This is a genomic window from Psychrobacter sp. Ps2 (assembly GCF_022129405.1).
Taxonomy (GTDB): domain Bacteria; phylum Pseudomonadota; class Gammaproteobacteria; order Pseudomonadales; family Moraxellaceae; genus Psychrobacter.
Genome location: NZ_JADQAM010000041.1, coordinates 1 through 50,773 on the forward strand (window position 1 = coordinate 1; position 50,773 = coordinate 50,773).

Genomic DNA, 50,773 nt, shown 5'->3' on the forward strand with positions numbered 1-50,773 from the left:
CTCAGGAGTATAATGTCGTGTTTTCATTGTCGTATTCTCTCAGAATATTAGGTCTCCGACAATCCCGGGGCGGTTCATGTACTGAGCCTTATCATTTCTTTGTTCGGCAGATTTTTGATACCACTCTACAGCTTTGGTATAGTCTTGAGAGACTCCTATTCCCTTTTCATCATTAGGTAATAGACTTTTCGATATTATAGTTTTTGAAATATCATTGGTATCTGTATATACCATAGATTAGTTTTACTTTCACAAGTCGTAAAAACTCTACGCGCTATTATTTACATGATTTAAAGGGCTAACTTATGAAATTGCCATTTTTTAGGTGATGTTGTTAATCTTAGGGTTTGACAATATCATCAAATATATTGGGCTAGATTACAATGAAGGGCAACTAGCGAAGCACTGCTTGGCTACAGTCTCACAAGTAAACCTCTATGATAGTTACAGTATAAATCAACTCTCTGCCACTTTTAATAGAGGTCAAACATATAAAGGTATAAATAAATGCAAGGTAAGATAATTAGCTATGACCATAAAAATAATTCAGGATGTTTAGAAGCAAGTAATGGTGAAAAATATATATTTAGTGGTTATAGCTGGTCTGAACAAAATCTGCCAGTGCCTAAAGATGAAGTAGAGTTCACTTTTTCTAGAACAGGAAGCATAGACGAGATATTCTACAGAAATAAAACGATATATAACCAAGAGTTGACTAATCCTGCTGCTACTCCAGAATCATTAAGACTTCATACTAATAACTCAACTAGCCCGATTGATATAGAACGCCTAAGATCAGCGGAATATGAAAAATATCAGGTCGAAAATAAATATGGCTTTATCAGATGGATGTTAAAAGCACTCAAAAACTTTGCCGACTTTAGTGGCCGTGCAAGAAGAAAAGAGTATTGGTATTTTTATTTAGCTACCATTATTTTAATTCAAATATCTAGGGCGTGTCTTCAATTGGTTAAGCCATAAATAATAGTTACAATACCGCATCTATTGAGACGCTGCGAGAAGTACAAGTCATGGCAAGAACAGCACTAACAGATACGCTTTGGGATCAACTTCAATCAACGATGACACAGCATGGCTGCTATCAAACTCAAAACAGTCGAGAGGTCATGGAAGCCATACTGTGGAAGCTACGCACAGGTGCGCCTTGGCGTGACATACCTAAAGAATTGTGTTCTTGGAAAACAGCTTATAGTCGCTTTAATCGCTGGTCGAAAACTGGCTTATGGGCGAATTTTTTTTAGCTTACGAAAAGAAACTGATACGGAATGGGTATTCACAGACGGAAGCTATGTTCGCTGTCACCAGCATGCAAGTGGAGCTCGGCGTGGTGAAGATCGAGCAATTGGGCGAAGCCGTGGCGGCGCAACTACAAAGATACACCTATCCTGTGATGCCGATGGATATCCGCTCCATTTTAAAATCACTGGGGGTGACGTCCACGACAGTCAAGTTGCAGGTGAATTGATTGACATGATTAGGCATGCAGATTACTTCATCGCTGATAAAGGCTATGACTCACAAGCGATCAGGGATAAAGCTCAAAGTCACGATATGATACCCATCATCCCCAAAAGAAAAAACGCCAAACAGCCTAATCCAGAGTTTGATAGCTATTTATACAAACTGCGTCATTTAGTAGAGAATATGTTTGCAAGGCTTAAACACTTTCGTAGTATCGCCACTCGCTATGAAAAGTTAGCTCGTAATTTTAAGTCAATGCTTTATCTGGCGTGTACTATCGTTCATTGTAAGATGAATTGAAGACACGCCCTAGAATAATCATATATATAATAAATTTAGAATATATAAGCTATGAAAGCGCATTACCTCTTCTTAGTTTTATAGCTATTATCAATTTAATGCTACTTATCCCAATTTGTGCTGTTGGAACAAGACGTTTGCATGATATTGGAAGATCAGGGTGGTGGCAATTACTATGGTTTATCCCAGTTATAGGTTGGATATTTATACTATTCTTTCTCTGTAAAAATACTTCTCCACAAAACAACAAATGGGGTCCACCAGCTAAGGTGACTAGGCTTTTATAAGAAATGCAAAGTAAAATAAAATTCTTCGAGAATTAAAATATGTTTTCAAAAACCAAGTTTTACATCCTATTGTTGCAGATGCTAATACTATTAGCGTCATCATTATCCAATGCTTCTGATATTAATTTTCAAAAATACTCTATTCCTAATCTCGGAGAAATTTCAATTCCGTTAAATATGGAGCTTCAAGGAGGAAGATATAAAGAACTTAATAACGAGGTTTTGGAAATAATTAATGCTAGAGCAGACTTAGGATTATCACCAGATGGCCGCTATGTGTTTCAGCAGAAAGGCTTGCATAGCTTCGATAAAAATGGATTTAATACTTATGCTAGAATAATTATTCATACAACATTAGGTAATTACTCTGAATACGCATCTTTGAAAGATCCTTATGCTCTTACAGCCTTTGAACGTAACCAACTAAGCCAACAACTACGTACCCAAACAACTCAATCTTTAGCTAAAATTAATATCAAAATAATACGCTGGTACGGTATTAACCCTGTGAAAATAAACGACCAAAACGCTTTAGAAGTAAGTTACTTACGGCAATTAGGTAATAACCCTTATGTTGCTGTTAGAGCGTATTATTTTGAGAATAATGATAGGGAACACCTTGTCACCGTATCTTATAGATTGAGTGATGAAAAATTATGGAAGCCTTTGTTTATTAAGTCTCTAAAGAGCTTAAAAATAATTAGTAGATAGTTCGTAACCAACATTCTCATAGCTTGGATTAATGTCTTAAAACAGAAAAAATTAGAACCTTTGGAACTCAGTAAAAGAGTCATACTTTTCGAGCTGATCATAATTAACAGATGATTTTGTTTTGCGAAGCACTTCCATTAGATGCTCATGACCAATTTTACTATTCTCTTTCAGGGCAAGTTTAGCCGCTTCATTAACCATATAATTAATATCGCTGGAAGTATAATGCGCCATTAACATGGCTATAGAGTCAATATCCAAACCACTATCTATAGGTCGTCCTTCCAAGAGAATATTCAGCAACTCTTTACGAGTATCAAAGTCAGGCAGAGGTATATAAACCGCCTTATCAACTCTACCAGTTCTTAGAATCGCTTTGTCTATTGCATCAGGCCTATTTGTAGCCATAATGGTAAGAATGCCTTTCTCACTACATTCTGTGAGCTGAGCGAGAAATTCATTAACTTCTGAAGAATAGTGTTGACCCATATGTGCACTATCACGACTTGGCATTACTGCATCAACCTCATCAATAAATATCACCGAAGGTGCCTTAAGGCTAGCTTCTAAAAACAGCTTGCCGATCTTTTCTTGAGTACCATGAACATAAACACTAGCCAAGTCAGAAGGCTTGATTTCAAAGAATGTATAACCTAATTCAGCAGCAAGCTGCTTTGCTATAAAAGTTTTGCCACAGCCAGGGGGACCATAAAACAATAAGCCGTTAAGTGGCTCAATCCCATATTCCTTATAAGCCTGCTTATTTTTTAAAGGTTCAATAATATCAGTGATTAATAGCGACTTGAGGTCCATCATCCCTGCTACTTTGCTTAAACCGACATGATCATTTTTATACTGAGAGCCCTCTAATACCTTAAACTTGATGTTTCTTGTCTCACTATTAGGTAGCTGAATATCGTCATAATAAGGAAACTCATAGTACTGCTTTATAAATAAATCTAACTTCTTGCTAAACTCGTTTACCCCTATATTATTTAGAGTTTGAAAGACAATACTTTTTAAATCGTCCGGTATGTGCTGAGAATAAAAAGTTGATTGACTTAGAGGGTTTGAATCTCGGTAAGAAAAAATTTGATACTGTACTGCTTTGACAGCTGCTTTCCATTCAATATCATACTGCCAAGGTAAAAAACCAAACAGACACCTATACAGCAAAGTTGCTAGTGAATAGTTCGTATTATGTTTCGCCTCTCTACTTTGATAAGCCAATGAATAGCGAGGTATAGATGACTCTGTATGTTTTATATAGCGGGTCAAATCTAAAGGGAATATAAATACACTCCCCTTTTCATCTAAGTAGTTTATAAAGATATCATTTGGAGTTAAAACTTGAGTAGAAGGCATGCCAGCATTTGACAATACATCAAAGCTTGCTCTTATAATTTTGCACGCATCATATACAGCTATACTAATGTCTCTATCTAATCGCTGTTTTAAAGATTCCCCATGAACGAAATCATGTATAAAGTAATACTGCGACTGCCCTTCCACCCGTAAAATTTGCAACTCAGAGCAGCTCAGAATACTTTTGTGACCATTTTTATCTAGCAAGCCTAGCGCTTCTTTTAGAGCTTCTACTTCCAAAATAGATGTGCACTCAGACTTAATGAGCTTAAGATACTTAAGCTCATTTTTATTGGTTTTAACTCTATATGTTTCAGCTATATCATCTTCATATAGAAAAAAGTCGACGTAATAATGACCATCAATCAAATCACCACGAATAAACGCTAAATTAGTCATCTCATTACTTACGCAGCAGACTAGTATCAACGTTATTCATTTCAGCTCTACTTTCAGGCCTCATTAATCCAATAATGATTATCACAGCATCTTTCAACTGTTCGTGAGAAGGGTTTGTCTGCAATAAACGTTTTGCATGCTGAACTCCTCTAAACGCAGCATCACGATCCGTCCACTGAATATCATCAAATCCATAATCCATATATTCTAGGATGCCAACCCAAAAACCAGTATCTTGCTGCCTTAGACTAAACGCCATACTATTGATTTCTTCGGTAAGTTTTGCAGCGCTTTGCACATCTTTTTTAGATATAATCTGGCGAGCTTGGGTTTCAAACTCAGTCAATAAACTACTAGTTCTCGCATTCCCTTTTTCATTATTGATATCACGCAAATCTTCAATAGCGTCTTCAAGGTCAATCTCTGCTTTAGGCCAAGCTCCTTGTTCTTGATATTCGTCTAATTCAATTAATGTTTTAGTAAGACTTGTTTTAACTTTCTCTTTGGTATCACGATCATCACTGCGCTCATCAAGTAATCGCTCAGCTTCATCAAGCTCTTCTACTCTCTTATCCGCGTCTTTATTACCTGAATGTGATAGTTCCTGTGCTACTGTACGTGCCTCATTGATCTCACGCTTCAATTGGATGGTAGAAATATCTGTTTTAATTTCTGAAGCTACTTGCTTTTCATAAGTTTCATCCAATGAGGGAAAGTACAATTCAAATTTCGCACGACGCGAGGAATCAATACTTAATGTAACCTCGACATCGCTACCTGACGGTAAAAATCCGGGCAAGTCTTCGCCCGAAATACTAATTTCACCAAAACGCTTATTAAAGATCGCTTTCGAACCTTCTTTACCAAAATTAATCTCATAAGTTGGAATGGTTATGACATCGCCTTTCATTCCTGGGCGAACATCCTGCATCGTTTTATACGTGCCTTTGCCTTTCGCTGGCAGTGTTTTATTTTTCTCTAGTCCCGCCAGCGGCCAAACACCTTGTTTAGCTACCAAGGTATCGTAAACCTCAATACCAATACTATAAGGTAGAGTCGCATTGGCTATTTTCAGACCTTGAATAATAGTAATGGTGCTTGGCTGACAAGGAATTATCGTACCATCACTACTCGATAGCTTTAGCTCAAAGTGATTGGTTTTCCCCGTATTTAACTGCAATTCGATAATTTCAACATCATTATCTATAGCTAAACTACCTGAAGACCAAGCACCATCGGTACGTAGCACTTCTAAATTGAATGTCTCCGGCAAAGAGGATTCTGATGCGTCTCTATCAATCTTAATACCTAAGTGTTCAGCAGTTTCAACTGTGGTCTCAGGATACTTTAAGATAAGCTGAGCTTTCGTAATATCACGCTTTTGCAGCTCTCTAGGAATGTCTTTGGTGGAAGCAAATAAGGTAGCACCCCTTGCAACTGCAGTCATAGGATCTATACTGGTATCAATCTTATCTGTGACTTGTTCCACTAACATACGGCGTAGCGTCTGCTGGAACGTTGGACCGCCCACTAAGATAAGCGAACTTAGGTCGCTGGATTCTAAATTATTACGTTTAATTAAGTCTTGGGTGATATCAATGGCTTGTTGGAATATAGGGGTGACTACTTTTTCGTATTGATCTAAAGTGATGGTAATATCAAAGTCAATCTCCTCACCCTCATCATCATCACCTAAGTTTTCAATATACTCACTCCATTGATCACTTGATGATAGTTTTATTTTTGCCTGAGCCGCATATCCTTTTAATGCCTCTTGCAACAGGTCTTTCGTAGCCGAACCTGAAATAGTGTCTTCAAGATCATACTGGTTTTGGATTTCTGGTATTAATAATTGATCCACTATAGCTGTATCCAAATCTTTACCACCAAGATGGTTATTGCCTGCGGAATCAACCACTTTCATGATGCCATCTTCCGTATGCATTAATGCTGCGTCAAAAGTACCGCCACCAAAGTCAAATACCAGCCAATAACCTGATTGACTAGCTGGCTTGATGCCATAAGCAATTGAGGCGGCAATGGGCTCTTGTAATAGCTCACAATAGCTAAATCCCGCCAGCTCAGCAGCCCGCTGCGTAGCATCTAACTGACTTTGCTCAAACATAGCAGGTACTGTAATCACAGCAGAAGTGACACTTTCATCTCTGACATAGCCTTTTAGCTTTTTAAGCACCTCAGCAGAGAGCGCCTCTGCAGTATAACTTCTATCCATAAATGTAGATTCATAGTTATAGTTTGTGCCCATATTGCGCTTAAATTCTTGATAACCATTAGGTTTAGCAGCTTTACGCTGCTGAAAGTTTCGTATTGCCTCTTGCTCTATTGAGTTTTTTGCTTTATTTCCAACATACATCATTTTCTTTTTATTAAAAGAAATACAAGAAGGTGTTGTATCATTCTGCTCTTCACCAACTGATTTAATGATTACAGAGTCACCATCTTGCATGACTGCAATGGCAGAGTTGGTTGTGCCTAAATCAATACCAAAATCTACTTTTTGACGCATATCTACATTCCTATATTTTATTATTCATTAAGTTTTGTTCTAACCAACACTAACTTCAACATCAGCTTGTTGAATCAACTTATCATTGAAATTAACCTGAGGATAAACCACTCTAGTGATTATACTTTCATCTTCATCAAGCTCATCACTCGGTATAAATCGGGCTTTAACGGTCATCCCTTCAGTATAATTCATGCCCATATAATCAATAATCTCATAACCATTACCCTCAAGCTCTTCCTCTAACCTCTCAAGAGACTTGCTCAGAGACTTTAGACCTTTGGTATTCTCTGGTAGCGCAGTTATCCGTCTGCGCATACGATGAATCTCATCTGCAAGCTTAATAGCCAGACCATGATCGATATTATCTTCACTATCTGAAACTAGATGTGTGCTTGCCGTTAGGGCAGCAGTTTCAGCCAAATGAGCATGTTCTAATTTTACCTGAGCCAAAACCTCATGAAGTTGTGTAATTAATTGGGCATCAGATTGGACGATATTTTCTTCCGCTTGTTTTACACCTTCAAGCGCAGACTGTACCTTATTGACTAAGCCTACATTTTCTTGATTATGCTGCTTTCTCAAATACCAATAAACCCCACCCAAGATTCCAAGTAGACCTAGTAACCCTAACAAGCCTAGCAATGAGTGGTTTGTGAATTTATTATCTAAGTTAGAGGTTTTTTCTGCTGTATCTGCGCTTAACGTATCAACATCTTTTTTTAAGTTTTGCTCAGATGCTTTTGTGGTGTTCTCTAATGTAGTTATAGATTGATTGGTATCATCAAGCTTAGTATTAACGTCTTCTAATGCTGTTTTAAGCTCAGAGAGTTGTTCAAACCTCTCTTTACTTTCTGCTTTATAGTCAGCACCTTGTTTCTCGAGAGCGCTTAGTAGCTTTTCATTGCTAGACTGGATATCACTAATTTTTTGCTGCTGTAGAACTACGGTCTTTTGTATAGCAGCAATGTCTTTACTGGTATCATTTTGTTGATCAGCACCAAATGATGAGGTGGAGCTTACAGCAAAAAAGCTACTACATATTAAAGCGGATAAAATGGTCTTTTTCATTACAGCTGCCTTTAATTATTTTACTTTGCATTATTTTCAATAAAGCTTTTGATAATTGTCATTACTGCATATAAGACGATAAGTGGCCAAAATCCTGTAAATAGCGCTGCTATGACATATCCAACTCTAAGATAGGTGGAGTTTATACCAGTCATATTACTTATCGTATAAAGAGCACCGCCAATTATGGGTTTATCCTGAGTAGCAACCACTGGAAGGTACTTTTTACCACCTGCTTTTTTTACTGCCTGCTGTAAATCTGATCTCTCACTACTTATATGGGCATACGCCTTCCTGATGGATTCTTCTGTTTCATCATCTATATCAATGTATAAGAACTCTCTTTGTATTTTAGATACCAAATCATAGCACTCATCAATAGTCGCATTTAACTTATCCAGATCTGGCTGCTCTTTAAATTCCTCAAAAGTATCTTTATAGACTTCTAAAATCTTACCAATTAGTTTAAAAGCACATGCTCCTGCTAAACTTCTGAATAGCTCTTCTTCTTTAGCACTTTGTACGGTAATAACATTTAGCTCAGCGACCATCTTGTTCAGCAACCATTCAGCATCAACAATTGAATGAATCTCTGTTTCTAGATAGGCAAATATATTTATAAAAATCTTACTGACAGATTCTTCCTCTATTATCTCCTCTAACTTATTTTTATTATCTGCAATATTGCTTTTCACTTCACCGTAAGCTGGTAACTCATGAGCCCAATCAATTATATCTTTAGCAAACCCAGACTCTTCCAGCGCATTGTTAGCAAAAACTGAGCATCTCTTAGCCGTATCAGCGTAGTCATTGACTACCCTTTCAACTTTATAATTATTACAATAAAGGTCTAATTCGCGAACTAAAGACTCCTTATCTTTTAATTTATCAACCAAACCATATACAGCCCAGCTTTCTTCTTCAGTTAAGCCGTGCTCAACTTCATCAATCACATCCTGAATTTCAGTTATATAAGGATTAATAATTTTGGATTCAGCATAATCCTTCATATCTTCAGCATAACCTGAGAACGCACTTAATAACTCAAGAACACTACCCTCCATACTTGAAGCATACCCAACAAGACTGTCGATCATCGTTTTACTGATGGAGCTATTATCTACAATATTCTTATTAGACTGTAAGGCATTAGTTTTAATCTTATCTAGTTCTTTGATAATTGAGCCATAACGCTCAACAACTCCATAGAGCTTTCCATAAACAAAACCTGACGACTTAAGCTCGAATAACGATATGACATTAGCGTTTATAAGCCACGAGAACTTAGGGTTTGAACTAGATAGAATCTGTGAGTCCCATAACTCATATGCTTTACGATAATTATTATTTTCTATAGCTTCAAAAGCAATCTCGTCAACCGTATCGTATTGGTAGAACCAAAATAGTGCATTAAACACTCTGTCGTTATCACTTTCGAGGTTTCGAGCGGCATCCTTTATAGACTCCAATGTTCTTATAGGTAGGTTATTGCTAGCACTCATATCAAGCGGATAATCTTTAACCTTACCGAAATCAACAAAAGTCTCTAAATCGCTTGTTCTTTTAGCTAGTTCTTTACTAGTGATAGGGCTTACTAAGCCTAAAACCCTATAAGGATTATTAAAAACTTTATCCACTTTTGTCAGCCTTGAAAAATTATATTGTTTTCAAAATATTAACCCTATGTTATCATTTGTATCATTTTAAATGAATAGCTATACTGAAATTTAAACAGTACTTTAACTACAGAAAAAACCTGTAAGCAGAAAATTTTTAGGCTAGAGAAGATAAGTAGCGTTATCCATCACAGAGAAAACTAAAACTCACAAGATATATCAAAGGAAAGCTCAGTCATATAACCTAGAATTGATAGCAATCTTCAAAGAAAATAACCCTTCAAGAAACCAACTTAAACTTGCTAAAAAATAATGAGATACCTTAAAGAATGCCACGCCACACCTTACTAAAATAGTCACATGCATAGGCATTTATTGTCGGCAAAAAAAATTAATTTAGCATTGGTAGAGTATGCAAAGTCTGTAGTACTAAGCCATTCAGTCACTATGATTGCACTAAGTACCAAACCAGTCATCAACAGGTATACCGTAACCTAATTATTGTGAGCTACTTTTTATAGTCACTCATAATAAAGAAAGATATGGCGTTGATTATTTGCACGCTAATTTAAGCGAGTAATTCCAAGAAATTAGTAAATATGGCGTATTAATTCTAGTAAATAAATAGTCGTTTATTTACCAATAGCTGCGCTATCAACCCCTTTATTACTTCACATAAATATAACGGTAATGAACTTTAAGGTTTACCCATATATATTTAAAGCACTCTAACTTTAATAGAACCTAAATAATTAAGAATTAATTTATGACATCATTTTATATTAAAGATCAGAATGGATTACATGCCAGCTTTCAAACGACTACTCTCATAAGCAAAAGCTCTAACGGTGAGCTATATAACATCAAGCCATCATCTACCTCTGAGCTTAAGGGCTTAGTTTTCAAAAAGTTTTCAAAAGCCTATCAAAGCATGAATGTGCAACCGAAAATTGAATACATGGTCAATCACCAACCGCAGACTGATGTTAGCAACGATTCAAAGATATGCTGGCCATCACATTGTGTCTATGATGAAAACAATGTTTTTGCGGGTTACTTAATGCCATTAGCATTAAATGGCAGTCTATCTCTAGATGAGATTTTTAACAGCACAAAGCAATATAGTAATAAGTGGCAAGCTTTTGCAGAGAATACACTAGCTAGCTACGAGTTAAGGTTGAAGACATGCATAAATATCTGCCAAACAATACGTTCTATTAATGAGACAAACTGGTATATTTTTACAGACCTTTTTCCTACCAATATCATGGTAACTAATGATGGTCGAATTTCATTGATCGAATGTGACTTAATTCTAGAAAATAATAATGAAACTCATAAGATCACTAACTTTGATTCAAGAGATATCTCAGGGTATACACCTCCTGAGGCGCTAGGGATGAATATAAGTACTAATATATATAATGAGTCACAAGAAAGATTTCCTTTATCAGTTATTATTTATGAAATAATATTCAGAGCTCATCCTTACTCGGCAACTTTTACTCCCCCTTATAACCACTTAGTTACTCTTGATGAGAAAGTTGAAAACAATCTTTTTGTTCATGGTGGAGGTAGTAGCCATATTAGCTTGATGCCACCTGAACATAAGGGCTTCGATAATATTAATCATAAATTAAAATCTTTATTCCATCTAGCGTTCGATATAAAGTCTAAAGACAGAAGACCTACTCCACAATTGTGGGGAAACACCCTTACTTTACTTGTTAGTGAGAAAAATCATGGGCTTCAGCCTACTTCCAACTTAAAGACCATTACATCTCAACCAAATATACAACATCAAAATAGAGAGAGTGATACCAATCACACTCCTGTATATATGAATACGAATAATATACCTAATGATCTTAATACGGATGTAAAAGCCAGCTGGTGGGGTCAAGGGCAATCTCAATTAGCAATTATTATTTTTCTTTTGCTTATAGGAGTCATCATAGTACTAGCAGCCACTGACTTCGGTTCAAATACAGAAAATGCCGCAGAAGACCTTTACAATGCACAACAAGAAGTATCGGATGCAGGGACCTATGAGCCTACAGCAGCATACAATGAAGTTGAAGAAGTAAACCCTCCTAAACTAACAGACCAATTTTTATATGTGATGTCGGATGAGGCGAACCTAAGACAGAGACCAAGCTTAAACTCTCCTATTGTCATGAAGCTCGAATATAATACTAAATTAACTCAAACTGACTCACCATTAATTGAAGATGGAAGTATTACTTGGATTAATGTAGCTAGCAATGGAGGAACTATGGGTTGGATGTCAAGCCTGACACTTTCTAAATACCCACGAGATATTCTTTACTCAAGATGTGGCGTGAGAAATAATGAAGTTGAATATATAGTTGCTTCTGCTGGTGTAAATGTTCGGAATAGTGCAAACACAAATGACAATAGTGTTATTGGTTTGATACAAAAAGGTGAGATAGTTTGTCCATATATGTATCTTGGAACTTATGATGAATCCATAGGCAGATGGATGGGCTTTCAATTGACTAGTGGAGAAGTAGCCTGGGTTGCAGAATCATTATTAGAACCCTACTACGAGCCTGAGCCCTACTATGAACCTGAGCCCTACTATGAACCTGAGCCTGAGCCGGAACCTGTAAATGAGCCGGAACCTGTAAATGAGCCGGAACCTGTAAATGAGCCGGAACCTGCTAAGATAAGACGGCCTGAGCTTTCAGATAATCATGTACCGAATGCATCGTCGTCTGATTCTAATACAAGTGATTATGATAAGTATAACTCATGGTTCTAATACTTCCCGATACATACTGCCAATAGCGTAGAAACTAACTTAAAAGATTTTAGTTACACAGACTGTATTTGATTAAGCTATTAGTAATTATTTGCCATTGTCAGAAGCAATGGCGATGGCGGCTTTACGCCGATACAGAAACTAAATCACGCAACTTAATTCTATTGGATAAGTTTCTTATAGTTGGGATGATTACCGTTCGTTGCCTGTAGTGAGTACTAAGATCAGTATTTAAATTGCTGATCTTAGTAGGTATTGTATTTTATGGTCGATCTCAGTGTATTTATGGGCGTACCTTAAGTGGGTAATTTGAGGCTATTTGCAGCGGTAATTCTATACTTGCAACTAACTTTAACTATTTTTGTGAGGTTTTTTTGAAAAAATTGGCTGTAATACTATTTTTTGGTTTTTTGTTTACTTATGCCAATGCATCAAATTGGGTTCAAGTTCATTCAAACCCTGAGCAGAAAAGGTACGTTTACGTTGATATAGAATCAATATCAGTACAAGGTGAGTACAAACAAGTGCTTTCCAAAAGAATAGCCATCGAAGATAAAATTTATTTTATAGTTTTTAATTCTTACGATTGTAAAAGCAATCCAATGAGAGTTAAAACCACATATTTTACTAGTTACAATCTAGATGGAAGTGTTAGATATTCTGGAACAAAAAGCAATTTCTTTGAGCCTCTTTCGTCTGGAACAGCAAGCAAATTAGAAGCAGATTTTGTTTGTAATTTCTGATTTTTCGGTCACTATAGAGGTCGAAATGTCATTTACAATACTTGCGACTATTGCTATGTTCTTTGATTCACACTGATGAGAAGGCAGAGTGATTAATTAACTATCAATACGCACGTAAGATCCAGTTATTAATTACTGATCCTGACTGGATGGATGATGAATTGGCCAAAAACTTTGGAGACCATCGATAACTTACTGGTATCATTTATGTTGCTAAACTGACTGATGCGCCAAACAAATTAGTGCACTATAAACACTTGAACTGTGCCGAAGAAACCGTAGACATTAACTTAGGAGATCATAATTTTAAAGAATTTTTATGAAGGGTTGTTTTTGAAATTAATATCGATAGCGAAGAATTATTCAATGCTAAAGTAAACCAAATATTAATCTAAACTATAACTTATTGGGTGGTAAACACCTCAATATTATGGTGTCCGAAATATCATTAACCTCTCCATTACCATGGATTTATTTTACTCTGATGACTCGAAAAGACCCTAAATGCTATTGTTTATATAGTGTAGAAGACTTAGGTATGAAATTTGCTTTTCTTAGGTGACGTTATTAATATCGGGGTTTGACAGCAAAGCTCATTAAACAGCAGATACACTAAGCTGTATAAGATTTAGTTTTAACCATTCCAAAACTCGCCACAGAAAGTGCTAAGACCTGTATAAACAACAGCAACCAAACGGTTAATTGCCATTGCCCCTTTTCATACGCTAAGCCACATAGCCACGCACCTATCGTCCCGCCCGCATAATAGAACATATAGTATAATCCAGAAGCTAATGAACGTCCTTTTTTTACATTAATAGCGATGTAACTGATGGTTGCTGCTTGAGTAATAAAGACCCCTGACGACATAATCGTTAGCCCAATAATAATACCCCAAAGTGGTATAAATAAAGTTATCAACACCCCTATCATCGACGTAATTACTGCTACGCGCACCGTACGCGCCGAGCCAAAACGGCGTAATAGTGTAGTCGACAAAGGAGTGATAATCACACCAATTAAATATACGGCAAATATATTTGCTAGCTGTCCTGTGGTTAGTTCATATGGACTTTTTGCCAGATGTAGATTAATAAAAGTAAAGCAGCCGACTAAGGAGAACAGCACACATGCGCCAAGTAAACAGGCGGTAACCACATAGCGATTAACTAAATGCTCGCCAAGGGTTTTTATTGCCGATCGGAAATTTGGGTTAGGCTCAAAAGAACGTGATGTTGGCAGTGCCTTACTTACCCAAATCGCTCCTATCAATGTCATCGCTGCCATCACATAATACCCATGCCGCCAGCCAATAAATTCGTGCAAATGTCCAAGCAAAAAGCGTCCCATAAAGCCACCAAATACCGTGCCTGAGACATAAAATGACATCAAATCTGTCACTGCTCGTCCCTCAAACTCTTCACCAATATAAGCGATAGTCACTACCGTAATGCCTGGTACAGACAGTCCCTGCATAAAGCGCCATAACCACATCCACTCAATACTAGGACTTTGGGCAATCATTGATGTCGGTAACGCTAAGAATAATATCGATCCTACAATAATACGCTTACGACCAATAGCATCTGAAAGCATGCCCAAAAATGGCGACATGATCGCAATCGCCATCACTGTCGCTCCTACTGTCATTCCCGCTTGTACTTCGGTCGCCGATAAATCCATCATTAGTACTGGCAATACTGCCTGCACAGAATATACTTGCAAAAATGCAAACATACCGATCAAGCCAATGGTGGATTTTAACATCCATGAAGGTGCATTAAGTTTTGGAGAGGATCGCTGCGCTCTATATCTAGTCATATTTATACAATTACTCACAAGAGATTTGACTATGTTATACGCGATGATAGGCGTGGATAATTGAGATAAAACTTAAAGCAGGTTATGCTCAATACAAATATATCGAGTTAATAAACTCACCTATTTAACAACTGATAGCAGCGCTGAATGACTGGTGCATCTATCATGTTACCTTCTACTTTAAATACCGCCTTTCCAGTTCTTTCGTACTCTGCTATAACCCGTTTTGCAAACTCAATATCAGCGTCTGAAGGTCGGAGAGACTCTTGGACGGTAACGACTTGTTTAGGATGGATACAGAGCATGCCTGACATGCCCATCTGTGACCACAGCTGTACGCGCTGACTGAGACCTTCACTATCATTAAATTCTGGATAGACGGTGTCAATAGGTGCCGATAGTTGATGTACTTTTGAGCTGATAAGTAATTGATAGCGAATTTTATTGGCGATAATATCCGCTGCTGCCGTACCTACTTGTACGTTCAAATCATTACAAAAATCTAGAAATCCATAACTAAAAGCGAGCAATCCTGGTGCGCTGGCCATATTATCAAGGTTATGTAAGCCAACAGCGCTTTCGACTAACGCTATTACTGACAAACCACTGAGATGATGAATATATTCAAGATCTGCAGCCTGCTCCGCTTTGGGCAATATGATTCCAGCGAGATTGGGCAGCTGCTCGCATAGTTTTATATCTTCAGCATAGTCTGTACTACCGGCTTGATTGATGCGTACCCAGACCGGTTGATAGTCAGCACTGTCATAGTACTGCTGTAATGCATCGCGAGCCTGTGCCTTGTCTGCTTGTGCAACAGCATCCTCTAAATCGACAATCACCGCATCTGCTCCACTAGCGAATGCTTTTGCGACTCGCTCTATTTTTGTGGCGGGGACAAATAACCAAGTATGAATATTAGCAAGACCAACCTTCAAAGCAGTTGCGTCTTTATCAATAGAGGTTTGCATGCTTTGCTCCTAAAATACAATTATGAATAAATCACTTTAGATCGTTTATTTTAGCTTATTTTGTCAAACCCAAGCTCATGTAGAATTGCTTGTGTATGCTCACCTAACGCTGGAACATCACCCATAGCATACTCAAACTGATTATTCACTGCAGGAGGGAGCATAGCCGGTAACTCGTTTTCGCCACTTCTGATAGTACGCCAGCGATTACGTGCCTGCAATTGTGGATGTTCCCAAACATCTGGCATCTCATTAACTTGGGCATTAGCAATCTGAGCAGCATCTAAAAGCTGAATGACTTCAGCTTTGGTAAGCTTGGCAAAATTCTCTTCGATAATATTTTTTAGCACGTCGCGATTTTGTACTCTGAGGCTATTTTTGCTAAAGCGCTCATCAAGGGCAATGTCCGAATCTTGTAGCACCTTTTCACAAAATATTTGCCACTCTCGCTCATTTTGTAGTCCAAACATTACTGAGCCATTAGCAGTGGCAAACGAACCATAAGGATAGATGGTTGCATGAGAATCGCCATTACGAGTAGGCGCAGCTGCACCTTCATAAGTATAATATAAGGGGAAGCCCATCCATTCGACCAATGACTCTAGCATCGATACATCGATATGGCTGCCCTCACCAGTCTGATCACGTAATCGTAGCGCGACTAAGATTGAAGAGTATCCATACATGCCGGCACAGATATCTGCTATGGAAACCCCTACTTTTGCCATTTCATTATCATTACCAGTCACTGACAACAGACCGCTTTCACTTTGAATCAATAAGTCATATGCTTTTTTCTTCTCATAAGGACCGCTCATTCCATAGCCTGAAATATCGCAGACAATTAATTGTGGATACTTCTTATGTAGCGCCTCGTAGCCGAGTCCCATCCTTGCACTAGCCCCTGGCGCAAGGTTTTGTACTAATACATCAGCTTCCGATAAAAGCTTGTCTAACACTGGCTGTGCCTCAGGTGACTTTAAATCTAATGCAAGACTTTCTTTACCGCGGTTAACCCACACAAAATGCGAAGACAAGCCATCAACTCGCTCATCGTAATTTCGAGCAAAGTCTCCTACTCCAGGGCGTTCAACTTTGATGACTCTAGCACCCAAATCTGCAAGCTGACGAGTACAAAATGGCGCTGCAATGGCATGTTCCAAACTGATTACGGTAATGCCATCAAGCGGGCGCTTTTGCTCTGTATGGTTAGTCATAATATGTCCTGTTATCTTGTCAATACACTAGCTAATATAGCTAAGAAATCAGAGTGCTAAACGGTCTTGGCTGAGAAAAGTGTTCTTTCAAATAGACCGTTTACGTTCCTACTATCATTCTTAAGTGAATACCTCTAAAAACTTCTTGGCATTTTTAGTACTTTTTCGCCAACGTAAGATAATATTAAGTTGGTTGAGATTGGCGCAACTTGATACAATCGAGTTTCGCGGAATTTACGTTCAACATCGTATTCGTTGGCAAAACCAAAACCACCAAAGGTTTGTAGACAAGCATTTGCTGCTTCCCAAGATGCTTTTGCCGCTAAATATTTTGCCATATTTGCTGACGCACCGGCGTTCGTACTCCCGTTTTCATAGTCTTCACAGGCTTTCCAACGCATTAAATCAGCTGCTTCCACTTCTATATGCGCTTCAGCAATTGGAAACTGTACGCCTTGATTTTTACCAATTGGACGCCCAAACACCTGACGTTCATTAGCATAATTACTGGCCTGCTCAATAAACCAACGACCATCGCCAATACATTCAGCAGCAATTAAGGTTCGTTCGGCATTCAAACCGCTAAGAATATAGCGAAAGCCTTTACCTTCTTCTCCCATTAAGTTTTCTTCTGGAATCTCAAGATTATCGAAAAACAATTCATTGGTTTCGTGATTGACCATATTATCGATTGGACGTACGGTTAAACCATTTCCAATGGCAGTATGCAAATCGACTAGGAATATTGATAATCCATCTACTTTACTTTTAACTTCTGAAAGCGGTGTGGTTCTGGCCAACAAAATCATCAAGTCAGAATGCTGAACACGTGATATCCACACCTTTTGACCGTTGACAATGTATTTGTCGCCTTTTTTTACGGCGGTCGTTGTGATAGCCGTTGTGTCGGTGCCACTCGTAGGCTCTGTGACTGCCATCGACTGTAAACGTAACTCACCAGAGGCTAGCTTGGATAAATAACGCTCTTTTTGTGCAGGTGTTCCATGCTTGACCAGCGTAAACAAGTTATACATTTGACCATGTACAGTACCGGCATTGCCACCGCAGTGATTGATCTCTTCCATAATCACTGAGGCTTCTGCGATACCTAATCCTGAGCCGCCATATTCCTCTGGCACTAACGCTGATAACCAACCATCTTCACTCAAAGCCTTTACAAACTCATCAGGAAAGCCTTTCGTCGCATCAAGTTCGCGCCAGTATTCACTACCAAACCCTGACATTAAACCTTTGATTCCATCTCTAATTGTATTTAGATGTTCTGTTCTTTCGTTTTGCATGAGAAACTCCTTGCGCTACTATGCGAATAATTTTTTTGGATATTTTATCTTCTGATAATCTACATAAGTCTTGTTAGTTTATACTGCAAACTCAACTTGCCCTTGTTGAATAACACCATTGTCATTACTTATCCATACGTCAGCTTGGCTATCATTGATCATGGTGCCTTCAATATGAATATCATCACCTAGAGTGGCTGGTCGTACACCGCGATACTTGAAGCTTTTTAATACTTTATTAGGATGATCGTTTAAACAGCCATGTAGTGCTAAAGTTGCCATCAATGGACCATGAACGACGAGATTATCGTAGCCTTCGGTGTCGGTAACATACGGATAATCATAATGGATACGATGACCGTTGAAGGTGACTGCAGAATATCGAAATAACAAAGTAGAGCTTGGCGTAACGTGAGTTGACCACTGAGCCTTTGGAGCAGTATCTGAAGTATGCTTTGGCGGGGTTGGGAGGCGATAAACAATATTTTGGCGTTCAGTAAATTTATGCTCACCTTCTTGCGTATAGTCATGACGAACGGTGACAAAAACCAAAGAGCCTGTAGATCCTTGCTTTTCTACAACGTTTTCTATAGTAGAGTCACAAGTTGCAGGTTTACCGATAATTAATGGCTGACTGAACTCTAAGCTGCCCCCTGCCCACATTCTATTACGGCCTAGTGCTGGAGGCATAAAGCCACCTACTTGTGGGTGTCCGTCCTCGCCTAACTCAGTATTATTAAGCTCAGGTTGGAAAAACATCCAATGCCATAATGCAGGTAGTGGCTCGCCAATCTTGGGGCTTGTGACACCTAAGGTCGCTGCCATACGGCGAACTAAAACCTCACAGATGCTATCTTGGGTGTTTTGATGATTACCAATCCATTCGCTAAGATTAAGTTCTGAATTAGAAGTCGTTGCTTGCATTGTATTATCCCTTACCTATTTAATAAAAGCCTACAAACTAGAGGCATCTGAATAACCACATTATTGTTATCATTCATGGACGTTAAAGAAATTATGCCAATAAAACGTATTGCTGAAAATCATTGATTTATTAACATAGCGTTCCGTTTTTACTAATGCTGATATTGATTCTAAAAACTTCTTGAAACGGCTTTGTGTTAACGGTTAATCATTTGTATTCATTTATCTACAACAGGCTCCCTTACTCATGCATTTCGATATTGTTGACTTACAGCTTTTTTGTGCTATCGCAGAGTCACCTAGTCTGACTCAGGCAGCAAAAAAGACGTTTATTTCTCCTGCGGCAGCCAGTACACGTATCAAAAAACTAGAGACGCAACTTAACACTCGTCTGTTTTATCGTCATAACAAAGGAATGCAGCTGACTGATGATGGCCTCAAGCTCTTGGTTCACGCCCGTAGCATATTGGGTCAAATCCAGCAAGTAAAAAATAGCTTTTCTGAGTATCGCTCTGACGCTACTGGACACGTTCGTATCTATGCAAACTCCACGGCAGTGACCGATTTTTTACCTGAAATTTTGGCCGATTTTTTAATTCAACGTCCAGAAGTAACCATTGATTTACAAGAACGCTTAACAAAAGAAATTATTCGCGGTGTTGTAAGTGGTACGACAGATATTGGTATTTTATCGGGACCTGTGATGGCAGAGTCTATTGAGGTCATTAACTTTAGCAGCGATCGCTTGGCCGTTGTCACCCCTATCAACCACCCTTTAGCGAAAAAGAAAAGTCTAAAGTTCTCTGAAACCCTAGATCATCCCTATATTGGTTTCCATCAAGGTAGTACGCTAGGCGATTTCTTATCTGATTTACAATCTCGTATGGGCGTTACTATGGATACACGAGTTAATGTCTCAGGCTTTGAGTCCATCTGTCGCATGGTAGAGGCAGGTGTAGGCATTAGCATTGTTCCTGAGTCTTCCGCTAATCGACATCAACGAACCATGAATCTTCATAAAATATATTTAGATGAGGTATGGGCCGCGCGTGAGCGTAGTATGATTGTCCAGGATTACCAGAAGCTTGAACCGGTTGCTCAAGCATTGGTACAAGAGATTTTAGCGTCTTATGAGATGCCTTATTTTTCTAGAAATTAATATCTATTACTTATTACACGATCTCTCATTTATTTAATTTTTTCTTATAAAATCATAAATATAATGAGTAATAAAAAGACAGCAAATACATAAAATATCTGCTGTCTTATCAATCATTAATAGCGCTTAAAAGATTACTTTATATCAAGAGTTTTATATAGACGACTAATACTGCGACTCCAACTAGGTTTAGCCAAACACCTGCTTTCATCATCTCACTCTGCTTTATTAGCCCTGAGCCCATAACAATAGCATTTGGCGGTGTCGCAACGGGCATCATGAAGGCCATAGAAACGCCCAAGCCAATAGTCAACACTAGTGTTGCTTGAGGGATACCCATTTGCACTGCAATACCTGAAAATACCGGTACGAGCAAAGCTGCCGTTGCCGTGTTACTACTAAACTCTGTTAGGAAGACAATGAATATCCCCACCACAGCGATAATCACAACAGTCGACGAACCTTGTAGTAACTGTGCGATTGATTGACCCAAGACTAACGAGGCACCAGAATTACTTAAAATAGTACTTAATGTAATACCGCCTCCAAACAGCATTAAAATACCCCAATCGGTATTATCAGAAATCTCCTGCCAGCTTGCCAATCCTAGCACCCCAATAGCGATTGCCGCCGTCACTGCAATAATAGTATCCACACTAGACCAGCCAGTCGCATCAGCAATAAAGCTACTAAATATCCAAGATAGTGCTGTTACAGCAAATACTATCATTGTCATTTTGCGCTGAGCGGTCCAAGGAATATCTTCTTGAATGGTTGACATCTCAACCTTTAACTTGGGTTTAAACACCAAATACAATATGCCTAGCATGAGTGGGAACATAATAAGCATAAAGGGCGCTGCAACCTTCATCCATCCAGCAAAGGTTAAACCTAATGCATTGGCGGTAATAGCGTTAGGCGGTGTGCCCACAATCGTTCCAATACCACCGATAGCAGCAGAGTAGCAAAGTCCAAGTAAGACAAAAACAAAGGTATTACGGTCTTTCACTCTATCTACGCCTGCCATAATCCCGACGACCAACGGCAACATCATAGCTGTCGTTGCCGTATTCGAGATCCACATCGATAAAAACGCTGTCGCAACAAAGATAGAAAACACGACTAAGGCAAAGTTGCCCTTTGCAATATGAATAAGCCATAAAGCAATTTTTCTATCCATCTTTTGGGTTTGTAAAGCAGCTGCTAGAGCAAAACCACCAAAGAATAAAAAGATAATAGGATCAGCAAAAGCGGAAAAAGCAACTTTCGTATTTACATCAGGAATAGCAATCATCACACCAAGTACCGGTATCATAATAGCGGTGAAAGTAGTATGTACCGCTTCTGTTAGCCAGAGTACAGCTACAAAAAACAGTAAGGCTAAACCTTTATTTTCATTATCAGAAAATGGCAGAAACTGCCACAGTGCCAAAGCACCGAGCGCCGCAATGGCAATGATAATAATCCCTCGAAACCGACTTATAGATTGATGTTCTGATTGATATTCAGAAGGGGTTGTCATGGTAACATTCCTTGTAGCAGACAGATTTGGGTCAAATTTATAACCCAAGCTGCTAGAGCTTATACCTCTTGCTACCGTTAGTGGAATTAACCATTTCTAAAGCTGGCATTCCATTAATATGAACACAAAACTTTATTACTTTCCTTTATAATTTCAGACAGAACAGATGTAAAGCCCTGCCGACCCCTTTGCTGTATATACTTATGGCGCTAAAACTGACGTACTCAATCGTAAAATTCTTGCTATGGTAGAGAGCTGAATTGAGAGAGTTTATTTTTTGATTATCGATGAACCTCCATCATAAAAATTAAGTATTATTAGGGCGTGTTGAACATTGGGAATAAAACGATGGCAAAAAAATAGCAAACGGTTAGTCTTTAAGTTCTCACACAAAAAAGACCTCGTTTGCTATGCCTCGTACAATGCTCAAAGATCAACACTGGACAAGACTAAGACCTATATTACTAGAACTTAATATCTATGACAAAGGGAATCTTAGACAAACCTTTGAAGGCGTATTATATCGGATGCGTGTTGGCTGTCCTTGGCGTGATCTGCCACCTTACTTTGGTAAGCCTAATACCGTCTACAAGGCTTATCAGCGCTGGTTTCGTAGCAATAAACTGATTGCACTGTTCGCTTTATTAATGAAAGACTCAGACTGTGAATGGGTATTTATCGATGGCACACACATTAAAGCGCATCAGCACAGTAATGGTAGCAATGAGGTGGAACAAGCCATTAGTAAAAGTGTGGCAGGACGCGCCACCAAGATTCATTTAGCGGTTGATGCTCACGGTAACCCTATTACTTTTATCTTATCAGATGGCACGACTCACGATGTAAAGGTAGCACCAGATTTAGTGGATAAGATTAATTTAAGTGGTACAGACATGCTATGTGCCGATAAGGGCTATGATTCTGATCCGCTGCGAGACCATATTGAACAAGCGGGTTGCTTCAATAATATTCCTAGAAAACAGAATACTAAGTTCACCAATAACCATATGGACTGGCACTTGTACAAGGCTCGGCACTTAGTAGAAAATGCTTTTGCTAAGTTAAAAAACTACAGGGCGGTTGCAACTAGATTTGATAAGCTCAAGCAAAGTTATGAGAATACGGTGGCTCTCGCTTGTGCTTATCTTTGGTTGAAACTTTGAATGTTCAACACGCCCTAATATTTATTTTAAATTGATAAACAGTAAGCATGCTACGAGTTCTAGCAAACAATATCTTTCTTTGTGAGAGCTTACCGATTTAGTATTCTTGCTATTTTTCACCCACTAATTTAATAAGAAGGTCAAGGATGACTATAGATAACGACGTATTACGTGAGCGCATCAGCTTATTAGGATCATTTCTAGGGGATGCGATTTCTCGCCAGTCTGGCGAACAAACGCTTAATACGATTGAAACCCTGCGCAAAGGCTTTATCCAACAACGCCGTGAGCCTAACGACGCGAACCAGCAACAACTCATCGACTTCATCGCCTCGTTAGACAATCAAACCTTAAGAAATGTCATACGCAGCTTTTCTATCTATTTCTTCTTAGCCAATCTCAGTGAAGAAAACTACTTACGAGAACAGCGTCAAGCCTTACGTATGCAATCGGAGCACAGCTGGGAAGGATCGTTTCGTCGTACGCTCCTTGAGTGTCGTGAACGCAATATTGAACCTGCCCAAATGCAAGAGCTGATTGATCAGCTAAAATTTATACCTGTCTTTACCGCTCATCCTACCGAAGCGCGCCGCCGTACGACCATGAATCTATTGCAGAGTCTCTTTACTCATAGCGATGCCTTAAACAATCTTGCAGAAGACAGTTTCGCCTACCAGCAAGCGAAAGAACAAACGGCGCAAACGATTGATTTATTATGGTCATCTGATGAAGTGCGGACCCGTAAGCCTTTGGTCTATGACGAAATCAATAATGGTTTACACTATTTCAATGCCAGTTTATTCAACGCCATTCCCAAGGTTTATCGCAATATTAAAGACGCCATTGTTGATATCTATCCAGAGTTAACAGATTATCCATTACCTGCGTTCATGAGCTTTGGCTCTTGGATCGGTGGCGACAGAGATGGCAATCCCTTTGTCACTCATGACACCACAGAAATGGCAGTGCTGATGCATGCCGATGCCGTTTTGCGCCATTACCAAGTATTAATCAAAAAATTGCGTCGTGAACTTATTCACAGCGATACCATTATTGAGATTGCACCAGACGTTTATGCTCGTATAAAGGAATACGCCACTCTCGATCAAAAAGTATTCTATTATAATCCTGATGATTACAACAATGAGCCGTACCGAAGGTTGTTATCGATTATCCTTGCCAAAATAAAAGCGACCAATCGTCACATTCAAAGTAAAGGTGCAGACCTTGAAGCCGCACAAGATGCTTACGCCAACCCACAAGAGCTATTAGAAGATTTACGCATCATCCGTCAAAGTGTCAATACTCATGACAAAGCACATGGTGAAGGCTTATTGCTAGATATGATTCGTCTGGTCAAAACCTGTGGCTTCCATCTAGCAGCGCTCGATATTCGTCAAGAGTCGTCTTATCATAGCGAGGTGATAGCCGATATTTTTGCCAATGCCTCTAATTTGCCAGACTATCAAACCCTTAGTGAAACCGAGCGCCAAGAGTGGCTCACGCGCTTACTTAAAAAGCCGGGCACACCGCTTATTTACACCGATAACTTGAGTGATAAAACACGCGAACAATTGGCTTTGATGAACTCTGTGGCCACCTTACGTAAACTGGTCGGACAAGATACTTTTGGCAGTTATGTTATCTCGATGACCAACAACGCCAGTCAATTACTAGAAGTATTACTACTGATGCGCTTTGCAGGCTTATGTAAGATTGACGATAAGGGGCAATTATCTGCTGACTTACCTGTCGCACCCTTGTTTGAAACCATCGAAGACCTTAAAAATATCGATAAGATTTTACCTACCGTCTTGGATAACCCGCTATATCGAGGGTTGCTACAACACTCAAATAACACCCAAGAAATCATGTTAGGTTATTCTGACTCATCAAAAGATGGCGGTATTATTACGTCTGCATGGCAGCTCTATAGCGCGCAGCAAACCATTAACCGTATCGCTGATGAATATGGTATTAAAACGCGCTTGTTTCATGGTCGCGGTGGCTCTGTCAGTCGTGGTGGTGGCTCAACACATAACGCGATTGCCGCGCAACCTGCGGGTACACTGCATGGACAAATTAAAGTCACCGAGCAAGGTGAAGTGCTTTATGCCAAATATGCCAACACCGATACTGCAGTGTTTGAGCTAACTATGGGCATCACTGGTACGCTTAAAGCCTGCTCCTCAAGGTTTGTGGTGCAACCGCCTGAATTGCCAAATTATGAAGCGCTCTTTGCACGTTTAGCAGATGCGGGGGAGCAACGCTATCGTCAGCTGACTGACCACACCGAAGGCTTTTATCAATTCTACTCACAAGCAACGCCAGTGGCAGAAATCTCTTTACTAAATATCGGTTCACGCCCAGCGCACCGTAACAAAGGCTTGCCAAGTAAGACGACCTTGCGCGCGATTCCTTGGGTATTTGGCTGGTCATTAGCACGCTTTACACTGCCTGCTTGGTATGGCGTAGGTAGTGCTCTTCATAGCGTTAAACAAGACGAAGCTTTAATGAGAGAGATGAATAACTGCTGGCCATTTTTTAACGTATTTATTAGCAATATTGAAATGGCTTTTACCAAATCTGATATGAGTATTGCTCAGGCTTATAGCCAGTTATGTGATGATGAGATTTTACGTGAACAGATTATGAAAGCCGTGACTGATGAGCACGAGCTGACCTATTCAGGTTTAAACGCTTTGCTTAACCAGACCTCGTTATTGGCGCACCAGCAAAACCTTGCCGCGTCACTACAATGGCGCGACGCTTATTTAGACCCGATTAATTACATCCAAATCGAGCTACTAAAACGTGCCAGGCAAAAAGATGCGACAGGTGACGTCAACCATGGTGATCTTGCCGTTGAAGATCCATTAATACGTAGTATCAATGCGTTGGCAGCGGGTCTGCGTAATACGGGGTGATTGCTAAAGTGAATCGCACAGACTATGTAGGAGCTAGATTTACTTTAATGAGGTAGAAACGCCTGTCAAAGTTAAACTATCATAATACTGCTAATCAAAAAATGGCACATGGTTAAGTACAGCTGTCTATGAGCTATTACTGAGCTATGCTGAAAAAACTGTAGAACCAAACTTGGTAAACTAAAAACTCAATAATGAGTTTATTATGATTAAGAAAATATAGAGCTACAGTACAGAATTTAAGGCAGAAGCTATCAAAAAGATAGTAGATAACAATGGCAATCTGAATGAGACCGCTCGGAATAGCGATGCAAGCGTCACAATCTTTAATCTCGGTAGTATATTTTCATACTCACTCAGAATGCTCTTTCTCCGAACCTTCACCCAAGCAGTTTACCTTTTATATCTCCTAGTATAGTTTAGCTAGATCTTATCTGAAAGTAAGTGTATTTCGCTCTTAGCTTTTTTGATACTTTGAAGTAAATATTTATCCCTTACTATTAATCATGGATAGATAGTAGCCATAACCATTTAGACTTTCAAATAGTATCAATACTATTAATTTGATACTATTTTGATACTATAAATTTATTGTTAGATATATTTGGTTGTTGTTAGTTATAGAGAGCTTTAGATTCAAACCCTTATACTGAGAGGTTTTAAGTCTAAATTCATAGATAGTTATTGATAGCTATCGTGTATTGTTGTTGTAAAATTAAGGACTCATAATCCTTTGGTCGTAGGTTCAAGTCCTACTGGGCCCACCACATATTAAATCAGGCTTGTTCGCAGCGATGCGGCAAGCCTTTTTTTATGGGGTTTTGCGAGTTTTACGAATATCTTGGTATGTGGCGAACTATATAGAATATTGGTATATTTGTTGGTATAGATTATACCAACGCGGAGATATACCAACATGCCATTAACTCATACTATTATCAACAAACTAACTCCAAGCGAAAAATGCACCCCCAGCCGGCCTGATAAGCACAGTGATGGCGATGGCTTACAGTTATGGGTAAGACATACAGGAAACAAGGTCTGGGTCAGTGCTTACCGCTGGCAAGGTAAACAGCAGTCACTCACTTTAGGTAAATACCCAGTCATCACACTGCAGCAAGCACGCCAACGTAATTTAGAAATAAAGCAACTGATTCACGAAAATATTAACCCAAAAGATAAGAAGAAAGAAAAAATCGCAGAACAAGATGGGTCAAGACTTTTTGATACCATTGCTCAAGCGTGGTATGCAGATCGTAAAATCTTTTTAGCCACAAGTACGTTTAGTCGTAACTATTCGGCCTATATGCGTGACGTTAAACCGATTATTGGTCATAAACTAATTGATGATATTACCCCACCTGATATTTTGAAGATTGGTAAAAATATCGAGGCTCGTGGCGCTAATGAAATGGCGCGACGTATAATGGCAGAGGTTGGACAGATATTCAAACATGCTATTCGCACCGGCATGGCCACATCAAACCCTGCAGCAGACTTATCGGCAGCTATTAAACCACATAAAACTAAAAATCATAGCCGCATTATATCAAAAGAGTTACCTCAGCTTTTAAGTGACATTGATAACTACACTGGCCATATCCCAGTCAAACTAGGTCTATGGTTCCTATGCTACACGTTCGTGCGTACTAATGAGCTTAGATTCATGGAATGGGAAGAAATTGACTGGAAGGATAAAGTTTGGCGTATACCTGCGGATAAAATGAAGATGGATAGACCTCACATTGTGCCTCTTGCACCACAGGTCATAGATATATTACAACAAATTAAAGAGCTGAATTTTTCAGAGCAGTATGTATTCTATAATCCCTCTACTCGTAAGCCTTATAGTCAAAACGCCTTTATCAATGCGCTTTACCAGATGGGCTATAAATACAAAATGACGGGGCATGGATTCCGAGGTCTGGCGAGTACTACATTACATGAGCAGGGTTATATGCATGAAGCAATAGAACTACAACTAGCTCATGAGCAAGAGAATAAAATAAGCAAAGCGTATAATGGCGCTCAGCATTTGGATTATCGTCGAGATATGATGAATAAGTGGGCAGATTATATAGATTCTGCAAGCGTTAATCCTATTAACTTATAACCAGATAAACAATAAAGATGCCCGACGATATGAAAAATTTTTATACACTCAACGAAGTTAGAAAGCTTTTGGCAGAGACGAATGATAGAGCTTTCAATAATGACGAAGCTATTATGAAACTTATTGATACAAGTCAACTTATACCTTACTTAAAGTATACAGGTTTAGTTTACTTAGTCACTAATGTAATATCAATGAATCGAGAGTCAACTATAAGCTCCTTAACAAATACTATAAAAAAAGATATTTCAAAATTAGAAATCGGCGAGCTAACCTCCCCACTCTCTTATGACTCGACCACTAAGTTTAATGACATCATTTACTATGTGAAGAAATTACTATCTTCGTTCCAAGATCAATACGCTAGCAAGGTAAAAGTTTCACCTTCGCATACTTCAGGATTGTTCAAACTGTCCCCACTAAACATCTCACATAGCCAGTTAGGAATAGAATTAGTTTTCGGAAAAGAAAGACCAATTTCTAAAGGCATCGAATTCTATCTGAACGATCCGGAATTAAGTGATGATGAAATAATGGGGTATTTGCTTCATCCTACCGATAATAGTTTGGATAACAAATTAGATTCAGAACTTGGGAATAAATTACTTTTTGCAAGAAACGACCTACTTTATATTCTTACTATTATAAATGACAGTCATCTGGTCCCAAATTTAAAAAAAGAGGTTTCAACAAAAAATAGGATCATTAATGAAAAAGATAAAGAAATAAATTCACTTAAAAAAGATATCGATAAATTACGATCTGAACAACATCAAGGAGACACTACAGAAATACCTTCACTTGAGAAAAAAAATCTCATAAACAGCTTACTTAAAGGTACAGGAATAGCTATAGCCGATTATTTGTGGAAAATGGATAAGGAAAAACAAATTAAAAAAAATCAAATGGTGCAGCAGCTTAAGTACATATTATTTAATATACATAGTCCCATGATTTCTGGAGATTTACAAATATCTAAGGACGACACTATCAATGAGTGGCTTAAAGATACAGCTCCCGATTATGCTAAAAAAGGTGGTAGGCCTAGAAAAGATGATAGCAAAGATATTGTTTTATACATGAAAAAATAAACCCCTGACTCGCAAATATTTCCCGATAACCCCCTTTATCACAGTGACTTGGGGGTTTTTTATTGTACTTCAAAAACATAACATTCTATCCATACCGCGACATCCCGTCACGGCTCACATGGAGATATAGAATGACATATCTTAACACCCCTACCCATAATCAGAACTTAGTGAGATTGCTACCACCTCAAGGAATGTCTCGAGCTAGAGACATCCTGCCATTTTTACCGTTTGGACGCACAACGCTACACGAATGGTCACAAGATGGTAGGTTTCCAGCCAGCATAAGACTATCACCAACTATGGTGGCATGGCGCAATAGCGATGTTCTAGAATGGTTAGAAAATCATGGTAATCCTGCTAATAACACACAGGAGAATACCAATGATTGATCCAAAAAACAAAAACGCTCATGTTGGTAGCATGAGCGTTACTGACCACAAGAAATTCACATGCGACTGTCAATTCAATAGTGATCAAGCCAATGATAGCACGAAACTAGAAAGCTTAAGCGATCATAAACTAACGAAAAATGAGCAATGGCCTGATCCTGAAAATTTAGCTAACGACTTTAGCGCCCCCACGCCCTATCCTATCAATGCATTCACAGGCTTATTAAAACGAGTCATTGAAGTCGTGGCGTATTACGCACAAGTACCACTTGCAATGGCTGGTCAATGCGTCTTAGGAGCACTGGCACACATGGGGCAACGTTTCATTGATGCACCTATGGGACATGGGCACATGCCAGCCAGCCTTATATTAATCACAGAGGGCGAAAGCGGTAGTGGCAAAACGCAAACTATGGGCTTAACTCACTTCAAAATAGACGAGCATGAGCGTCAGCAGTATGAGGAGTATCTGCAAGACCTAGAATTATGGGAAGGTGACAAAGTAGGATTAAAAGGTGCTGAATTAAAAGAATATTTATGCACTACACCCAAGCCTGTTAATCCCAAAACTGTTTTCGATGATACAACTATTGAACCTATCTTAGATAAGTTTGTCGATGGTGAGATTAGTAATGCTTCATGGTCAACTGATGAAGCAGGACAGTTTTTTAATGGTCACACTATGAAAGGTGATACTGCAGGTAATGCACTAGGCGCTATTACAAAGCTGCATAGTAATGGTAAGGCATCAAGACAACGTTCTCAAAAGTCAGCTCACGCCACACCCCGAACCGATGCTTACGACGTTCGCATGACTCTCTTTCTTCAAGGTCAACGCGTGATATTAGAGCCAGCATTAACTGACCCACTGATGAACGGGCAAGGTCTTTTGCCACGGGCGATTATCGCTTGTCCTGAGGACTTACGCGGTAAAAGAGTTTGGAATGACGAGAAGCGCAATAAGGATAATCCTTATGACAGTCCTGATTTAATAAAATACTGGTCACGCTGTGATACCTTACTTGCGCCCTTACCAGCTAATGAACCAAAAGACGCGCAAGGTACATTCCAGCGTCTAAAAATAAAATGGGAAGATACCTATGCAAGACAAGTCTTTAATAAACTTGCTCAAGATATAGAGAACCGCCAAGCCAACGGGCAGGCATTGGCATACTTAAAAGCGTATGCGTCACGTATGGCAGAAAATGCCAGCCGTATAGCTTCATTAATTGCATTTTTTGAAAAACGTGAAACTATTACTGCAGATGACATAACCCGTGCTTTTCTGCTTGTGGAGTATTCCACAAGCGAGCGCTTACGCTACCTTAATGCCACGCCTACATGTGAGCAGAACGACAGTGAGAAGCTAAGCCGCTGGCTAGTGGATAAAGCCTGTGATAAGAAGTCGCATAAACTCAATAGAACTTATATCGCTAATAACTCTCCAAACCCTATGCGTAAGAACACTAAGTTATTACAGATTGAGTTGGACAAATTAGAATCTTCTAAACATATCAGACAAGAAATGGAAGGGCGAAGTAAAGTGATATTTATTAATCCAAAGTTATACGATTAATATTAATGCTTAAGAAATCCTGCTTAAATTGCTTAAACTACCCCTAGCCCATGCAGCTAGGGGTCTTCTGTGAGGATTGCCAAATCTTAAGCTTGCTTAAGCTGCTTAAACTCAGTAACAAGCCAATTTAAGACGAGATTAAGCAATTTAAGCAACGTTAAGCAAATGCCTACCTTAATCTAATTCCTTGCCTATCCTATGTTATAGCTAATTTAAGCAGTTTAAGCAGCTTTTTTTAGGTATAAAACTGTATGGGCAGGCATGTAGCGTCTACCTTTTTTATTCAGCCGATTTGATGTAGCGGAGTACCTGACTGACGAGACCCTTATTAATACCTACTTAAACGAAGAGTTAATCGATGGCGTACCTTGTGACTTTATCGAGGCGCTGAACGATGTGGCACGCGCGAAGAGTATGAATGAGCTAGTACTAAAGACGGGAATATAAATATAACTTAACATCTATCAGCCCATATAAATAAGAGCATGCCTTTCTTGCCTATATTGCCACTGACCCACGTAGCCAGTGGTTTATTATTTTTAACGCTAAACACCTAAATATGCCGATATTGCCTAAGGTGGGATAAGTATATTATTAACTATCATTAACTTTAGCTAATACATACAACAAGCACCCCAAATACTTCAAAACCCCTGACGAGCTGTAATAATCATCTGTCATAGCCAAGTTCTTATCAGACCGCTTACGTTTTTTCTGTACTACCCTAACCTCATAACCATGAAAAACCTCACGAGCGCCTACACGTATTGAGCTATCGAGCCCTAGCTCTTTTTTAATATCTCGTACTGCTTGTTCGCTATGCGCTCTAATCTGCCAATGACTGGCGTCTATCAGTTGACAACCTACTGCCATAAAATTCTGTAGCATCTCAATCTGGGTCTTTTTAATCCCAAAATGAATTGATGAAGTGCTTAAGTTCTGTTTACCTGTAAATATTTCCACAAATGACTTCAGTCTAGCAGGCTCATCAATCGACATCTGATACGCACTATCAAGTGCCTTAACTAAAACCTCTTGGTTTTTATGTCCCGCTGGCGCACTCAAAAGCAACCTACCATCAGTAAAAATCTGACTGGCTCTATTATAAGCTTGTCTAGCTTCATTGACAGCAATGCCATGCCGTAGTGCGACCTCTGCCAACCGCTCCGCCCTTTTATCAACGCTTATTTTTTGAAGCTCCTCCAACAGTGCAACCACATCATAAACTTTAGGATGAATAAGTATAGACGGTCGAGTATTCGCTGCGTCATTTTTTGTGTTTTGCTCATAATCTGTATTAGCTGGTGTTCTGTTATAAGAGAATAGAGACTCTTTGCTCGCAACCTTATTGATTAAATAGCCACGCATCTTATCAAGATTAATTTGTTTGGTGCTAGGACTATAAGCTCTGCCATCCTGTCTATTTACTGTCTGATAACCAATACCTGTCACCATCTCAAATACGGTTACAGGTATAGAAAGATTGGCTTGAGTCATTTGCCAGCCAGCCAGCAAATGAGCGGTATGGATATAATATTCAAACGTAGTATCTGGCGTTAGATGCCCAGCAAAGCTAGCCAGTCCAAACCATATGCCTTGTTCTTTATTATTAGCAAGAAGCGCTTCAACAATAGCGTCACTATGAGCTTTATCATAATCTGTCATCACCTGCGCAAGTGACGAGCCGCTTAACACCAATGCCAGCTGACTAATCGCAGTATGCCGAAAGCTGTGAAAGGTAAAGTCATGGGTAATCAGCAATCTATCCCATATGATTTTCATCATATTACTGAAAAACACAGATGGTAATGGCTGATCACCTGACCCTTGTGAGAATAAATAACGGCGCTTTAACCTTTTTTGTTGATAATAGAATGCGATGAAGAGCTTTAACTCATCATCCTTGAAAAGACTATCTATCGGTATTACTCTTTTGGCACTACTGCTTTTGAGCCTACGATATCGATTGGGTTTGAGGATTATTTTAGGTACTTCAATCACTTGACCATTAATAACACCTATATCTGTAATGTCTTTAACCTTAATACCAATGATCTCATTAATACGCATGCCAGTGCGATAAGCGAGTGTTAGTAAAATCAAGCAAAGCCGCTTTTGATCAACCTCCAACTCTGATAACTGCACATACTCTTTCATCGCATGATAGACACGCGGTGATATCATATTGGCTTTAACGACTTGCCTATTACTACCCCATGGAAAATAGACATAAGGAGCATCAAAGTGCATACGCTGATGATTGTGAAATGCTTTCAGACGACCATAAGTAAATTTCTGGCTGTCTTTTAGGCGATCAAGATTAGATAACGATTGACCAGTAGCATTGTTATCGTTATCTATACTACTAGACGTATCATCATCAAACTCTGAAGACTTGCATAGTACAGATAACTTGCGGCCATCTTTCACCTTACTTTGAATAATCTGCTCGTAAACTTCCTCAAAGTCATTACCCTCCCACTGATCAATATCCTCATCCATTGTCAGCATCAACCAGTCACGACCAATACAGCCCACATATTTACTGATAGTATTGAGCCGAATGCTAGTATCAGCAAGCAATGCTAATACCCAACTAAGCAAGCGTTGCACGTTAGGCTGGCTAGCATCTGTCTTTAATGTTGTGATAGTAGAAATAGCGGTGTTTCTAGTCAATTTGAGTGCATCTTGCAGCTCTTTGATCAGATTTTTACTAAAACTAGGATAGTTTATGGCACTACTTTGGCTATTCGACTTTATCGATGATTGATAGCTGGCATCAAACAGCTCAGACCACTCAAGTGGCTCGGGTTTTTGATTGATAAGCTCTCGGTTATAATGGATTAGCTTATCCGTAGACAAACCAGTGGTTTTAATATCACCTTGCTTCACCACGGCTAGCGCCCCATCAATCAAACTACCTTCCATTTGTCGCCAGTGGTAGTTGGCATATTTGATGAGTAGTGAGTGCTGCGGGCGATTGATATCTTTATTGGTAAGTTTAAGTGTTTTTGAGATATCGTTGATGATGGTATTAAATGGCTTTATCTTGGCAGTGTTTAACTCTTTATCCTTTAGAGCATATAAAAAACACAGGCTCATATCATCGGGAACATAATCAATAAAACGGTGTAAGCATTCGCTGTCATCTAGCGTAGTTCCATAATTATCATCACGCACTCCAAGCGGTATTACGGCTAACTGTTCTACACGACTCTTTTCATTATTTTCCGCCATGTTAATTTTATACACACGGCGCTCACCAAACAGCCAATCATAGAGTGCTCTTAGCACCTCAATGCCGTTAATACCGCCATACATGATGCTGCAATATAGTAACCCCTCAACCAAGTCACTCACTGAAAAACGCCGCTTTCGTTGCCAAGCCTCTATCATTGTCGCGCTACTGTCTGCTACAGCGCATCCATTGATGAACCAGTCATAGTTAATGGTCAAGCGCTCACGAGTCGCCAGTATCGGTACCACAGGCTCATTAAGGCATACCTGGTGAGCTTTATTATAATCACGAACAAACTCTAAGAACCCGCGCCGCGCCAATTGGAAGTTTTGAGCGGTATCGAACTTCTCTTCTAGCAATTGGTTGATTGCTTCGTAATGATGCTGCAGCTCACAAGGCGGTTGTATAGGATTTTGATTGATATACTCTTTAATTAGGGATTTAGCATCACGCTTAACACTTTTTTTAGATTCTTCTCTATTCAGCTGTCGCAGTTTATGAGCGCTAATATTATCCATATAGACGAACCTCAATTTGTTTTAAGTGCAGATCTGTAGCAATCGCATTTAAATGAGGACTGAGCTGGTGCAGCTGATTGATAGAGCTTGATGACATCGGGTGCATGAACTCCTGGTCAGGATGCTCGTGACCGTAAAGCGCGCAAATCAGATAGTCAGACACGCGTCCTGTAAGCATGGATCTAAGCTGATGACGCAGCCAGTTATCCTGATGACTAAAAAAGCCTTGCAACTGGTAGCGAACTTGGCTTGGCGTAATGCTAGTAAAGCCCTTTGGGTTCTTTTTATAGAGCTGAATTAGAGGACGCTCAGATTGCAAGATATCATTGATGGGATAAGGCGCTGCTGGACATAATGCATTATAGATGGCGGCAAATTGCTCAATATAGGTCATATAGTTTTGTATAGCCGTTATCAAAAACTTGCTAAGAGGAATGAGCCTGCCGTCAGACTGCGCATGGCGCTCCTCTTTATCGGATACCCATAATGTGCGCCGCTTAAAATCAAACTGGTGTAGCAACCCTGGTGCGTGTCTGACTGGGCGGATACCCGTTTGAATCATAACAATATGCCACAACCAAATACTATAGCTATTAAACTGTGCAATATAGCGATCCATGTGGGACTTTAGCTTCCCATTAAAGCTCTCGGCACTGACAGCCAGTTGGTTAAAAAACTGCTGGCACATTGTGGTCTTTAGTGCCATATCACTACCAATATGGCTTCTATGCCCGTTAATCGGTACGCTACACTCATCTATTAAAAGTGCTTTTTGCTCGTCATTGCAGTATTCAGTTATCAGCTCTACTGCTTTTATATAGGTTTTCTCTAGCTCTACCGTTTTAGTGCTGGTGTAATACAGCGCGGAGCTATGCCGTACATCAACACCTGTGAGCATGTCAGCATATAAGGACTTATTAAGCTCGTTTTTGATCAATACAAACAGGCCTGCTTCAATATACTGGGGGCTCAGTGCTGGCAGGTTAAGCATATCTTTAGCATAAGAGATAGCCGCTTTAACAGTATCGGATGAAACGGTAATTTTATCCTCAAGCATAATTTGTAAAGCTTCAGGCAATGCGCGATAAAAGGTACTGCCATAGCTTTGTCTGTGGGCAAGCAGATGACTTCGAGTATTGGTCGTCACATCAATCGTGATAGCGATACTACTGATTTTACGGACACGGTCATAAATGAAATACTGCCGTTGACTGTGACTGCATTGCCAATCAGCAATGATGCTATCAATACTAAGACCGCTTAACAGTGATAGTATTAAAACGGCATACCCTGTGCCACTCTCTTTATCACCACTCATAAAGCGCTGCCAAAGCATAGCAAATAGCATTTGGTATCCAGCAATACTCAGCTGACGATGATTGGTTGGGAAATGAAATTGATTACGGCGGGCGTGTTGATGGTTATTTTTTAATCGCCATTGCTGCAGCTCAGAAGATTTAGCAATTTGTGTGGCTGGCTTAAAGGAATTGTCTAGCAAGGGTACTTCATCGTCATCGGCAATATTTTCAGCGATTGCCACGTTACTATGCTTTTTTGATTGTTTCGTACCAAACACTATTCTTTGTAGCGGCTCACCATTGATATGCGCCACTGTCTTAGTGACTGTTTGAGCCGACTTTACGCGTTTAGTACTCTCATTATAGGTTTTACCAATAAAGGCCTTATTATCAATCGCTACCTCATAAGCCAGCCTGATTTGACCGATTTTACTACCAAGATATTGGTTCGCTTTTTTACCTGTTGCCTCTTCCTGTTTGACGCTTGCTTCATATTTTCTGATATGAGATAAGCATGAGGATAGGCCATCGCACTGATCGTGAATGCTAATTAACTGGTCGAGAATGCCACGTTGTGGATCACTAGGTCTTAGCGCCATACGAACGCGCACACCAAGCTTATCTATTTTGGCAAAGTGCTTGTCGTTGCGTACTGTGATCATGAATATCACTTTTAAGTAGCCGCTCATAAACCGCCAAGCATTACTATTAACGTCTATCGCACCATAGGCCTGATAGAAAACAATCAGCATATAGGTAACCGCCCACACACCTGTTTTGCCTTGCCGAGTGATTTGATTCACCACATCTATACAGTCTATCCCAGTAAAGTCTGCAGAATTAGATTCTGGTGTTGATTGTAATGAATCAATATCATCATCTGGCACTAGACTGATTACATCAATCACGAGCTGACGCATTTGTATGTGATGTGGTGAACCTATTGGGATAAGCTTGTTCAACACTCGCATGTCGATCACACCATTAAGTAATTTAGTGTGGGTCATAAGAGGCATCCATCCAACTCATACTTTTCTGCAATCCCAACATCATCTCATCATTAGCCGCTTTACCCTGCTGATACTCATAGGTGCCCGGGCTTATACCAGCAAACCTACAATAATTATCTACCGTCAGGCGATCAATATTCATGAGTTCGCAAATAATGCTTTTTGGCGCATTGGTATTTAATGCCTTAAAAAACTCAGGATGGTAAATTCCTCTTGAGAAAGCCAGATCGACAACCTCACTCCAAGCCAAGCGCTTGATGTCTTGCAGGCTTTCAGCCGCAACCAAGCAAGGCTGACGTAAACTGGTCTCTTCTGTGAGAATCTTATTGATTCGTCTAAATTCGTTAAAAAAATAGTAAGTCGAGTCTTTGCCAGTGATTACACGTAGAGGTGGTCGATAATAGTCATCCAAGCCACGTATATCTATACCTCTCATTCTTAGCCTAAATTGATGCCATATCAAAAATGCCTTTTGCGCATCTTGATGAATAATCAGATTAGATTTACTAAAAGTTATAAACTTCTGAGTAGGCTTTAGATGAATACTATTCATTTCAACATCGCCAACAGTGAAATATATTAATCATAGTATGTTATAACCTAACGATTGTAAACCCCTTAATATCGCTGTCATATCCTTATTTTTAGATAACTTAAATATTGATCTGTAATCATTTTTTAAGCAAAAAAAATACTCTTTAACCTATAAGCAATAAAGGCTAAAGAGTATTTTAAAATTTCAATTTTAGCTAGGTGAGGAAGTTAACGTATTATTTCAGTCGACCTTCCTATCAAGCTTAGTCTTCTTCATTCTCATCAGGAATATACTTCAAAATATCCCCTGGGGTGACTTCTAATACCTGACATAGCTTATTCAAGGTGTCGAACTCTATACGAGTCGTCTCATCATTATAAATCCTATGAAGTGTTGATTTACTAATATCCGTCATCCTTACTAAATCAGCAACTCGAAGTCGTCTTTCTGCTAAAAGCACAGGGAGATTACAAAAAATCACAATAAAATCCTTATTGGTAAGTAAAAAATACTTGCCAGTGACTACTTTTCTGCTAGAATAATACTCGTTGGCAATAACTAAGTTTCCGTCAAAAACTATTTTATGCTGACTAACGCTTTATTATGTCATATACCTATCTTGCTGCTCAATAGCTCACTAATGATGATAGGTGCGACTGGTTCGATAGATATCATTATTATAAAAAGGTAACGCTAATCATAGGTATCGGTCATTAAAAAGGAGTACGTTGTGGGCATCAAGATTGAATGGAGAATGACACAAAATGCTTGGGACAAACGGGTCTGTGAAGATTATTGGGCCTATGATCATAAAATCAGCTATATAGATTATGTTCGGTTGCTTTGTCAAAAATATAATATTAGTTCACACGTATTATTTGAAACCATAAGCCAATGCTATGTTTGCTTAGATGATGTGAGCTGTGAATATTGTGGAAGCGCCTGCCCTATTGAAGTGCCTGCCGATATTTATTATATGCGAGCGAAAGAGAGTTGGTTTTGTGCAGTATGTGAGCATGCTATGTGGCGCGGGGATTCTATTAGCAAATAGAACTAACTTCAGTTTATAGTAGCAGCCAAAGCCATAAATTTATTACGTGTGGCTTTGTTTTTCTTCAGCATAAATTGCCCTTAGTCGAAAATAATCAGGCTCGTTAGCAATACTTGAACTGTAATAGATAGATGTATCATCATCAGATAATAATTCTTCAACAGCATCTGCTACGTAAGCAAAATCTTCCAGCGGTAAGCTTTGAACGCTCTCCATTCCAATAAACAACCCTTTAGTATCATGAGCTTTTGCAAGTTGACTAACAAGCTTGTGTGTAGCTACTTTTATCAAATCTGACTCAGGCTCACCTGTGGCACTTACTTGAATGAATTGAAAAAAATTGCCACACTCAAACAGACTTTTGACATCTACAACATCTATACCAATAATAGTACTTGCGGAATTTACATCTAGCAGTTCAACGACATCATTTACTTCATCAGGCTGACACTTAACAACGCCTTCTATAACATCTAAGCGCTCAGATTCACTATCATCTGTTTGTAAGCCTACTAGAAAGTAGGCCCCTATACGCTCTTTTAGTTTTAGTAAAGCCTGCTGATCCCAACCATCACTGATGATAAAGCAGCCAATGATAGATAACGGAAAGTCATCCATGTTTGGTTGATATAAAGCTGCAGCGGGCACACCGCTCAAGTATAAGTCGCCATTACGGAACCTATCGATCAGATTCTTTGGGATTTTAGTAGTTAACTCTCTGTTAAGTTCTAAGTGTCTAAGTTTAGTTAGATTATCTACGCTTTTAGGTAGATGATCTAACTTGTCGCTAGTTATAATCAATTGAGTTAACTTAGCTAGCTCACCTATCGACTCAGTTATAGATTCAAGATTTTTACAACGCAATGTCAACTTAGTTAAACTTGCTAAATTGCCAATAGCTCGCGCTATCTCTTTTAACTGATCGCTGTAAATGACAAGCTCTTCAAGCTTATTCATATTGACGATACTCTCAGGTAACGTATTGAGATTTTGGCAGTTGAGCTGTAAGTAATTTAAATGAGTTAATTTACCAATCCTTTCCGGTAGCTCATTTAAGTTATCACTTGTTATATTTAGGTCTCTAAGATTTGCTAGAGAACCTAAGGACATTGGTAATTGAGTTAGATTTTTACAGTAAAGATATGCCTCTTTTAGGCTTATGAGTTTAGAAAAAGACTTTGGCAACGTTGTTAACTTATCATCGGTTATTACTAAGTCAACAACGTTGCCTATACTGGATAAATTAGTAGGCATTCTCCCCTGCTCATTACGTAGACGTAAACTAATATCACAATCTAGCTCTTCTAGTACATCGGGAAGCCTATGAGCATCATAAAAACTTATCTCTAAGTGCTTCAGGTTTTTTAGTTTATTTAAGCTTTCAAAATTAAACGCATAGTTCTCATAATCAAGTATTAACTCTTTAAGGTTTATCAAATCACCAATACTTTCAGGCAACCTATCTTCTACACCATTAGGTAATGACTCTGTGTTTCTTAAAGATAAGCTTTTTAGCTGGGTCAAACTACCAAGTGCTTTTGGCAGAGCATGAGTGTAAGCTTGTATATCTAATGATTCTTGGTTAGCAAGCTGTTGTATATTATGAGACACAGTATATTCTGAGATATCGCATGATTTCGCCCAGTCGATGACCTGTTGTAAAGCTTCTTTGTCCATGGTGTCAAGATCGACGTATTCATTATCCTCTGTTACGATGACCTGCTCATCAAGTAGCTCTCGTTTGGCTAGATATTCTCGGATACTGTTTGTAGTCATGGTCTCGCTGTCCTTAATTGTAAGGCATTAGAATTAATACTATGTATTGCTCTAATAGTTATATAATGCTTAATAATTTTAGTTAGAAAACCCAAATCAATCGTTAAAACAACCGTTATCATTAAAAATTTGGAACATTGCGTCCATTTCCTCCATAATTTTACTTGCCATTTCGCCATCTCTAATCATCAGCCATGCTTTACTTGAACTTCTCCAATCTTGTGGAGAAAAATAATAACCAGCCGGCCAAAGCGGTGACTTCCAAATTTTTTTATTGCTTAAATTATTTTCTAGTACTGTTTTCATCTTCTCAGCGTTTATAAATGAATTAACTTCCGCTCTTGTATTAAATTTAAAACCTAGACATGGCCTGTCGAAATTTGCACTCTGAAATTCAAAGCAAATATAGCCATTATTGAAACTAGGACTTATCAAATTAACTTGCTCATAATTTTTACCGTCTCCTAGGTTACTAATATCGAGTTGGTAAGACCTTTTATCGTAGTTTTTCAGAAACTCAGCTTTTACGTCTTGTATGAGCTTTTGTATAAGCTGACTTTTCATATCATCTACATTATTTGCTATCTGAATGCTTGCTTCGATACTCTCGTCATTCTGTAGCATCACCTCTAAAACCGCATTTTCCATATTCATATCCTCAATACCCATAAATTGCTTTTGAATAAATTTGATTAACTGTGCTAGAAATTCGGTGACACTATGATTTTGACATTCGACTTGGCAAGCTTGTAACCAATCGATCAAACCACTAAACTTAAGCGCACTAAATTTATCATCTTCTATTAGAGACTCTAATTCATTGTTCTCTATACTGTGCTTACTCGGCGTATCACTATGTTCATTAAGATAAATTAAATGCCAGTGATCCAGCTTTCTTTTATCAAGTTCTTTGGCATAATCCTTTAGCTGTTCATACTGATCTGACGCATAGGGTTTATTTTCGATACAAATGCCATAGCTTATACTGTCGGCTTCACATTCTAGATAAATATCCATCCGCCGACGTGTACTACTTGCCCACGTTATCTCTTCGATTACTACCTTCGTTTGTTCAAGATACTCTATAAAAGAAAGCCATTTTGAATTTTCAGTAATATTCGGTAGGCAATGATCAATAAATAATTTCAAAAACTCTTCTTCTTGTCCATGCCTGCCTTTAGGGTTTAGTAGATCAGCTAGTATCTGGCTCAGTCCCAATTCATTGGTATTGATATAATCAAAGGTATTAAACTTGGGCGCAAGTTGACGACTATAGAGCGCTTGTGCCGTTTTTAAAGCATCGGTTTTTTTGATGACCTCGTTGAGTAAATGTTGTAGCTTTTGCATAATATATTTTCCTTAACTATTAATTTTTTATCCGTTTGGTGATTGATAAAGCGCTATCCCACTTTCTAAACGCTTAAGAATAGCTTTTTTTAGCTCTAGCGGTTCAACCACTACAGCCAACTGCGACATACTAACCAACCACTCTTGCAAACGCTGAGTACTAGCAACCGTTGCGCGCACCTCGTTCCAAGTGTCATCGATAATAATAATTTGCTGATCTGTCGATAACGGCCGCTCATATAGATGCTGGCAGGCATATTTTTGCACTTTTAAGACCAACTTTATTTGCGTATTATCAGTCGGCTCAAGCTTACCTAAGCTATGCAAGCTCTCTAATCTAAATACATCCTGTTGTACCCAGTCTGGTATTGGCTCATCAATGACTACTGCCTCAGTGATACGGTTAGCCGCAAAATTACGATGCGCCTCTAATAAGATGTCATAATCGATATGATCATTCGTTGGATTAAACCCAGTGAGATAGATCATATTGTCGATAAAAATCAGTCCTTTAGGATAGATTACTCTGACGGTAGGATTGTCACGCCATTTGTTTTGATAGCTGATTTGAACCTGCTTGTTGTGTAATAGCGCCTGATGAATGCTAGCCAGCACTTCACTATCAAGCTTTGGTGCTTGTACGATACTGGGTAAAGTAATGAGATGATCTTGCCACTGCCCTAGCCTGCTTTGATTGAAGCTGTACTTATCTTGGCGATCTAACTGGTTCAACTTATCGCTAATACTTTGCTTAAAGGATGCTGGCAAGTAGTTTGCCGTATAGTTAGCGAGCATCTGCCAAAAAAACACCGTTTGCTCATTAATGACATCAATACTAGAGCCTAGCTCAATATAAAACCGTGCTGTCTTACCACTAATATTTTGACCCCATGTCGGTATTCTAACTAAGGCTTCACTACGAAAAATATCATCAAATATTTGATTGAGCCTAATCAGATCGTTCTCTAAGTTTTTACGCTCATTTACGTAGTAGTCAGGGTTATCACCATAAATGCTCATTAGCTCTGTAAGTGAAATAGCTTTGTCTTTATTACGTGGCAAGCGCTGATAAAGCGCAAACAGACGGGCTGATTTGTTGTAGCTGGCGATTGGGTGGGTTGTCATTTCTTACTCTGAGATTAATGGTCGGTGGTTGAGTTCAAAATCGTTTAAATACCCCATTAATTCAACTATTTTATTTGATATGTCTTTGATATTAATTTCATTAAACTCCCATGAAATATACCAAAAAGAGCTATTATATTTTTTGAAGTTATTTTTACTATTTTTTAAGAGTTGGTCGCTTAATAAAGGCTTAAAATTATTAATCGGCTCGTTTGAAGGCCAATTAACAAATACAATTATTTCACATAATACTGGCGCTTTGTCCGCCCTTATAATAAAAGTAATATCAGATCTTGATTTCCAATGTATGTTCGAGAAAGTTCTAACGGGTTCGTAATAATTCCACTTATTATATCTAGCTTTGCATTCAAAGTTATTCAAACTATCACTATTATTTAAATCTAATCTTATTTTCTCGCCTATTTTTGGCATTAGATTTTCATAAAAATACTTACTCAATTCAAAATAATCATTGATATTTTCCGTTAAAAACTCGATCTCATCTTTGCTTATCTCGCCCATATTATCCAACTCCTTTAAATGTAGTAAAAATTCTCTAGCGAATAGACTCCATTTATTATACGGATTGTCTAGTAGTGCTTGTGATAAATGCGGCTCTATGGCTGTTACTAACTCTTGATAAGAGATACCATGCCAACCCTTATTCATTAAAGATGGCTCAATTCTACCGTCAAGACAAATCACCAAAGATATTAGATTTTTCTGCTTTTCATCATTTTGCTTACTATCTTTGATATGCTGCTTACCGTAATTTAAGTAGTCATCAAATGGATTGTTTTGCCCGTGATAAATTTTACATTCGACTATGATTAGGGCTTCATCAGCTTCTAATAACAAATCAATACGATTACCTTTGGCGGTTGATACTTCGGTCTCTACACTTGTTAAGGCACCTAGACCTTTACTGAATCCTTTACTCGCAATAACATCTTGTAAGCCATTAAAAAAACAATTTTCTAGGCTGTGTTCTTTCATTGGTTCTAAAAAGAAGCTTAACAGCTCTGTGGTTGGGTTTTCAAAATGTCCGCGCGTACCTACATCAAACAGCGTCAGCTCTTTAGTTACGATATCTAGCTTTTTGAACTTATCGATTAGCTCTTTATAACTTTCTAGATTAGCTACACTTCCTAAATCTGTCATTCACTTTCCTTAGAATAAATTGAACTTGATTAAAGCTAACAGGTTTAACCACTAAATAAGCACTGAACTAAAAATTAAATATATTTCGTCAATCAAACCGAATCACAATAGCCGTACCATTATCATATGCATTGCCATCCGAGTCATAAACCTGTCGCCTAAGCATCTGTAGCCACTCTTGTAAGCCTGTTTGGCTATCGATAAGTAGCCATTCATTACTCGGTGCTAAATCGTGAATACCGTCAGTACAGACAACGAGGCTATCGCCCGATTGCACTATGATTGTATGCTTTGTGCACGTTGGTGGCTCGCTGTTCGGATCATCACTATCTACTGCTAATGCAAAGCACTCGGTAATGCTATATAAGCTGCCCGCCATACCTGTGCGATTGTACTCATCAAAATCGACTTGACGACCTTCATCGTGCGCCTTCTCATCTATCAGCTCGTTAAGCAAATTATGATCACGGGTTAAGCACTGCCACTCTTTTGCCTCTTTGCCTAGCCAATACACACGGCTATCACCGATATGGGTTATATCTATATTGACTGACTTATCATCGTTTAATGTGCCGATAATCATTGCAAGTGTCGCTGCAGCGCCATAACGTTTAGGTATATGCTTAGTTTGACTCAGTTGTTTATAGATGCGATCTGAGGTCATGCTTTGGACGTCTGCTTGATTATCATCCCATAACGTTTTGATTGCTTTGACGACTGCCTTTGAGCAATGCTGTGACTGGTTAGAGCTGGCTACACCGTCAGATACCGCAAGACAAAATGGCGCTTGCACTGATGTCACTGCCATCACCCCTAAGTCCTCTTGATACCAGTGGTCTAAAAAGAAAAACGCATCTTGCTGTATCTTATTACTGGCATTGCCTTGGAAGGTAATAGCGCAGGCCCGTGCTATTGCTCTAATAAAGAGTTTATACTCATCACTTAAAGTATCCACCATAATAATTCGCTCATTATTTATTATCATTAAGACAAATATAGTAGATCACCTAGTAATTTATTTTATAGGTTATATGTTATTTTGAATTTATGGTAATAATGATTGACTGTAATATCTTAAAAAGCCAGCAATTCAAGCTCAAAGAGGTAAGCGAGGTTGGTAACAAATCATAGAGATGATGCTTACATCAGGATGGATCGATATTTTTTTATGATGAATCTGGATGTATTTTAGTTTTTTATAATTTATCAGGTGATAATCCTGTCCTTTTTTAGGGTAACGAATTATTATTCATCGGACAAAGTACCATGTACGTAGCGCAGTTTGATACAGATAACCTTGGGAATCCATACCAGTAAACGCTTATCAGGGTCTTTCAGTTTTATAAAATTCTTGGGTGGCGGGAGTGATATCAGGGTTTGATGAGACAGCATGACCTGCAAGGCGTCTGGCGTGGCAAAAGCAAGATTACCACCAACAGCCGTGACGACCAAAAACGCGCTGATGACTTAGTCAATCGTAACTTTAGTGCTCGTCGTCCTAACCAGCTCTGGGTGGCGGACTTTACCTATATCAAGACGACAAGCGGCTGGGTATATACCGCTTTTATTATTGATGTGTTTGCTCGCGCTATTGTGGGCTGGAAAGTCTCTAATCGCATGAACACCGATATGGTGATGGCGGCATTAAATCAAGCGCTAACAGATAGAAACAATCCCAAAGATGTCATTCATCACAGTGATCGAGGGGTTCAGTACTTATCCATTCGCTACACCGATAAGATGACAGACTGCGGCGTGATTGCTTCTGTTGGTACAACAGGCGATTCTTATGACAATGCCTTGGCTGAAACGGTCAATGGGCTGTACAAGTCTGAGGTGATATATTATTTAAAAGAGAGCTGGACTGGCGTCAACGATGTTGAATTAGCAACCCTTGAATGGGTAGACTGGTTTAATAAAACACGACTGCATAGCGCGATTTGTTATGTGTCACCTTTTGAGTTTGAAAAGCGGTATTATGATAATTTAATCCTGTCAGGTATTGCTGCCTGACTCAAGTAAATCACTCTCCGATATACTCGGGGCGGTTCAAAAATCTATATAAATTGACTTGAGAGAAAATATATTATGTTTAGTTTCTTTAAAAAGAAGATACAACCAACTCCTTTAATAGGACTTGTGAATATTAGTAATAATAATAAGGCTGAATTCTTTCAAGCTGTTAATCAAGATATAGATAATTTTATTAAAAGTTCGGAAACGCATGAACCACAGCTCCTAATGCCTATTATTTATGCCCATAGATTATCTGTTGCTGGGCTGTACCATCAAGGACTACGTACTAAAAGTGATTTTGATATAACTGATCAATCACACTTTAACATGATGGTTCACATAGGAAATGATATTTCCAAAGAAGAACAAGTAGAGTTTCAAGAAAAATCTTGGAAATACGCGGTCGATTTTATAAAAGAATATGATGAGTCTTTTGAAGACACACTTGGAAGTGTTATAACTGCATCAGCAAAAAGAGGTGTTTCTATTTATGAAGCATTATTTTATGCATTAATTGGCAATATAAAGAATGAAGAAGAATGTCGTATTATTTGTCGAAAAACCGTAACACCACAATTTTGTAGATCATTTATTTACTCTTATGCTTGGGACCCTGTAAATGATGACTTACCTATGACTACGTTAAAGGTTGGTAGATATTATAAAGAGCTTTATGGGACAGATACGAGTTACCAATCATCAAGCAGTGATAAAGACTCAGAAAGTGAGTTTGAAAATATGGTAGAAGATGCGTTTTCACCGTTAGTCGATATGATTTATGAAATGATTTCTTTAAAAATACTCAGCGAGAATATAGCATATCAATTTGTTTTAGAAGAGCTTGAAGGAGCAGCGCAAGGAGATGAAGAAGCTCAAAAATTTGTAGAAGAAAGCCCGTTTACAGAAGAAGAATATAAAGGTGCTATGTCCAGGTCTACACCATTAGTTGATGGTCCTGACGGTCCTCAGTTAATGCTGACTCATCTTTTAATGGACACATCTTTACCTAACCCAATGATAACTAAGCTCCGTATCCGAGTAGTAAAAAAGGTTATTAATCATTGGTTTAAAGACGCTAATGACGATAAAAACATTGATTTAGATTATTTTCTTTAAACTAAATAATTGATTGAAAAGTTATATTGTTACTTTAATAATATAAAATATGATATTAAAATCAAGGTAATGCTTAATGTCTATAAAAGAATTCAAGGGTAATATATTCTCTACTGAGGCACAAACAATAGTGAATACTGTAAACTGCGTAGGAGTTATGGGTGCAGGCATAGCTCTCGAATGTAGGTTACGCTATCCAAAAATGTTTCAAAAGTATGCAGAGTTCTGTCAACAAGGGTTGCTGAAACCTGGAAAGCTCTGGTTGTACAAAGACCAAAGCCCTTGGGTTTTAAATTTTCCAACAAAAGATCACTGGCGGTATCCCTCAAAAGAATTATATTTAAGAGAGGGGTTAATAAATTTTGTGGAAACATATAAAACTAGAGGAATAACTTCTATAGCATTTCCTTTGTTAGGTGCAGATAAAGGAGGTATAAACAAAGACATCTCCAAGTCTATTATGAAAGAATATCTTTCAGGTTTAGATATTGATATTGAAATCTATGAATATGACCCAAATGCTACCGATCCGCTTTATTTAGAAATCCAAGAATGGATTCTATCAGCCAACTTAGCAAGTCTAAGCGAAAAAACGGGTGTTAATCTAAAATATTTAATTTTGATAAATGATTGCATGATGAGAAAAGAAATTCATCAGGTAGGTCAAATTCTAAGCATAAAAGGCATTGGGACTAATACTATTGAGAAGCTTATTGATTATAAATTTAATCAACCTCAAAATTTACAGATTAGCTTGTTTTAGAAAAAAAGATCCGGACTTATTACAATTTCTTGCTTAATACCTGTAAGAGTAGATTTTAATTTCGAGTAAGTCTCTATGTTTTCACAATGAATACGCCTTATATTTTCAGCAGTTATATGATTATATATCAAGCACTCACTCATCATCAGTGATTTTTTAGTTATATTTATATGGTTGTCTTCTGACCATGTTTTAGAGTAGATGTCTGACCATGGAAAATTAATAAGCTTATATTTACTGGTTTCAATCTTTGAATCGTCTCTTGCGGCGTTGCCTTTAGAAAACTTTGTATAATCTTGGTTTATAACTTTTTTATCGATTTCTAAAATAACTATTTGATGAGGGCACTCTATCTGCTTCTGATAAAGCATTGCATTTCTAGCATTGAAATATAATGGTACATAGTCGTGAAGTTTGAAATTATGGTATTTCTCTTTACGTACTCTTCTTAAGTTCACATCATAATTACTTATATCTACATAATTAGTAATCTTGCTATGCGCAAATAGCCCTTGATCTAGTATTTTATTTAAATTACTGATATGGGTCATATGAAATAACCTTAGATCGATATGGCAAATTAACTTTTCTTTAAAAGGATTAATTATTGGATCGAGTAGCTCTTTATTCCATACTACCCATTGCTCATTTTTGTCATTACAATGATAACTACCAAAAAACTCACCTTTACTTGTCAACTCATATTTATTATCGATTTTATTGAGAAATCCTAAATCTATTAAATAATCGAAAAAATAAGGTTTAGCATCTATACCAATAATCTTTCCGTAACTAGTTGTTGAAATGAATAGCGATTTTTCAATACTCGACTTTGCATATTTTTTAATTAGACTATTTACAACTTTATCATAAGATGAATTACTTAGTTTACAAATAGTATCAATGTTATTTTTAATCTGTATGTTTAACTCTTTTTCCGTTATTTTATGTACTTTTCTTGGGATTTCGGTTTGAGTTAATTCAGCAAGTACGATGCCTGGGCTCTCATAATTGATAGCCTCTATATTGTCAAAGAGCTTTTGTAATCTTAGCCTTAGTATATTCATAACAACCAAATATAGTCAGTCTTTTATAAATAGAATGAAATGCTTTTAAAATAAGTGAAATGGCAAAAGACTACATGGCCTATTCAGCAGACTTTCGAGAACAAGTGATTAAAAACATTAAAAGCAAGGACATTAGCATCCGTTAAGCTTTTATTTTCTATGATATTAGTAACATGTAGTAATTTTAAGTCCCTCAGTAAAGTTTCTAAAGAGCACTCTCATCCCCATAACGCGTTATGGGAAATAGGTTTTTTATTAATGAAGGCATCCCGCCTCTGTTTGACTACTATTCACATTAAGCCAATAATTATAAAAATCCAGAGAGGCTCTGCCCTAGCCTCAAAGGAACAATTACGTTCATTCTTGGGTGATAGCTTAAAAATAATTAGCTACTAAAGATATTGCTCTAGTTTATTAAATAGAAGTAGACCATGCTCATCTGGCCAAACTGGATTGGCTGCTACTTCTTGGTCACATTGATTAATTAACTTATTTACTCTTGTTAAATCATTATTTGCAAAACTTAAAACTTTTTCTTGTCCAAACTTAAAAATACAAATTATCAAGGCTTTATCTACCAAATCAGTTACTTTTTTTTGATTTTCTGCTGCATCTTTCAGACCTCTAGGTACCATCATTAAATTATGTTTGGCTGCCATGACATTTGAGAACTCTATGCATAAATCTTTATAAGACAGCTTAGATATATTTTTAGAATATTTGATCACTCCTTGTTGAGTATGGACTTCCTGTTTAGGAGCAAAACTATCAGTAATCACTGTTCCAACCTTGACTTTTTTTTTGAATAAACCAAACATACGAAAAAATCCTTTTGAAAAAATTTATTATAGTGGTTTTAATATATATCCATCAAATCCATAAGTTTTGTAAAACAAAAAACCATAACTCATAATATTTATTTCTTTTGCATCTGACAAGCATAATCGTATAGCACTTCCTCGCCAAATCCTTCGCCTAATAAACCTATTATACCATCTTATATTATTATAATAGATGAGTTAATCACTACTTTTTAATAGGCTAGGTAATTTAATGGTTTTAACCAAATGTAGATATTCTGAACATTTTTTATTAACGAGCAATTTTCTGATAATAATACTTTTACTTACTAGGCGACAAAACCATGAGTTTTAGGGTGTAAAATTATCAACAACAAATCACATCAACAGCATAATGAGATAAGGTCCTGAGTATAGTCACTGCACTACAAAAGAGTTATGTGTTGGATGAATATCATAAAACAATTTAGATAAGTCATTTTCCATCCA

At 38.3% G+C, this 50,773-nt stretch carries 37 protein-coding genes and 3 pseudogenes; 19 read left to right on the plus strand and 21 right to left on the minus strand.

Features of this window, described 5'->3' with window-relative positions; genetic code table 11:
* Window positions 1–507 precede the first annotated feature (507 nt).
* The 4 genes from I3254_RS04130 to I3254_RS04145 all read left to right on the plus strand — a co-directional run bounded on the left by I3254_RS04130 (window position 508) and on the right by I3254_RS04145 (window position 2,780).
* A complete protein-coding gene (locus I3254_RS04130) occupies window positions 508–981 on the plus strand; it encodes a DUF805 domain-containing protein (protein ID WP_238051423.1) in 474 nt (157 codons plus the stop codon).
* A gap of 50 nt (window positions 982–1,031) precedes the next feature.
* A protein-coding gene (locus I3254_RS04135; protein WP_238051425.1) for an IS5 family transposase occupies window positions 1,032–1,782 on the plus strand; the annotation gives its coding sequence in 2 pieces (ribosomal slippage) (window positions 1,032–1,252 and window positions 1,251–1,782; 753 coding nt in all).
* A complete protein-coding gene (locus tag I3254_RS14275) occupies window positions 1,779–2,069 on the plus strand; it encodes a DUF805 domain-containing protein (RefSeq protein WP_269117499.1) in 291 nt (96 codons plus the stop codon). Before I3254_RS04135 ends, I3254_RS14275 begins: the two co-directional genes overlap by 4 nt.
* Before the next feature lie 39 nt (window positions 2,070–2,108).
* Window positions 2,109–2,780, plus strand: a complete 672-nt coding sequence (locus I3254_RS04145) for a hypothetical protein (protein ID WP_238051428.1) — start codon at window positions 2,109–2,111, stop codon at window positions 2,778–2,780.
* A gap of 51 nt (window positions 2,781–2,831) precedes the next feature.
* Here the strand turns inward: I3254_RS04145 and I3254_RS04150 are convergent, their stop codons facing one another.
* Genes I3254_RS04150 through I3254_RS04165 form a run of 4 tightly spaced genes read right to left on the minus strand, consistent with a single transcriptional unit; the run spans window position 2,832 to window position 9,779 of the window.
* Window positions 2,832–4,544: an ATP-binding protein gene (locus tag I3254_RS04150; RefSeq protein ID WP_238051431.1), complete on the minus strand. Its 1,713-nt coding sequence runs from the start codon at window positions 4,542–4,544 to the stop codon at window positions 2,832–2,834.
* A 4-nt stretch (window positions 4,545–4,548) separates the two neighbouring features.
* The gene (locus tag I3254_RS04155) at window positions 4,549–7,071 is read right to left on the minus strand and encodes an Hsp70 family protein (protein ID WP_238051433.1); all 2,523 of its coding nucleotides are present in this window, start codon (window positions 7,069–7,071) and stop codon (window positions 4,549–4,551) included.
* Between the two features lie 39 nt (window positions 7,072–7,110).
* Window positions 7,111–8,142, minus strand: a complete 1,032-nt coding sequence (locus I3254_RS04160; RefSeq protein ID WP_238051436.1) for a hypothetical protein — start codon at window positions 8,140–8,142, stop codon at window positions 7,111–7,113.
* Between the two features lie 20 nt (window positions 8,143–8,162).
* A complete protein-coding gene (locus I3254_RS04165; protein ID WP_238051437.1) occupies window positions 8,163–9,779 on the minus strand; it encodes a hypothetical protein in 1,617 nt (538 codons plus the stop codon).
* Between the two features lie 745 nt (window positions 9,780–10,524).
* Between I3254_RS04165 and I3254_RS04170 the strand changes: the two genes are divergently transcribed.
* Together I3254_RS04170 and I3254_RS04175 are read left to right on the plus strand one after the other, a co-directional pair.
* The gene (locus tag I3254_RS04170; protein ID WP_238051439.1) at window positions 10,525–12,543 is read left to right on the plus strand and encodes an SH3 domain-containing protein; all 2,019 of its coding nucleotides are present in this window, start codon (window positions 10,525–10,527) and stop codon (window positions 12,541–12,543) included.
* A gap of 374 nt (window positions 12,544–12,917) precedes the next feature.
* Entirely contained in the window at window positions 12,918–13,286 is a 369-nt protein-coding gene (locus tag I3254_RS04175) for a surface-adhesin E family protein (RefSeq protein WP_238051453.1), read from the plus strand.
* 612 nt (window positions 13,287–13,898) lie between these two features.
* On the opposite strand, the gene I3254_RS04180 is transcribed toward I3254_RS04175, so the two are convergent.
* The 5 genes from I3254_RS04180 to I3254_RS04200 all read right to left on the minus strand — a co-directional run bounded on the left by I3254_RS04180 (window position 13,899) and on the right by I3254_RS04200 (window position 19,520).
* Window positions 13,899–15,053 carry an MFS transporter gene (locus I3254_RS04180; RefSeq protein ID WP_238051455.1) on the minus strand — a complete coding sequence of 385 codons (1,155 nt, stop codon included), beginning with the start codon at window positions 15,051–15,053 and terminating at the stop codon, window positions 13,899–13,901.
* A 170-nt stretch (window positions 15,054–15,223) separates the two neighbouring features.
* Entirely contained in the window at window positions 15,224–16,078 is an 855-nt protein-coding gene (locus I3254_RS04185) for a CoA ester lyase (RefSeq protein ID WP_238051458.1), read from the minus strand.
* Between the two features lie 50 nt (window positions 16,079–16,128).
* Window positions 16,129–17,295, minus strand: coding sequence for a CaiB/BaiF CoA-transferase family protein (locus I3254_RS04190; RefSeq protein ID WP_238051461.1), 1,167 nt, complete (start codon window positions 17,293–17,295; stop codon window positions 16,129–16,131).
* A gap of 134 nt (window positions 17,296–17,429) precedes the next feature.
* On the minus strand, window positions 17,430–18,596 hold the full coding sequence (locus I3254_RS04195) for an acyl-CoA dehydrogenase family protein (protein WP_238051464.1): 1,167 nt from the start codon (window positions 18,594–18,596) through the stop codon (window positions 17,430–17,432).
* A 78-nt stretch (window positions 18,597–18,674) separates the two neighbouring features.
* Window positions 18,675–19,520: a MaoC family dehydratase N-terminal domain-containing protein gene (locus I3254_RS04200; RefSeq protein ID WP_238051467.1), complete on the minus strand. Its 846-nt coding sequence runs from the start codon at window positions 19,518–19,520 to the stop codon at window positions 18,675–18,677.
* Window positions 19,521–19,767: 247 nt separating this feature from the next.
* Between I3254_RS04200 and I3254_RS04205 the strand changes: the two genes are divergently transcribed.
* Window positions 19,768–20,679 carry a LysR family transcriptional regulator gene (locus tag I3254_RS04205; protein ID WP_238051487.1) on the plus strand — a complete coding sequence of 304 codons (912 nt, stop codon included), beginning with the start codon at window positions 19,768–19,770 and terminating at the stop codon, window positions 20,677–20,679.
* 139 nt (window positions 20,680–20,818) lie between these two features.
* Here the strand turns inward: I3254_RS04205 and I3254_RS04210 are convergent, their stop codons facing one another.
* Window positions 20,819–22,201 (minus strand): DASS family sodium-coupled anion symporter, encoded by a 1,383-nt coding sequence (locus I3254_RS04210; protein ID WP_238051490.1) that lies wholly within the window; start codon window positions 22,199–22,201, stop codon window positions 20,819–20,821.
* 410 nt (window positions 22,202–22,611) lie between these two features.
* Here I3254_RS04210 and I3254_RS04215 point away from each other — a divergent pair, with 410 nt between their 5' ends.
* From I3254_RS04215 to I3254_RS14365, 8 genes and pseudogenes are all read left to right on the plus strand, one after another.
* Window positions 22,612–23,364: an IS5 family transposase gene (locus I3254_RS04215; protein WP_238051493.1), complete on the plus strand. Its 753-nt coding sequence runs from the start codon at window positions 22,612–22,614 to the stop codon at window positions 23,362–23,364.
* Between the two features lie 146 nt (window positions 23,365–23,510).
* Window positions 23,511–26,291: a phosphoenolpyruvate carboxylase gene (gene ppc / locus I3254_RS04220; RefSeq protein ID WP_238051496.1), complete on the plus strand. Its 2,781-nt coding sequence runs from the start codon at window positions 23,511–23,513 to the stop codon at window positions 26,289–26,291.
* A gap of 205 nt (window positions 26,292–26,496) precedes the next feature.
* Window positions 26,497–26,592, plus strand: a pseudogene (locus tag I3254_RS04225) (transposase); the annotation flags it as partial.
* Between the two features lie 615 nt (window positions 26,593–27,207).
* Entirely contained in the window at window positions 27,208–28,404 is a 1,197-nt protein-coding gene (locus tag I3254_RS04230) for an integrase arm-type DNA-binding domain-containing protein (RefSeq protein ID WP_238051499.1), read from the plus strand.
* A gap of 29 nt (window positions 28,405–28,433) precedes the next feature.
* Window positions 28,434–29,495, plus strand: coding sequence for a hypothetical protein (locus I3254_RS04235; RefSeq protein ID WP_238051502.1), 1,062 nt, complete (start codon window positions 28,434–28,436; stop codon window positions 29,493–29,495).
* A gap of 131 nt (window positions 29,496–29,626) precedes the next feature.
* Window positions 29,627–29,887, plus strand: coding sequence for an AlpA family phage regulatory protein (locus I3254_RS04240; RefSeq protein ID WP_238051505.1), 261 nt, complete (start codon window positions 29,627–29,629; stop codon window positions 29,885–29,887).
* Window positions 29,880–31,463, plus strand: a complete 1,584-nt coding sequence (locus tag I3254_RS04245; RefSeq protein WP_238051507.1) for a DUF3987 domain-containing protein — start codon at window positions 29,880–29,882, stop codon at window positions 31,461–31,463. The genes I3254_RS04240 and I3254_RS04245 overlap by 8 nt, the downstream gene beginning before the upstream one ends.
* A 297-nt stretch (window positions 31,464–31,760) precedes the next feature.
* A pseudogene (locus I3254_RS14365) lies at window positions 31,761–31,910 on the plus strand (transcriptional regulator); the annotation flags it as partial.
* 147 nt (window positions 31,911–32,057) lie between these two features.
* Here the strand turns inward: I3254_RS14365 and I3254_RS04250 are convergent.
* The 4 genes from I3254_RS04250 to I3254_RS04265 all read right to left on the minus strand — a co-directional run bounded on the left by I3254_RS04250 (window position 32,058) and on the right by I3254_RS04265 (window position 38,543).
* Entirely contained in the window at window positions 32,058–35,219 is a 3,162-nt protein-coding gene (locus I3254_RS04250) for a site-specific integrase (protein WP_238051509.1), read from the minus strand.
* The gene (locus I3254_RS04255) at window positions 35,212–37,524 is read right to left on the minus strand and encodes a hypothetical protein (protein WP_238051511.1); all 2,313 of its coding nucleotides are present in this window, start codon (window positions 37,522–37,524) and stop codon (window positions 35,212–35,214) included. The genes I3254_RS04250 and I3254_RS04255 overlap by 8 nt, the downstream gene beginning before the upstream one ends.
* A complete protein-coding gene (locus tag I3254_RS04260) occupies window positions 37,511–38,080 on the minus strand; it encodes a hypothetical protein (RefSeq protein WP_238051524.1) in 570 nt (189 codons plus the stop codon). Before I3254_RS04260 ends, I3254_RS04255 begins: the two co-directional genes overlap by 14 nt.
* A 244-nt stretch (window positions 38,081–38,324) precedes the next feature.
* Window positions 38,325–38,543 carry a helix-turn-helix transcriptional regulator gene (locus tag I3254_RS04265; protein WP_238051537.1) on the minus strand — a complete coding sequence of 73 codons (219 nt, stop codon included), beginning with the start codon at window positions 38,541–38,543 and terminating at the stop codon, window positions 38,325–38,327.
* Between the two features lie 249 nt (window positions 38,544–38,792).
* On the opposite strand from I3254_RS04265, the gene I3254_RS04270 reads away from it, so the two are divergent.
* Window positions 38,793–39,113 (plus strand): hypothetical protein, encoded by a 321-nt coding sequence (locus I3254_RS04270; protein WP_238051540.1) that lies wholly within the window; start codon window positions 38,793–38,795, stop codon window positions 39,111–39,113.
* Between the two features lie 42 nt (window positions 39,114–39,155).
* Here I3254_RS04270 and I3254_RS04275 read toward each other — a convergent pair whose 3' ends face one another.
* The 5 genes from I3254_RS04275 to I3254_RS04295 all read right to left on the minus strand — a co-directional run bounded on the left by I3254_RS04275 (window position 39,156) and on the right by I3254_RS04295 (window position 45,480).
* Window positions 39,156–40,889, minus strand: a complete 1,734-nt coding sequence (locus I3254_RS04275; RefSeq protein WP_238051543.1) for a hypothetical protein — start codon at window positions 40,887–40,889, stop codon at window positions 39,156–39,158.
* A 96-nt stretch (window positions 40,890–40,985) separates the two neighbouring features.
* The gene (locus I3254_RS04280; protein WP_238051546.1) at window positions 40,986–42,236 is read right to left on the minus strand and encodes a PD-(D/E)XK nuclease family protein; all 1,251 of its coding nucleotides are present in this window, start codon (window positions 42,234–42,236) and stop codon (window positions 40,986–40,988) included.
* Between the two features lie 27 nt (window positions 42,237–42,263).
* Entirely contained in the window at window positions 42,264–43,361 is a 1,098-nt protein-coding gene (locus I3254_RS04285; RefSeq protein WP_238051549.1) for a WYL domain-containing protein, read from the minus strand.
* A 3-nt stretch (window positions 43,362–43,364) separates the two neighbouring features.
* Window positions 43,365–44,522, minus strand: coding sequence for a PD-(D/E)XK nuclease family protein (locus I3254_RS04290; protein WP_238051552.1), 1,158 nt, complete (start codon window positions 44,520–44,522; stop codon window positions 43,365–43,367).
* 88 nt (window positions 44,523–44,610) lie between these two features.
* Window positions 44,611–45,480, minus strand: coding sequence for a protein phosphatase 2C domain-containing protein (locus tag I3254_RS04295; protein WP_238051556.1), 870 nt, complete (start codon window positions 45,478–45,480; stop codon window positions 44,611–44,613).
* Between the two features lie 419 nt (window positions 45,481–45,899).
* On the opposite strand from I3254_RS04295, the pseudogene I3254_RS04300 reads away from it, so the two are divergent.
* From I3254_RS04300 to I3254_RS04310, 3 genes and pseudogenes are all read left to right on the plus strand, one after another.
* Window positions 45,900–46,535: pseudogene (locus tag I3254_RS04300) on the plus strand (IS3 family transposase); the annotation flags it as partial.
* A 75-nt stretch (window positions 46,536–46,610) separates the two neighbouring features.
* Window positions 46,611–47,654, plus strand: a complete 1,044-nt coding sequence (locus I3254_RS04305) for a hypothetical protein (RefSeq protein ID WP_238051567.1) — start codon at window positions 46,611–46,613, stop codon at window positions 47,652–47,654.
* A gap of 76 nt (window positions 47,655–47,730) precedes the next feature.
* Window positions 47,731–48,417: a macro domain-containing protein gene (locus tag I3254_RS04310; protein WP_238051572.1), complete on the plus strand. Its 687-nt coding sequence runs from the start codon at window positions 47,731–47,733 to the stop codon at window positions 48,415–48,417.
* On the opposite strand, the gene I3254_RS04315 is transcribed toward I3254_RS04310, so the two are convergent.
* Window positions 48,414–49,484 (minus strand): DUF4433 domain-containing protein, encoded by a 1,071-nt coding sequence (locus I3254_RS04315; RefSeq protein ID WP_238051573.1) that lies wholly within the window; start codon window positions 49,482–49,484, stop codon window positions 48,414–48,416. The two genes, I3254_RS04310 and I3254_RS04315, sit on opposite strands and share 4 nt — an antisense overlap.
* Before the next feature lie 392 nt (window positions 49,485–49,876).
* Window positions 49,877–50,302, minus strand: a complete 426-nt coding sequence (locus I3254_RS04320) for a hypothetical protein (RefSeq protein ID WP_238051574.1) — start codon at window positions 50,300–50,302, stop codon at window positions 49,877–49,879.
* Window positions 50,303–50,773: the final 471 nt, after the last annotated feature.

Coding starts and splice junctions, on each gene's coding strand:
- I3254_RS04190 (WP_238051461.1), bottom strand. CDS start 17,295: ATGACTAACCATACAGAGCAAAAGCGCCCGCTTGATGGCATTACCGTA.
- I3254_RS04295 (WP_238051556.1), bottom strand. CDS start 45,480: ATGGTGGATACTTTAAGTGATGAGTATAAACTCTTTATTAGAGCAATA.
- I3254_RS04305 (WP_238051567.1), top strand. CDS start 46,611: ATGTTTAGTTTCTTTAAAAAGAAGATACAACCAACTCCTTTAATAGGA.
- I3254_RS04145 (WP_238051428.1), top strand. CDS start 2,109: ATGTTTTCAAAAACCAAGTTTTACATCCTATTGTTGCAGATGCTAATA.
- I3254_RS04210 (WP_238051490.1), bottom strand. CDS start 22,201: ATGACAACCCCTTCTGAATATCAATCAGAACATCAATCTATAAGTCGG.
- I3254_RS04310 (WP_238051572.1), top strand. CDS start 47,731: ATGTCTATAAAAGAATTCAAGGGTAATATATTCTCTACTGAGGCACAA.
- ppc (WP_238051496.1), top strand. CDS start 23,511: ATGACTATAGATAACGACGTATTACGTGAGCGCATCAGCTTATTAGGA.
- I3254_RS04170 (WP_238051439.1), top strand. CDS start 10,525: ATGACATCATTTTATATTAAAGATCAGAATGGATTACATGCCAGCTTT.
- I3254_RS04155 (WP_238051433.1), bottom strand. CDS start 7,071: ATGCGTCAAAAAGTAGATTTTGGTATTGATTTAGGCACAACCAACTCT.
- I3254_RS04215 (WP_238051493.1), top strand. CDS start 22,612: ATGCCTCGTACAATGCTCAAAGATCAACACTGGACAAGACTAAGACCT.
- I3254_RS04245 (WP_238051507.1), top strand. CDS start 29,880: ATGATTGATCCAAAAAACAAAAACGCTCATGTTGGTAGCATGAGCGTT.
- I3254_RS04260 (WP_238051524.1), bottom strand. CDS start 38,080: ATGAATAGTATTCATCTAAAGCCTACTCAGAAGTTTATAACTTTTAGT.
- I3254_RS04275 (WP_238051543.1), bottom strand. CDS start 40,889: ATGACTACAAACAGTATCCGAGAATATCTAGCCAAACGAGAGCTACTT.
- I3254_RS04185 (WP_238051458.1), bottom strand. CDS start 16,078: ATGCAAACCTCTATTGATAAAGACGCAACTGCTTTGAAGGTTGGTCTT.
- I3254_RS04250 (WP_238051509.1), bottom strand. CDS start 35,219: ATGGATAATATTAGCGCTCATAAACTGCGACAGCTGAATAGAGAAGAA.
- I3254_RS04285 (WP_238051549.1), bottom strand. CDS start 43,361: ATGACAACCCACCCAATCGCCAGCTACAACAAATCAGCCCGTCTGTTT.
- I3254_RS04320 (WP_238051574.1), bottom strand. CDS start 50,302: ATGTTTGGTTTATTCAAAAAAAAAGTCAAGGTTGGAACAGTGATTACT.
- I3254_RS04240 (WP_238051505.1), top strand. CDS start 29,627: ATGACATATCTTAACACCCCTACCCATAATCAGAACTTAGTGAGATTG.
- I3254_RS04200 (WP_238051467.1), bottom strand. CDS start 19,520: ATGCAAGCAACGACTTCTAATTCAGAACTTAATCTTAGCGAATGGATT.
- I3254_RS04130 (WP_238051423.1), top strand. CDS start 508: ATGCAAGGTAAGATAATTAGCTATGACCATAAAAATAATTCAGGATGT.
- I3254_RS04180 (WP_238051455.1), bottom strand. CDS start 15,053: ATGTTAAAATCCACCATTGGCTTGATCGGTATGTTTGCATTTTTGCAA.
- I3254_RS04315 (WP_238051573.1), bottom strand. CDS start 49,484: ATGAATATACTAAGGCTAAGATTACAAAAGCTCTTTGACAATATAGAG.
- I3254_RS04160 (WP_238051436.1), bottom strand. CDS start 8,142: ATGAAAAAGACCATTTTATCCGCTTTAATATGTAGTAGCTTTTTTGCT.
- I3254_RS04150 (WP_238051431.1), bottom strand. CDS start 4,544: ATGACTAATTTAGCGTTTATTCGTGGTGATTTGATTGATGGTCATTAT.
- I3254_RS04205 (WP_238051487.1), top strand. CDS start 19,768: ATGCATTTCGATATTGTTGACTTACAGCTTTTTTGTGCTATCGCAGAG.
- I3254_RS04235 (WP_238051502.1), top strand. CDS start 28,434: ATGAAAAATTTTTATACACTCAACGAAGTTAGAAAGCTTTTGGCAGAG.
- I3254_RS04255 (WP_238051511.1), bottom strand. CDS start 37,524: ATGACCCACACTAAATTACTTAATGGTGTGATCGACATGCGAGTGTTG.
- I3254_RS04230 (WP_238051499.1), top strand. CDS start 27,208: ATGCCATTAACTCATACTATTATCAACAAACTAACTCCAAGCGAAAAA.
- I3254_RS04195 (WP_238051464.1), bottom strand. CDS start 18,596: ATGCAAAACGAAAGAACAGAACATCTAAATACAATTAGAGATGGAATC.
- I3254_RS04290 (WP_238051552.1), bottom strand. CDS start 44,522: ATGACAGATTTAGGAAGTGTAGCTAATCTAGAAAGTTATAAAGAGCTA.
- I3254_RS04280 (WP_238051546.1), bottom strand. CDS start 42,236: ATGCAAAAGCTACAACATTTACTCAACGAGGTCATCAAAAAAACCGAT.